Source organism: Micrococcus lylae NBRC 15355, assembly GCF_001570885.1.
Classification (GTDB): domain Bacteria; phylum Actinomycetota; class Actinomycetes; order Actinomycetales; family Micrococcaceae; genus Micrococcus; species Micrococcus lylae.
Genome location: NZ_BCSN01000023.1, coordinates 1 through 41,073, shown reverse-complemented (window position 1 = coordinate 41,073; position 41,073 = coordinate 1). Strand labels below are relative to the sequence as shown.

Here is a 41,073-nt window from a genome sequence, read left to right as displayed (position 1 = left end):
TGCCGTGTGCGCCGACCGGCCGCCCGTCAGACGGAGGCCAGTCCCTCGACCGGCGACATCCGCGTGGCCCGGCGGGACGGCATCACCGAGGCCAGCAGGCCGGCCAGTGCGGCGACGCCGACGATCAGCAGCAGCTCCAGCCACGGCACGGCCGGCGCCACCACGGAGCCGCGGCCGAGGCTGTCCATCAGCTCCCCGAGCAGCAGCTGCGAGCCGGCCCAGCCGTAGAGCACGCCAAGCGCGCAGCCCAGCGCCGCGGCCACGGCCGCGATCAGCACGGCCTCCAGGGCGATCATGGTGCGCAGCCCGCCCTTGGTCAGGCCGAGGGCCCGCAGCAGGGAGTTCTCGCGGGTCCGCTCGATCGCCGAGAGGCTCAGCGTGTTCGCCACGCCGATCAGCGCGATCACCACGGAGACGGCCAGCAGGGCCACCACGATCCACAGCATGGTGTCGATGATCTGGGCGTACAGCGCGCGCATGGGGGCGCCGCCGGTCACCGAGCCCGGGTCCACGTCCGCGGCGCGGGCGACCTCCTGGGTGAGGTCCTGCAGGCCGGTGACCGGGACGTCGTCCGCGGTGGCGACCAGCAGGCGTGGGGCCATCGTGGCCTCGCCGCCGTCCGACGCCTCGCCGGTGACGGCCTTGCCGTCCCAGCCCAGGGACTTCGCCTCGGTGTCGGTCATGTAGACCTCGGACTCCAGGCTGTTGGCGCCCACCGGGTGGAGGGTGGCCTCCTTGCCGGCGACCGTCACGGTGACGTCGTCCTCGACCCAGCTGGGCGCGAGCACGGTGCCCTCGTCTCCGAGGCGGGACATGCCGTCCCCGGGCAGGCCGGAGATCACCTGGCGCAGGCCGTCGGCGTCCACGGCGTAGGCGGGGGAGCCGTTCTCGGTGGTGCCCACCGGGGTGGCCACGGTGACGGCCTGGACGTCGGCGAGGTCCCCGACCCGCTTCGCCACGGCCTCGGCGTCCGCGTCCGCGGCGAGGGTGACGGAGAGGTCCACGGGGTACTCGGTGTCCAGGGCGGCGTCCGTGGACACCTGGGCGGTGCGACCGCCCACCAGGAACAGGGTCACCAGGGTGGTGCCGATCAGCAGGGCCGCGGCCGTGGAGGCCGTCCGGCTGCGGTGGCGGACCGCGTTGACGGCGGCCAGGCGGCCGGGCACGCCGGCCGGGCGGGCCAGCAGGCCTGCGGCGGAGACCGCCGGCGGCACGAACACCGTGGCGAGCATCAGCATGCCGATGAAGGACAGCATGCCGCCGCCGATCGCAGGGACGGGCGACTGGCCGAAGGCGCCCCAGAGCATCAGGGCCGTGCCGCCGAAGAACAGGACCGCGCCGAGGACCGTGCGCACCGCGCCGCCGCGGGAGCGGACGGTGACCTCCGGGACCGGCTGCAGCGCTTGCAGCGGGGAGACCCGGGTGGCCGCGAAGGCCGGGGTCAGGGAGGCCAGCACGGCCACCAGCACGCCCACGCCCGCCGCGATCAGCAGACGGACGGGGTCCGCGCCGAAGGTCAGGGTCGAAAGGTTCAGCGGGTCGCGCAGCAGGGGGATCGCCACGGCGGCCAGGCCCACGGCCAGCAGCGTGCCCAGCACGGAGCCGATCAGGCCGACCAGCAGGCCTTCGAGCAGCACGGAGAGGCGGACCTGGCGCGTGGAGGCGCCGAGGGTGCGCAGCAGGGCCAGCTCACGGGTGCGCTGGGCCACCAGCACCTGGAACGTGTTGGCGATGACCAGGGCCGTCACCAGCAGGGCCAGGGCCGCGAAGCCGCCGAGCACCCAGGCGAACACGTCCGTGCCGCCGGAGCTGTCCGCCAGCTGGGCGCGTACGGCCTCGTCCGGGGTGGAGACGGTGGCGTCGACCTTCTGCCCGTCCAGCAGGGACTGCAGGCGCTGCTGGACGGCGCCGGCGTCCGCGCCGTCGTCGAGGCGGAACAGCACGGCGGAGGCGGACGGATCAGGGGAGGTTCCCTCGGCGTCCGTCTGGCGCACCTCCTCCACCAGGGACTGCGGGCCCCAGGTCTGCGGCAGGGCGGACAGGCGCGGGTCGGCCGAGGGCTCGGCCAGGCCCACCACGGTGACCTGCACGGACTGCGACTCCGGCCCGCCGGACTCCAGGGAGAACTCGGAGCCGAGCGTCAGACCGAGGCGGTCCGCCGTGGTGGTGTCCACCACCACCTGGCGCGTGCCGGCCTCCGGGGTGCGGCCCTCGGCCAGAGTCATGCCGGCCAGGTCGACCTGCTCGGGAAGCGGGGACAGGGCGGAGTACTCCCCGCCGTCCAGCGCGGCGGAGCCGGAGTCGTCGGTCTTCGGGGTGTCGGAGACCTGCACGTAGTCGGTCTCGGCGGCGTAGGCCTCGGCCACGCCGTCGACCTTCGCGAGCTCGCCGGGCTTCGCGGCGGTGCCGGTGAGGCGGGAGAGCGCGACGTCCGGAGAGTCCTGATGGGAGACGCCGGTGCCGCCGGGGACGGCCACCAGGTCCGCGTTGGCGTAGGTGGCGCCGAGGCTGGAGCGCAGGGTGGCCTGCGCGGAGGAGGAGACCACGAAGGACGCGGCCAGGAACAGGGTGCCGATCAGGATGGCCAGCACCACGGACACGTAGCGCCGCGGGTGGGTCCGCAGCTGGGAGAGTGCGATCTTCAGCATCGTCTCACCTCGTCACTGCAGCTGGGCCAGGGCGGCGGCCACGGCATCCGGGGTCGGCTCGAGCAGCTCGCCGGCGAGGCGGCCGTCGGCCAGCAGGACCACGCGGTCCGCGGAGGAGGCGGCCACGGGGTCGTGGGTGACCATGATGACGGTCTGTCCCATCTGCCTCACGGAACGCCGGAGCAGGGCGAGGACCTCGGTGCCGGTGGCGGTGTCCAGGTTGCCGGTCGGCTCGTCGCCGAACACCACGTCCGGGCGGGTGAGCAGGGCACGGGCCACGGCCACGCGCTGCTGCTGGCCGCCGGAGAGCTCGGAGGGGCGGTGCTTGAGGCGTTCGGTGAGGCCGAGGGTGTCCACGATCTCCTCCATCCACGCCCGGTCCGGGGAGGTCCCGGCGAGCTCGAGCGGAAGCAGGATGTTCTGTTCCGCGGTGAGGGTGGGGACGAGGTTGAAGGCCTGGAACACGAAGCCCACCCGGTCGCGGCGCAGGCGGGTGAGCTGGCCGTCGTCGAGGCCGGTGATCACGGTGTCCCCGAGGGCGATGGTGCCGGAGGTCGGCACGTCCAGGCCGGCGAGGCAGTGCATGAGGGTGGACTTGCCGGACCCGGAGGGGCCCATGATGGCGGTGAACTGGCCGGCGGCGAACTCGACGTCCACACCGCGCAGGGCGTGGACCTCGGTGTCTCCGCGGCCGTAGGTCTTGGTCAGGCCGTGTGCGGAGACGGCGGGGCGGGTGGGTGCGTCGGCGGGTCGGGGGAGGGTGCTTGAGTGGCTCATGGTGTCCACTGTGCCGCCCCGGCCCCGGTGGGTGGATCCTCCGGGAGGAGGCATTCCGGACCGGTTCGGGTCATCCCCTGGGATGACCCCGCACGGAACCGGGGCAGGAGCGCGGAGTCTGGGAGAATCGTGGGCATGAGATCCGATGCCCGCGCGAACCGTCAGGACCTGTTGGAGGCGGCCGAGGCGCTGTTGAACGTGCACGGCCCCACGGTGTCCCTGCGTGCGGTGGCCCAGGAGGCCGGCCTGGGCGTGGGCACCCTGTACCGGCACTCCCCACCCGCCGGCACCTGCTGACGGCGCTGCTGGGGCGGATCATCGAGCGGGTGGACGCGATCGTGGCGGACTACCTGGAGGAGTCGGGGCGTCCCGACGACGGCCCGGTCGCCTCGGACCCCGACCGCGCCACGGCGCGGTGGCACCGCTTCGCCACCGAGCTGGTGAAGGTGAACCTGTCGGTGGCGGCCGCCTCCCTGGACTCGCTGAACTGCAAGGACCTTCCCAGCGAGGAGATGATCGAGGCCGCCGAGCGGACCCTGACACAGCGCATGGAGGACGCCCTGGCGCGCGCCCGCGCGGACCGGCAGGTCTCCGAGGACCTCACGGGGGAGCGGTTCTTCCTCGGCCTGCTCACGGTGTCCCGGCCGCTGATGTCCCAGGAGCGCTGGCTGCTGCCGGGCCAGGAGGACTGGATGCTCAGGACCTACCTGCGGGGGCTGCGGCCGCAGGGCTGACGAGCCTCGATCCGGGCGGAGATGCGGGCGGTGACCGCCCCGACGCCCACGGCCAGCACGATGGCCACCACCATGCGCGCCGTGGCCGGCACCGGCACCACGAAGGTCAGCACCATCAACGCGACCGCTGCCGCGACCAGACCGGTGAAGCACGCGATGGTGCCGTGGTCTGCCGCATCGGCCGGTGCCTGCGGTGAGGGCCGCTCTGCGGTGCTCCTCATGGGTCCCCCTTCGGTTCTGCCGGCGCGGTGCCGGTCTCTCGGCGCGGTGCCGGGCTCGTGCAGACCAGTCTTCTCCGCTGCGCCGGGAGCGCGGCACCCTCGTCAGGATGAACTCTGCGCGCCGGGGGTCCTCCTGAAGGAGGAGGCCGGGGCGGGTGGACGGCTCCGAAGGTTCCTGTCCCGGCGGGCAGGCCGTTCACTAAGCTGAGGCCGCCGGCCCGGCAGCGGCCGCGAGAACAGGAGGGACGCATGTCCGCACACATCCAGCAGGCCCTCGACGGCATTCGTCGCCCGGACGAGTCCGTCTTCTTCCTCTCCCGCACCGAGGCCGGCAGGAACCTGCTGGCGGAGTTCGCCGTGGACATGGCGACCGGGGGCCTCAGCGTCGGCGGCGGGAGCCGGGATGCGGCGAAGAAGCGGCGCTGGCTGTTGCTGACGAACGGCACGGACGCCCGCATCCTCAATGTCCAGCACGACGCCGTGGTGGCCGAGTTGCCGGTGGACGGGTGGGCTCCGGAGCGTCAGCGCCTGATGCGCAGCCACGTCCAGGACGGCTGGCGCTACCGCATCACAGGCCGGCTGCGCTGACGCGGACGCGGCGTTCAGGGGCGCACGAGCCCGGCGCGGTAGGCGGTGACCACGGCCTGCACCCGGTCCCGGGCCTGCAGCTTGGCCAGCACGCGGCCCACATGGGTCTTGACGGTGGCCCCGGAGAGCACCAGCTCCGCGGCGATCTCCATGTTCGAGTCACCGCGAGCCATGAGCACGAGCACCTCGCGCTCGCGCGGGGTGAGGGTCTCGATCGCCTCCCGTTCCACGGCGCCGTGCGCGTCCACGGCATGTTCGGCCTGCAGGCGCGGCGCCATGTGCTCGAGGAGCCGGCGGGTGGTGGACGGCGCGATCACCGCATCGCCACGGTGCACCGTCCGGATCGCGGCCAGCAGCTCCTCCGGCGGGGCGTCCTTGAGCAGGAACCCGGAGGCTCCGGCCTGGATGGCGTCCAGGGCGTACTCGTCCAGGTCGAAGGTCGTCAGCACCACCACCCGTGGGGCGTCCGGCTTGGCCAGCAGCGCCTCGGTGGCCGCGATGCCGTCCATCTGCGGCATACGCACGTCCATGAGCACCACATCCGCCCGGGCGACGGCCGGCGAGCCCACGGCCTCCCGGCCGGTGGAGGCTTCGGCCACCACCTCCAGGTCCGGCTGCGAGCCGATGAGCATGGCCAGCCCGGAGCGGATCAGCTGCTGGTCGTCCACGAGAGCCACATGGATCGGTGGGAGGGGTGTTGGGGCGGCCATGGTCCCCTCTTTGCTGCTCATAGTGCCGAGTATCTCAGGGGCGTCGGACGGCGTCGTCGAGGAAGCCCTTGGTGGACGTCGGGGAGGGCGTGGGGGCGTCGGGGTCGTGGGGCTCTTCCGCGGTGACGCCTTCGGGTCCGGTGGGCGCCGGGGTCTGGGTGGACTCCGGCAGTGGGACTGGGCCCTGTTGCGCGTCGGGGACCTGGTGGGTGTCGACTCCGTCGCCGTCGGCGTGGACGATAGCCCGGCGGTCCAGGCGGGAGACGGTCATCAGGTGTCCCTTCGGCATCTCCAAGCACTGGCCGGTCGCGTGCAAGATTGTGCGCGGGCGTTCACCGTCGTCGCGATACGTGAGGGTCAAGGTGAGTTCGAGGTCGGGGTGGTAGCCCTGGTAGAAGGCGGGGCCGGCTCCGCTGCCCCAGTCTTCTTCGGGGCGGGTGATCCAGCCTTGTCTTTCGGCCTGGGTGCGGACGGAGGCGCCTACCTTGCGCGCGACCTCCTCGTCACGGACGTCCACCTCGACGATGCCCTTGATTCTGGTCAGTCGTGGCCGTTGGAGCGGGCCGGCGGTGAGCTGGCACGTCTCTTCGCGCAAGGTGTAGATCGTCTTGGCTCCCATGGAACGGGCCAGGTCGGGCAGGTCCTTCTCCACCGTCTGCAGCTGCCGGGCGGAGAACTTTTCATTCTCCTGCTCGGAGCGGTCCGCCTCAGGCGGGGGCCAGGGGGCCGGAGTCTGCGACGATGCCGGCGCGGACCCGTCGGTGTCGGCTGGAGTAGGCGGTTCTGTTGAGCTGCAGCCCATGGCGAGTCCTCCGATGAGTGTGATGCTGCCGATCCAGGCTAAGGGTTTCTCAGTGGAAAACGCGGTCATAGGGAACCTTTTTGAAGTCACTCTGGTTTTTGATGCCCTGGTCCTCGAGGGCATCGTGGAAGAGGCCGTTGTCCCCGGCGTAGAGGGTGACATCCTCGCCGTAGATGAAAGCAGTCGCATTCTTCACTGCGGTTGATTCTTTGGCGAGAACCGCATTGTGCCCCCAGGTCTCTTGGTCTTGGACTCGTCGTCCGTCCTCCATGAGTCCGGCCTCGAGTCGGACGGCACCCATCAATCGGTCAGGGTGCCCGCCGGTGAAGAGTCCACCGCCGTTGGCTCCTCCGCCCAGGTCCTGGGCGATGGCGATCTTGTCTGTACGAGACTGAATCATGGCACGGTGGGCGTGGGGGCTGGCTACATCCGCCGTGGAGGCAACGTCGTGGCCGGTCCCCGCCGGTGCCATGTAGAGGACCTTGTCCGCCGTCAGACCTTCTCGCTCCGCGGTGCCCTGCTTGGACGCGCCAGCCGAGTGCGCAACCCACGTCTGCGTCGCATTGACGGCCTCGCGGTCGATAGCACGGTCGAAGGCCGACTGGCTTGCCGCGTCCCGCTCCGCGAAGTCCGGGGTGGCGTTGTCCGAGATGAGGGAGCCGAAGGTGTCCTCTCCGGTGTGAGGATCCGTTTTCCCGGGGAACTGGCCATCCGCCCAGTAGATTTCCACCGTGTCTGGACGGCCCTGACCCATGGCGTTGACGACCTCGTTGTAGTTGCCGACGGAGCCCATATCGGTGTGGGTTCCCGGGGTGAACGCCACGACGTTTTTGGTCTCTGCGGAGAGTCTGCCGCGGATCGTGGAGATCTGCCCCTCACCCTCCAGCGAGGCGCTCAGCACGCGATATTCATCGCCCGTGGTTCGGCGGTCGTCTGCGTAACGGTCGCGGTCGTTCTGATACGCCCTCCACGCATCGTCGAGGCCATCCTTCTGAGCTTCGAGCCGGAGGCGTTCGGTGTGCCACTCACTTTTGTGCGATTGAAGCTTGTGGACGTTTCCGGGGCCGGGATACAGCTCCGACCACGAGGGCTCATGCTTATATGGTTCGAGCTGGTCTTCGACTTTATGTCGAAGACCAGCCACGGTGATCTCGTTGACGATTGCCCGCTCTTCGATGGAGACCCCGTTGAGATTGCCGAACACGTAGGGGTACGTCAGCAGCAGTCGTTGCCGGTCGGCCGCCAAGAGGGACTCCCAAGCGCCTGCCACCTCGTCAACGCCCTGTCGCAAGTGGTGGGGATCATGGGCTTCGATGGCCTGTTTCATCCGTGCCTCGGGCGAACCGGGAGCGGGGTGCTCGGGGAGGCGGTTGTCCACGAGTTTTTCGGCCAGGTCGGGATTCTCAGTGAGCCACCTGCGGAGCTGCGCTGCATTCATCGCGGCCAATTCCGCGGCGATCCACGCGGGATCCCGCGTTCGCATCGCGACGTCGACAGAATCGGCGAGTCCGGACCAGTTCAGACATTGGCGGAAGCCCCCCCTGCCGGCAGGCAGGTCCGCGTTCTCTCCACCGGAGATGCCCTGCAGAGTGGCGGCGTAGTCCTGCTGGACTGCGGTCCAGTCGGTCTCCAGGACGATGACATCCTCGTTGTAGTCCGTGACCCTGGCCGTCACGGAGGAGATCTGCTCTGGATCGCCGGAGCTCAGTGCCGCGGTGCGTGCCAACTCGAGTGGGCCTGCCTGCAGAAGGAGGAAGGTGCGGCGCACCAGGAGCCCGTCCACGGCGTCGGCAAGTGTCGTGGTGGCGATTGCTGCATCCTTCAGGGCGGCATGCCATTCATCGAGCGGTGCCTCGAGGAGGTCCAGTCCTACCCAGACCTGTTCCTGCGTACCTTCGTGGTGATAGGAACTGTGCAAGCCCTTCCAGGAATCCTGTGCCTCCTCGAACCGTTCCTTCACGTGGCGGCTCTCGGTGTCCATGGCATCGGCACCGTTGCGGAGGGCGGAGGTCTCGACGTCGATCTCGGGCAGTGTGTGCAGCGGCGGGATGCTCATCGTCGCGCCCAGCTGTCGGTGATCGAGGCGGCTTCAGCAGTGCTGACGGTCTGCTCGGCCTTCGTGGACATGTCCTGATCCATCGAGATGAACGAGGCAGCTGCCCGCGAGACCTGGTCGATCTGGTGGTAGATCGTCTCCGCAGCAAAGGACCCCAATCGGTCGCGCGCGGCCCAGAACTCGGCGAAAGCCGCCTGCGCTGCAGCGGCCGTCCCGAAGGCCCCGGCCACGTCCTCACCGCCGTCGACGGCGGCGGCGGCTGCCTCGTCGAGGCTCCGCCCGGCCTCCACCGCACCCGTCAGGGCCTCATGGACGTCCCAAGGGACGATCTCCACCTTGAGCACGGCAAACTCCCCTCTGTCGTCTCAGCGGGACTTCCCGTGGGCCCCTCTGTCGTCGATGCCAGTTTTACACACTTCTCACGGTGTGCGCCGTCCTCGCGGTCATCTTCGTAGAGCGGCCAGACGCCGACGTCACTGCGCCTCGTAGGGCAGGCGCGCGGTGACCCGCCAGCCCACGCCGGTGGAGGGCGGGCCGGCCTCGAGGGTGCCGCCGAAGAGGCGGGCCCGTTCGGCCATGCCGCGCAGGCCGTTGCCTGTGCCGGCGGTGCCGGGCGAGGCGGCGGCGCCGTGGCCGTCGTCGTCCACGGTCAGCTCGAGCCCCTCGGCGGTCCAGGCCAGGGTGACGGCGGCGCGGGCGTCCGGTCCGCCGTGGCGCAGGGTGTTCGTCAGGGCCTCCTGCGCGATGCGGTAGGCGGCCAGCTCGCCGCCGGCCGGCAGCTCCCGGCGCCACTCGCCCGTGGTGCGCACGGCCACCTCCAGCCCGGACAGCCGCAAGGTCTCGGCCAGCTCGTCCAGGTCCGCCAGGGTCGGCTGGGGCCGCAGCAGCGCGCCCGTGCGGCGGCGTCCCGACGACGGCCCCTCACCCTGGCCGTCCGCGTCCGGGCCCGCCTCGGGGCCGCGGGAGGAGGGGCCCGGGAAGGCCCCGGCCGTGGCGAAGACATGCCGCGCAGCGCCTCGCGGTGAGGGGGACGAGGAGGTGCCGTCCGCGGCGGAGGTGCCGGCGGCGTCGTCGGGAAGGGAGGGGGCACGGAGGACCCCGAGGAGGGAGCGCATCTCCGCCAGGGCGGAACGGCCTGTGCCGGAGATGGTCTCCAGGGTCTGCACGGCCAGCTCGGGCTTCGTGGCGGCGGCGTAGCGGGCGCCGTCGGCCTGGGAGATCATCACCTGCAGCGAGTGGGAGACGATGTCATGCATCTCCCGGGCGATGCGGTTGCGCTCGTCCGCGGCGGCCAGCTCACGCTCCTGCTGGGCCTGCACCTCCAGCCGGTGGGCCCGGTCCTCCGTGGCGCGCACGGCGATCAGGCGTGTGCGGACCACGTCGCCGTAGGCCCAGGCCGCCAGGACCACGGCCGCGCAGGGGATGGCGATGGCCAGGGCGATCAGCGGCGCCTCGCTGCTGGCCGGGACCCCAGCGATCATCGTCATCCGGGGGAACCAGCCGGTCTTCACGCCGCGGGCCACGGCGCCGGCCAGGGCGATGGCCAGGACGATGAGGGAGCCGCGGCGGCTGAAGGTGGCGGCGGCGTGGTGCACGTACATGGGCACCACGATCAGGGAGAGGCTGAAGTCAGGGCCGATCAGCAGCATCACCAGACACAGGGCGACGGCGCAGCGGACCGCCGCCACCGGGGCACGGCGGCGGAACGCCCAGGTGCTCACGAGCGCGGCGTCCACGAGGGCATCGATCATCACGAGCGGGCTGGGGGTGTCCGGCACGCCGAACATGCCGCCGCCGGGCGCGAACATCAGGTAGGGCATGACCACCTGGAACACCAGCATCGTGCACGCCACGATCGCATCCGAGGCGAACGGGTGCTCGCGGTGGAATGCGTCGATGCGGCGCAGCGGGTTCATGATGTCCAGCGTAGGAGCGACTGCAGGTCCGGCACGTCAGCCCACGGTCTGATCCCCCCTGCGTTTTCGTTCGCGAAACCGTCGAGTTCCGAAGCATTTTCGTTCGGGAGACCGTCGAGTTCTGGAGCGCTTTCGTTCGGGAAACCGTCGGAATACTGGCCCCTCGCCGGCAGAACGGGTCCGCCCGCGGTGACCGGCCCGTCCCCACCGTGCTCAGGGCGCGAGCGACCGCACCACCTCGGCGGCCGGGACCTGCCGTGCCTTCTGTGCGCCGGTGCCGGCCCAGAGGTGCACGGCGTCCAGGTCCATCGCCGCCGCGGCGGCCTTGCGCAGGGCGCCGGTGAGGACGTTGACCTCCGGGTAGGCCGCCGGTGCATCCGCGAACTCGGCCATGAAGGGCACGGTCAGCCCGCGGGCCCACCGGCCGGTGAACGCCCGGGTCACTGTGGTGTCCGCCCACCCCGGAGCGCTTTCGTTCGGGAAAGAGTCGGGTTCTGGATCGCTTCCGTGCAGGAGACCGTTGCGTTCCGACGCCCGTGCCAGCCCCGCCCGGTGCGCCGCCGACGTCCCCGCCTCCGGGGTGCGCAGGAACGCCGTGCCGGCCTGCACGGCATCCGCCCCGGCCTCCAGAGCCGCCCGTGCCTGGTCTGCCGCGGCGATCCCTCCGGCCGCGATGAGCGGCACCGACGGGCACGCCGCCCGAACCTCACGGACCACCTCCTCCAGGGGCGCGGTCCCCGGCTCGGCTGCCGGGTCGAGCGTGCCTCGGTGCCCGCCGGCGTCCGGCCCCTGCACCACCAGCAGCCGCGCCCCGTTCCCGACGGCGGCCCGCGCCTCCGCCTCGTCCGTCACCGTGACGCCGGGGGCCACTCCGGCGTCGACGAGCCGCGCGAAGACCTCCGGGCCGGGCAGACCGAAGGTGAAGGTCACCCACGGCCAGGCCTGCTCCTCGGCCAGCGCCAGGAACTGCTCGAACTGCGCCTGCTCCGACTCCGGGTCCGGGGTCGCCTCCTCCGCGGTGGGCACCGCAGCGCCGAGCCTCGACGCCACCGGACGCAGCCGCTCGGCAAAGGCCTCCACCTCGCGCCGCCGGGCCGCGGCGGCCCGCCCGTCCCGGGCGGGCACACGGGTGTTCACGGCGTCCGGGACGAAGAGGTTCACGCCGAGGCGGAGGTCGGCGCCGTCGTCGGGACGCATGTCAGGGGAGGAAGGGCCCGCCCCAGACCGCCCTGCTGACGACGGCTGCGCCGCCTGTCCGAGCAGCGCCCGCGCCTGTTCCACCTCGGCGCGGACGGCGTCCGGCGTCTTCATGCCGCCGGCGAGCATGCCGGAACCGCCGGCACGGATCACGGCCGCGACCAGCTCGGGCGTGGACGGCCCGCCGGCCATCGGTGCGGCGACCACCGGGACCGGCGCCGCGGCGAGGGCGGCCAGGGCGGGGAGACCGGAGTCCGGTGCAGGGAAGGTCTGAGGCTCGCGCATGCCGCCACGGTAGGCCGCCGTCGACAGCAGGGTCCAGGGACCGAGACGGAGAGCGGGACACCCGCGCCCGTGTTGCAGTTACAAGTGAAAACCCGTTAGGGTGGTGCGCCGACAGCAGGAAGGAGGTCTCGCATGACCGGCATGCTGACGCGAGACAACATCACCATTGACGACGTGGACGTCCAGCTGGCGGTGGAGACTCCTCGACCCCAAGGGGCCACTCTGGTCCTCCGTGGGCCGGACGGCAGCGAGATCGAACTTCCGGACCGCATCCAGAAGATGTTGCTGGGGACGCTCGCCGCCGTGGCCGAGACCGGTGAAGCGTCAGTCGGACGCGTCCCGGAAGAGCTGACCAGCACTGTTGCCGCGGAGATGTTGGGCGTATCTCGCCCGACCCTCATGAAGTGGGTCGGCGAAGGGCGCATCGCCAGCTTCAAGGTGGGGAGCCATACCCGTTTCAAGCGCGGTGACGTCTTCGCTCTGCGAGAGGAACGGGCAAAGGAGCGTCGTGCGGCGTTCACCGCTCTGCGTGAAAGCGACCAGGATTGGAGCTGAGGCGCGAACCTCCTGCAGGGGTGCGGTGCAGGCATCGCACCCCTCAGTGGTGAACACGGACCGCTGGGGATCCACATCATGACGCGCAGAGTACTTGTGGACGCGAATGTGCTGGTCAGCCGCACGACGCTGGACTGGTTGCACTTCTTGCGTGAGTCCAATGAGGGCATGTTCCAACTGCACGTCACGCATGACATCCAGGCGGAGGCGATCCACGCGCTCCGACGCAGCCATCCCCGCAAGGAGGGTGGAGCGATCCGCGATCGTGTGGAGAAGATCAGCGGCATGATGGACGAGGTCCTGGCGGACTTCTCAGGCGTCCTGGACTTCACTGGTACGGATGAGCATGACTACCACGTCCATGCTGCGGCGGTGGCGGGGCGTGCTGATCTGGTGCTCACCTACAACGCGCCGTCCGACATCACGACGACCCCGGACCTGGAGCACTACGACGTCATCTCACCGGACGACTTCTTCATCCTCGTGACCGACTCGAACCCACACTGCCTCCTGCCCCTCGTCAAGATCCAGTTCGACTACTGGTCGAAGAAGCCCGGGCACGCCCAGCTTGACGATGCACTTCGGAAGGCAGGATGCCCAGAATTCGCACAGAGGGTGCGGCAGACCCTCGGCAGACTGGCCTGACCTGGAAGCCGGCGCAGGTCTGCCTATTTCTCGTCGTCATCGTCGCCCGCATCTGCCCCGCAACCTTAGAGGAGGACCGCCCATGCTCGCCCTGCTGGCCTGCCTGCCCGTCCTGCTCACGCTGATCCTGCTCACCCGCCCGCTGCCCGGCTGGGTGGCCCCTGCAGCCGGCACGGTCAGCGCGCTCGTCCTCGGCGCCACGGCCCTCGGCACACCCGCCGCCGAGCTCGCCGCCCCGTTCGCCCGCGGTTGGCCGATCCTCGTGGAGGTCCTGGCGATCATGGCCGGCGGCATCACCCTGGCCCGCGTCATGGAGCGCGGAGGCGGGCACGCGGCGCTCGGCCGATGGCTCTCCGGCGGCACCGGGCCCGGCCTGGCCACCGCGCTGATGATGGTCCACGGGGTGGTGCCGTTCCTGGAGTCCGTGACCGGCTTCGGTGTGGGCGTGATCGTGTGCCTTCCACTGCTGATCACCCTCGGCTTCACCCCGTTCCGCGCCGCGTGCCTGGCCCTGGTCGGCCTGTCCGTGAACCCGTGGGGCTCCATGGCGCCGGGGGCCCTGCTCGGTGCGCAGCTCACGGGTCTGGACTTCCGGCAGTTCGGCATGGCCACGGCGGTCTTCAACGTCATCCCCGCGGTGGCCGCAGGCGTGGTGACGGCGCTGATCGTGCGCGGCTCCCGCGCGGACCGTCACGACGACGGCCCCCTCCTTCCGCTGTCCGCCCTCCTGACGCGGTGGCTCCCCGTGGCGGTGGCCTCCGCCCTGGTCTACGCGGGCCTGCTCCTCGGGGCGAACGCCCTGCTGGGCACCCCGCCCGCCGGCGCCACGGCCGGCCTGGTCATGGCGCTGGCCTGGCGGACCCTGCTCGGGCGGCGGTCTGCCCGCGCCGCGCGGAACGGCGCCTCCACCGCCGCGGGGCACCTGGGCGAGGACGGCGACGGAGGGGGAGCGACCGTCGTCGGGACGCCGGGGCTGCCGCTGCGCGAGCTGACTCCCTACCTGGTGCTGATGGTCGGCACGATCGCCGGCACCGCGGCGAAGGCCGCCCTCCCGCTGGGGGCGCTGGGGCCGTTCCTGCGCTCGCCGGCCACGTGGGCGCTGCTGGGCGCGGCGATCGGGGTTGCGGTGCTGCGCCTGGACGCGGACCGGCGACGGCTGGTGGGGCGGGAGACCGTGCGGCTGTGGGTGGCCACCGCCATCCCCACGGCCCTGTACATCGCCTTCGGCTATGCCCTGACCGGCGGCGGGCTCGCGGAGGAGATGGCCCGCGGGCTCGGCGCCCTGGGCGGGGTGTTCCTGTGGCTGTCCCCGTTCGTGGCGGGCCTGAGCGGCTACGTGACCGCCTCCACCACGGGCGCGAACGCGATGTTCGCGCCCCTGCAGGCGAGCACCGCGCAGGCGTTGGGCGTCTCGCCGCTGTGGCTGACGGCCATGCACTCCTCGGCGGCGAGCTGGGCGGTCATCACGTGCCCGGCGCGCATCGAGCTGGCCTCACGCCTGGCGGGCGCCGAGCACCGCGAGGGCACTCCGGGCCTGCTGCCGACGCGCCGGAACCTGGTGGCCGTGGTCGGGCCGACCGTGCTGATCACCCTGGCCGTCATGGCGGCCGCCACCGCGTTGCTGCTGCCGCTGGCCGCGGGGTGAACGGCTCGGGCCACAGAAGGGCGACGGCCCGTGGAGCCGGGCCGCTCCGGACCACGCCGACTCCCCACTTTCGTCGGTGCCGCGCCCGCCCGCAGCCCACCTAGGCTGGAGCCCATGATCACGGTGATGGTGGTGGACGACCAGGAGCTCATGCGCACGGCCCTGGAGCACTTCGTCTCGCTCGCGGAGGACATGCGGACGGTGCCCGGCGCCGCGGACGGCAAGGCGGGCCTCGAGGCGGCCCGCACCCACCGCCCGGACGTGATCCTCATGGACATGCAGATGCCGGTGATGGACGGCGTGGCCGCCACCGAGGCCGTCACCGCCGAGCTGCCGGACACCAAGGTCCTGGCCATCACCACGTTCTCCTCCGAGCAGTACCTGGTCCCCGCCCTCCGCGCGGGGGCCGCCGGCTACCTGGTGAAGGACGCCCCGCCCACCGAGGTGGTGGACGCCGTCCGCAAGGCCCATGCCGGGGACGCCGTGTTCTCCGCCGGGGTGGCACGGGACCTCATCGACGCCGTCACCTCCGCCGGCCCGGAGGCCTTCGCCTCAGCAGACCCGGCCGAGCCGCTGCAGGACTTCGAGCGCCTCACCGCCCGCGAGCTGGACGTGGTCCGCGAGCTCGCCCACGGCTCCTCCAACGCGGAGATCGCCTCCGCCCTGTTCCTCGCCGAGGCCACCGTGAAGTCCCACCTGGGCCATGTGATGGAGAAGTGGGGTGTCCGGGACCGCGTGCAGGTCCTCATCCGCGCCGCCCGCGCCGGCCTGGTCGAGATCGGATGACCGCCCCGCCCGCCCACAGCGGCACGTCCCGGATCCTTCGCATGAGTGCGGATCCGGCCCCGGCGTCCCGGCTGCCCCACTGGCTGCAGGCCGAGCCGGTCCGCCGCTGGATCCGCATCACCGTCATCACGGTGTGCCTGCTGCTGATGGGCGTCGACCTGCTGACCACCGTCCTGGAAGAGGTCTGGGGCATCGGCATGGACAGCACTGACCTGGCGAGGGAACTCGAGGTCGACCCGGCCGATCTGGAGCCGGTGATCAGCCCCTACGCGGACATGGTCGTCAACTGGGCGCCGGCGCTGCTGACCATCCTGGTGATGCTCCAGCCGAGCGTCGGCGCCCTGATGACGCTGCTCTACATGGCGCTGTTCGTCGCACTGTCCGCCCGGCTGGACAACAACCTCGTGGATGTCTTCGCCCCCATCGCCGGCGCCGTGTTCGTGGCCCCCGTGGTGGCCCGTTATTCTCGACGGCGCTTCGCCGTGGGCATCGGCATCGCCTACCTCGTCCTGCTGGCGGTCGGCCTCGCGGTGTCCCCGTGGGACCCGGAGGGCGTGGACATGGTGATCCTCACCGGCCTCGCCGCCTGCACCACCGTCCCGGCGCTGATCATCCGCCGGGCTCGCCTGCGCGCCCGCGCACAGCAGGCCGCCCTCGAGACCGCGGCCCAGCGGGAGCGCGAGGCCGCCGAGGCGGAGCGCCAGCGCATCGCCGCGGAGCTGCATGACGTGGTGGCCCACGGCCTCACCATCATCTCCATGCAGGCCGCCATGCTGCAGACCACCGAGGACCCGGACCGCCGCCGCGGCTCGGAGCAGGCGATCGAGAGCGCCGCCCGCCAGTCCCTGGTGGACCTGCGCCGCATGCTCACCGCGCTGCGCGGCACGGACCGCAATGCGGCCACCGTGGGCGCGGACGGCGTCCAGGACCTCTGCGCGCGGATCGAGGAGTTCGCAGGCCGGCTCGAGGACGCCGGCTTCCGGGTGGAGCGGGACCTGCGTGACCTGGAGGACCTGCCGCCCTCCCTGGAGTTCACGGTGCTGCGCCTGGTCCAGGAGGCCACCACCAACATCCTCAAGCACGCCACCGCCGGCGGCCTGGTGGTGCTGCACTCCGCCCTGCACGACGGGCACCTGGACCTGGAGGTCTCCAGCCCGCTGGACCAGTCCGCCGAGTCCGGCGAGAGGACTGAGGGGGAGCCGGGGCGTCGCCGTCGCCGCTGCGTTCCCTCTGGCTTCGGCCTGGCCGGCATGCACGAGCGCGTCGCCGTCTTCGGCGGCCGTCTGACCGCCGGCCCGGACCTGGACTCCGAGCTCGGCCTCCGCTGGGTGGTCAGCGCGGAGCTGCCCACCCGCTGAGGCGAGTTCCCCCGGAAGGCGGGCGGCCGTCGTCGGGAAGCACCACCGGTTTCCCGACGACGGCCCCCACCGGAAGGCTCCCGACGCACCGGGGCGTCGGGAGCCTTCACAGGTCTGCGGCGCGGCTCAGCCGTGGAGCGGGACGGTCACCTCGCCGCCGGGCTGCAGGGTGAGCTCCTCGCCGGCCACGATCATGTCCACCGGGCGGATCATGCCCTGCTGCGCGGTGACCGTGACCTGCTGCTGGGTCATGTGGATCTTGATCGGCTGCTCGCGGTAGCGGATGGTGAACGTGGCGCCCGGCAGCTGACGCGGCAGCACCGGGTTGACCTTGACCACCTCGTCGCGGGTCTCCAGGCCCGCGTAGCAGCGGATCACGGTGTCCACCGTGCCGGCCATCAGCCCCAGGTGGATGCCCTCACGGGTGGTGCCGCCCTGGGTGTCCGAGAGGTCGGACTCCAGCGCCTCGGTGAACAGGTCCCAGGAGGTGTCCGGGTCCGTGCGGGCCGTGACCCAGGCGTGCACCAGGCGGGACAGCGTGGAGCCGTGGGTGGAACGGGCCGCGTAGTACTCCACCGTTCGGGCGAAGGCCTCCCGCGGCAGCTCGTAGCCCATGGTCTGGAGGATGTCGTCCAGCTCCTCGGGGCTGAACAGGTAGGTCAGCATGAGGGCGTCGGCCTGCTTGGAGAGCTTGTACCGGTTGGTGGCGTCCCCCTCGGCCTGCAGGATCAGGTCCATGCGGCCGATGTTGCCGTACTTGGCGCGGTAGCCGTCCCAGTCGAACTCGAGCAGGTCCTGGTAGCCCTCGAACTGGGCCGGGATGCCGGCCTCCTCGCCCTCCGTGAAGAACGGGACGGTCAGGCGGGAGGCGATGTGCTCCCAGTGCTCGATCTCCTCCTCCGTGATCTCCATCATCTCGGTGAGCGGCTCGTCCAGGGTGTCCAGCCAGCGCACGAGCTCCGCGGTGCGGGTCAGGAGCCAGGAGGTCAGCACGTTGGTGTACGCGTTGTTGCGCAGGCCGGACCCGGGGGTCTCCGGATAGCCGTCGTGGAACTCGTCCGGGCCCATCACGCCGTGGATCTCGTAGCGGCCGGTCTCCTCGTTCTTCAGCGTCATGGACGTGAAGAAGCGGGAGATCTCCACCAGCATCTCCGCGGCGTAGTCCTGGATGAAGGACTGGTCCTGGGTGACCTCGATGTACCTCAGCACCGAGTAGGCCACGTCCAGGGAGACGTGCCGCTGGTTGTGGGAGTTGTCCGGCATCCACATCTGGGACCGGGGGTTCCACAGCTCGGTGGGGGTCTCTTCGCGGCCGTCCGAGCCGCCCTGCCACGGGTACATGGCACCGGCCCAGCCCTCGGCGCGGGCGTTGGCACGGGCCTCGTTCAGGCGGCGGTAGCGGTACATCAGCAGGCCACGGGTGATCTCCGGGCGGCGCAGCGTCAGCATGGGGAAGATGTAGATCTCGTCCCAGAAGATGTGGCCCCGGTAGCCCTCGCCGTGCAGGCCGCGGGCGCCCACGGTGGCGTCCAGGTCACGGCGCTTGCCGTAGGCGCACTGCAGCACGTGGAAGGTGTGCAGGTTCAGGGCCAGCTGCTGGCGCAGGGAGGCGCCGTCCTTGCCCATCTGCGCGGCGGAGCCGACCGAACGGGAGACGCCGGCGGAGAACTCCGGGTTCACGAAATCCTCGCCCGGGGCCAGCTGCGCGGTGGAACGGCGCTGATGGGAGTACTGCTCCGCCAGGTCGATGCGCACCGCGAAGCGCTCCCAGTTCTGGCCCCAGCGCTGCTCGTGCACCGTCAGCAGGTTCCGGAAGCCCGGGGAACGCTGCAGGGTCTTGATCGCGGACTCGGAGGCGGAGGACTGCGCGTGGTCATGGGTGTTGGCCACGGAGGCGACCTTCTCCAACACCAGCGGGACGCCCTGCTCCACGTGCAGCTCGATGTCCTGGCCGGCCACCATGTCCGAGCAGTCGTCCAGTGCGCGGCGGATCGGCTGGGTGTGGCCCACCGGGGCCACCTGCCGGGTGCGGGTGGCCATGGCGATGCGGATGTCCGACTGGCTGGTGCGGGTCTCCAGCAGCACGGTCTCCCCGTCCACCTCGCGGGCCTGGACAGGGCGCAGGTGGCGGTTGGCCAGGGTGCGGTCGTCCGAGACGTTCAGGTTGGCCACGCGGCCGTCGATCATCGAGCGGACACACACCTCGCCGGACCAGTTCTCCGCGGTCACGGTGAACTCGAGGGCGGCGATGTGGCGGTTGGCCAGGGACTGGAACTGGCGGGTGTGCACGGTGGTGCGGCGGCCCTGCTCGTCCTCGAACACCATGGTCCGGGACAGGACGCCGCGGCGCAGGTCCATCTCCTGGAGGAAGTCCACCATGTTCTCGTCCCCGGGCAGCAGCGGCTTCCCGCCCTCCGGGGTGACCACCAGCGGGGTCCAGTCCTGGATGTTCACCATGTGCTCGGTGTCCACCGACTTGCCCTGCACCTGGGAGGTCAGGCGGTTGAACACGCCGGCCATGTAGGAGCCCGGGTAGTGCACGGAGGAGATGCGGGTCCCCGGGACGGAGCCGCGGGTGCCCCAGTAGCCGTTGGCCAGGGTGCAGAGCACCTCGCGGGTGCCCTCCGACGCCGCGTCGAAGTGGTCCCAGCGCAGCACCCAGGCGGCGTCGAACGGGGCCGCGGTGCGCTTCTCCAGCTCGAGGGCGCCGAAGTCCTCCACCACGATGTGCGCGCCGGCGTCCTTCAGGCGGGCCTTGCCGAGCTCGGGCTCGCGGTCCACACCGACCACCAGGCCGAAGCGGCCGTCCGCGGCGGCCTTCACACCGGAGACCGCGTCCTCGAGCACCATGGCGTCCGCCGGGTCCACGCCGAGGATGCGGGCGGCCTCCCAGAACATCGCCGGGTGGGGCTTGCCGGGCAGGTTCCTCTCCACGGCGGTGTGGCCGTCCACGATCACGGGGAAGTGGTCCAGCACCGCGCCGGCGGTGAGCACGGCGCGGGAGTTCTTCGAGGAGGTCACCAGCGCCACCGGCACACCCTTGCGGTGCAGGTTCTCCAGCAGCTCCACGGCCTCCGGGAACACGCGGGCGCCGTCCCGGGCCAGCACGGCCTCGAAGAAGCCCTGCTTGCGTTCGGCCAGGGCCTGCACGGTCAGGTCCGGGCGGGCGTCCGGGGCGTCGGCCTCCGGGCCGTTGCCCGGGGCGTCGGCCTCCGGCACGGTCAGGCCGCGGGAGGCGAAGAAGGAGCGGACGCCGTCCTCGCGGGGGCGGCCGTCCACGTGGTGCAGGTAGTCGCCGTTGAGGTCGAACTCGCGCAGCGCGCTCGGGTCTGCGGCCACGGCGTCCGCGTTCTCCGGCAGGGCGCCCACGGACGGCAGGGCCTGGTCGAACAGCTCCTTCCACGCCTTCGCGTGGACCGAGGCGGTGTCCGTGATGACGCCGTCCATGTCGAAGATCACCGCGCGGTAGCGGCGCAGTCGATGGCGGCGGGCGTTGCGGTCCTGGATCGGGGCCGGGGTGAGCTTCTGGGTCTGCATGGGCGTCAGGCGTGCCTTCACGTCGGAGGGGAGGGGCCGTCGTCGGGCCCTGCGGTCTGCATCCGCACCAGCGTAGAACGGGGCGACGGGGCGGTGTCACCCCTTTTCCGGCGCGGTGCGGTGAGACGTGTCACCCGAAGGGGGTGGTCGTCCCGTACTGTGGTGGCGATCACCGTTGTCCCCGCATTCCCCACACCAAGAGGAGTCCCCGCCATGAACTCCCTCGTCCTGGCCCTGGTCGGCATCGCGATGATCGTCGCCGGCTACCTGCTCTACTCACGCTTCCTGGCCAAGAAGGTCTACCGGCTCGACCCGGACTACACCATGCCGTCGCACCGCTATGAGGACGGCGTGGACTTCGTCCCCACCAACAAGCTGGTCCTCTGGGGGCACCACTTCACCTCCGTGGCCGGCGCGGCGCCCATCGTCGGACCGGCGGTGGCGGTGATCTGGGGATGGGGTCCGGCCTTCCTCTGGGTCACCCTCGGCACGGTCTTCTTCGCCGGCATGCACGACCTCGGCGCGCTCTGGGCCTCCGGCCGCAACAAGGCGCAGTCGATCGGCACGCTCTCCGGCAAGTACATCGGCAAGCACGGCCGCAACCTGTTCCTGGTCGTGATCTTCCTGCTGCTGCTCATGGTGAACGCCGCGTTCGCCGTGGTGATCTCCGGACTGCTCGTCTCCACCCCGACCGCCGTGATCCCCACCTGGGGCGCGATCATGGTGGCGCTGCTGATCGGCCAGGCGATCTACCGCTTCAAGTGGAACCTGCCGCTGGTCTCCGTGGTCGGCGTGGTCGCCCTCTACGGCCTCATGCTGCTCGGAGACCGGTTCCCGATCGTGCTGCCCGAGACGATCCTCGGCCTGTCCGCGGGTGCGTTCTGGATCGTCGTCCTCTTCATCTACGCCGGCATCGCCTCGCTCCTGCCGGTGTGGATGCTCCTGCAGCCGCGCGACTACATCAACGGCCTGCAGCTGTTCATCGGTCTGGGCATCCTCTATGCGGCGATCATCGTCTCCTCGCCCACCGTGGTCGCCCCGTTCTACAACGAGAACGTCCCGGAAGGCACCCCCGGCATCCTGCCGCTGCTGTTCGTCACCATCGCGTGCGGCGCGATCTCCGGCTTCCACGGCATCGTCTCCTCCGGCACCTCCTCGAAGCAGATCGACAAGGAGACCGACGCCCGGTTCGTCGGCTACTTCGGCGCCGTGGGCGAAGGACTCCTCTCGCTGGGCACGATCATCGCCGTCACCGCCGGCTTCCGCACCCTCGCCGACTGGGAGGAGGTCTACTCGGCCTTCGGCGAGGGCGGCGTCGGGGCGTTCGTGACCGCCGGCGGCCAGATCCTCAACACGGGCCTGGGCATCCCCACCGGCCTGTCCTCCACGATCCTCGCCACCATGGCCGTCCTCTTCGCCGCGACCACCATGGACACCGGTGTCCGCCTGCAGCGCTTCGTGGTGGCGGAGATCGGCCAGATCGCCGGGGTGAAGCTCGGCACGCTGGCCTCCACCCTGATCGTCATGGTCGTGACCATGGGCCTGGCCTTCGGCGCCGGTGCGGACGGCTCCGGCGGCATGGTGATCTGGCCGCTGTTCGGCACCACCAACCAGCTGATGGCGGCGCTGACCCTGTCCATCGTGTCCGTGATCCTGCTGCGGCTGCGCCGGCCGGTGTGGCCGGTGCTGATCCCGCTGGTGTTCGTGGCGTTCGTGTCCGTGTACGCCCTCTTCGTGCAGATGGTGCAGTTCTGGAACGAGCAGAACTGGCTGCTGCTGGTCCTGGACGTGGTCATCCTCGTCAGCGCCCTCTGGGTGCTGGTGACCGCGTTCGGCGCCATGAACGCCGCCCGCAAGGGCCCGGCGGTCACCCCGGAGGAGGACGAGGCCGTGGACGCCGAGGACGCCTTCGAACCCGCCGGCGCCCGCCGGGACTGACCTGGCAGGCGGAGCACAGGCATGGGGTTCGGGGCACGCCTGAGGGCCCTCGCGGCCGGGCTGGAGGAGTTCTACGCCGGTCCGTACCGGCAGACCTTCGCCAGCGCGAGGAGGGACGAGGAGGACCTGTTCATGATGATGGTCTTCTCGGACGCCCTCGGCGTGCCCAACCCCGCCGCCTACTACACGGTCGAGCTGCTGCCCGTGGTCTACGAGCGCTTCCATGAGTGGCACCGGCGGATGGGCATGGAGCGCTCTCCGCTGGACACCGTGAGCTGCTGCTGACCGGTCCGGGCGCCAGCGGCCGAACCGAGCATCCGCCGAACCGAGCGTCCGCCGAACCGGGCATCCGCCGAACCGGGCATCCGCCGAACCAGAGGAATCGGCTGCTTCGGGCGGCCGTGAACCAGCCGAAGCTTCTGGCTCGGCGGAGGGAAGGAGTGCACCGGCATGGGAAGCACGACGACGGACACCCACCTGTCCGCGCACCTCGCCTCCCGGGAGGTCGTCTTCTTCGGCGGCAAGGGAGGCGTCGGCAAGACGACGGTCGCCTCCGCGGCCGCCGCGGCCCTCGCCGCCGCGGGACGACGGGTGCTGGTGGTCTCCACCGACCCGGCCCACAACCTCGGCCACCTGTGGGACACCCAGGTGGGGGACAGTGAGACGGAACTGCTGATCATGGAGGGCGGGGGAGCCGTCGTCGGGCTGGAGGTGGACCCGGACGCCGTGGCGGCGCGGCACCTGGACGCGGTGAAGGACACGGTGCGCGGCCTGATGCCTGAGCACCTGCACCGGGAGGTCGACCGCTACTTCCGGCTGGCCGCGGCGTCCCCCGGCACGCATGAGGCGGCGCTGCTGGAGCGGATCTCCCGGATCGCCCTGGAGGCGCGGGAGCGGTTCGACGTGGTCGTGTTCGACACGGCGCCCACCGGGCACACCGCGCGCCTGCTCGAGCTGCCCACGCTCATGGGCGCCTGGGCGGACGGACTGCTCGCGCGGCGGGACAGGACCGAGCGGTTCGCGGACGCGATGCGCGGTCTGGACGGTCGACGCGGCCTCGAGGGGCCCCGGACTGCGCAGGAGCGCCGCGACCTGCGGATCCGTGAGGTCCTCACCGAGCGGCGCCGGATCTTCGCGGACATGGAGGCGCTGCTGACCGACGGGCGGCGGTGCGCGTTCGTGCCGGTGCTGACCGCCGAGCGGATGCCCGTGCTGGAGACCGTGCAGCTGTGCCGTCGGCTCGCCGAGGACCGGATCGCCGTGGCCGCGCTGGTGGTCAACCGGCGCTCGCCGGAGGATGTCGGAGAGGTGCTGGCGGCCCGGGCGCGGGCGGAGGCCGGGCATGTGGCGGACCTCGTGCGGCAGGTGCCCCACGTGCCCCTGGTGCAGGTGCCGTGGGTGGACGGCGAGCCGACCGGGCCGGCGGCCGTGCAGGCGATCGGCCGGCTGCTGGGCTGAGCCCCTGCCCGTGCCGAACCGGGCTGAGCTCGCTCCGGCGCCCGCGCCCGCTCCCACGCCGAACCAGAAGAATCGGCCCCTTCGCGAGGCCCTGAAGCAGCCGTTTCTTCTGGTTCGGCGGCAGGGAGGGACCGGTCCTGCCTGACCGGGCTCAGCGGCGGCGCAGCAGCACGAGCGTCTCGGCGTGCGCGGTCTGCGGGAACATGTCGAACACCCGTGCCCGCTCGAGCCGGTAGGACGGCATCCGCGCCAGGTCCTGCGCGAGGGTCTTCGCGTTGCAGCTGGAGTAGAGCACCAGCCGGACGCCTGAGGCCTCGAGCGCCACGGACAGCTCCGCGCCGATCCCGCGTCGCGGCGGGTTGACCACGACGACGTCCGGCGCCTGCGCGTGCCCGTCGCCTCGGCGGGGGTCGGGGGCTTCGTCCGGGGCCGTCTGCGGCGTCGTGCGCGAAAGCGTGTCCGGACTCGACTCTTTCCCGAACGAAAGTGCTCCAGAATCCGACTCTTTCCCGAACGAAAGCGTGTCCGGACTCGACGGTTTCCCGAACGAAAGTGCTGCGGTGGCGTCGCCGACGTCGAACGTCACGCGGTGGGCCAGGCCGAGGGCCGCGGCCGTCGCCTGCGCGGCGGCGACCGCCTCGGCGGAGACCTCCTGGCCCCACACCTCGCGGTCCTCGCCCGCCAGATGGAACGCGAACCCGCCCACGCCGCAGTACAGGTCCCACACCCGGCGCACCGCCACGCCGTGCTCGCCGGAGGAGGCCTCGTCCACCCACTGCGCGGCGTCGGCGTAGAGCGCGGAGGCCACGGCGGTGTTCGTCTGGAAGAACCCCTGCGGGCGCAGGCGCAGGCCGATCCCGTTGAGGCGCATGGTCAGCGTCCGGTCTCCGGCGAGGGGGATCTCCTGCTCGCCCTCGGGCAGCGCCACGTGCGCCGGCAGCAGGTTCGCCGTCACGACGACGGCCGGCACGCCTGCGGCGGCCAGCTCGCCCCGCAGCGTGGGCACCTCGGCGCGGAGGGCATCCAGCTCGGCGGTGGAGCGCAGGACGAAGCGGACCATGCACTCGGCGTCCGGGGAGAGGGTGACGATCACGTTCTTCAGCTCCCCGGTGCGGGCGCCCACGTGATAGGGCGTCAGGCCGGCCCGGGAGATGGAGCGCGCCACGGCGTCGAACACGGTCTGCATGCCCGGTGCGTAGAGGCCGCAGTCGCGCAGGTCGTGACCGGTGCCGTCGTGGTGCTTCGGGTGCTGGTTCGGGTCCAGGATGCCGAGCCTCGGGGCGGCGGCGGTCCCGGTCACCACGAGCTTGGCCTTGTTGCGGAAGCCGGACTCCGCCGAGGCGAACGGGGCCTCCCAGCGGGTCTCCGGCAGGGCGTCGCCGCCGACCGTCTCGGCCTGCCTCAGGTGCGCTGACAGCTGGCCGCGGACCTCGGCGTCGGCGCGGGTCAGCTGCTCCGCGTAGGGCACGCCCATCAGGGCGCACGAGCGGCATCGGCCGGCGTCGAAGTGGGGGCACTGCATCGGACGGGTGGCCTCAGTAGTCGGTGGAGGCGCGCAGGTCCGGGCGGTCCAGGCGGTCGGCCACCCGGGTGAGGGCCAGCTCGCCGGCGTTCGCCAGCTCCGGGTCCACGTCCATCACCAGGGTGGTGAGCGTCGGCACCACCAGCTCCAGGTCCCGGCCCTCGGCCAGCTCGCCCAGGGCCGTCGCGGCGGCGGCGCGGACCTCCGGGGAGGCATCCCCACAGCGGTCATGGACCTCGCCCACCAGCGCACGGTCCACGGCGTGGTCCGCGCGCAGCTCCTCGGCACGCACACCCAGCACCGTGAGCGCCGCCGCGCGGACCTCGGCGTCCTCGTGGCCGAGGGCCTCGCGCACGGCGGCCAGGGCCGTGCGGTGCCACACGCCGGTGAGCACCAGGGCGCCGGTGGCCTCGGTGCTGAAGTGTTCGCCGTCCCCGGTGAGGGTCCCCACCAGGCCGGAGGTCACGTCCTCGACCGTCGTGCGACCGGCGAGCATGCGGACGGCGGCGGCGGACACCGGACCGGGGCCGTGGGCCTCCACGGCCTCGTCCACGCGTGCCTGCAGGCGGCGCAGCGGGGTGTCCTTGACGGGCGGAAGGTTCACGGGCTCCATCGGGGACTTGGGGTGCTCTCCGGGGGTGGTCATGCCCACCATTGTGGCGCGGATGCGCCGCGAACCCGACCCGTGTCCGAGGCGCGCCGGACGCCGCAGGGGGGGCCGTCGTCGTCGGGAAGCCGCCTCCGCTGAGGCAAGGTGATGTACAGCACAGCTTCAGCCGCCGGGGTGATAGATTTCCAGGCATGCAAGTGCGCGGTGCCCTCTCCCTCGAGTTCACAGCGGAGGGGTACACCCACCCGTCGGGCACGGTGGGCGCCGGCACCGTCATCACGTGGATCGACAAGGCCGGCTACGCGGTCGCCGCGAGCTGGGCCGGCACCTATGTCCGCGCCTCCTACGTGGGCAACATGCAGTTCGAGAACCCGGTGCCCGTGGACACCCGCGCCGTCGTCCAGGCCCGCGTGGTCCACACGGAGGGACCGTACGTCCACGTCCAGGCGCGGCTGATCATGCCCAGCCTGCCCGGCGCGGACGGCGGACCGATGGTCTGCACCGAGTGCCTCCTGGTCTACGCGGCCGAAGAGGGCGGGCACCTGGTGGACGCCCCCGCCTGGATCCCGGAGACCGAGGCGCAGCGGATGCGGGACGAGCAGGCGAACAGTGCCAAGGTCCTGCGCACCACCATCGAGCAGGGCATGAACGCCCTGCCGTTCCCGGAGGAGGCCGGCCCGAACGACGAGCTCGTGAAGCTCTGCTTCATCGCCGGGGCCGACGAGACCACCATCGGCTCCACCATCCGGGCCTCTGCGATCATGCGCTGGATCGACGAGGCCGCAGCCATCTGCGCCGCCCGCTGGTCCGGGTCCGAGAACGTGGTGGCCGCCTTCGCCGGCGGCGTGCGGTTCCTGGAGAACATCGAGGTCGGCAACGTGGTCACCGTGGACGCCCTGCTGGTGCACACCTCCCCGCGCGCCATGCATGTGGCGCTGCGCGTCTACGCGGCCCGACGCCATGAGCGGGACCCCAAGATCGTGGCCCACTCGTTGGCCGTCATGGTGGTCCCCGGCGACGGCCGCGCCCAGCCGGTCCGCCAGTGGGAGCCCGAGTCCGAGTGGTCCGCCTCCCTCGAGGCGGCCGCCGTGGAGCTCGTGCGGCTCCGCTCCGAGGCCGGTGCCACCTGGACCTCCGGCCAGCAGCGCGAGGCCTGACCGGCACGGATACCCCCAGTCAGCTCTGCGCGATGTCGCCGCCGAGGCGGGGAAGCGGCTCACTAGACTCGGACCATGGCTCGTCTCTCTCCCCTCGACGTCCTCGGCTCTGCGGAAAGGCTGCGTCCGGTCCTGCGAAAGGCCGCCCTCGGGGCGCTCGCCGCGGTGACGGTGGTCCCCACCGCCGTGGCCGCGGGCCTCACAGCCGTGGACATGGTCAAGCGCTCGGGAAGGAAGGCCCGCCCCGCCGAACGGCCCGGCACCTTCTCGGCCACGGTCGGCGACTCGGAGCTGACGATCTTCACCTCCGGCGAGGACCTCTACGACGACATGATCCGGGAGATCGACGCCGCCGAGCGCTCGGTCAAGCTCGAGACCTTCATCTGGAAGGGAGACCGGACCGGCCAGCGGTTCCTCGAGGCCTGCAACCGGGCCGCCGAGCGGGGCGTGGACGTCTGGGTCATCTACGACGGCTTCGCCAACCTGGTGGTGCCGCATTCCTTCTACCAGCAGTTCCACGAGGACGTGCGCGTCTTCCGGATGCCGGCGTTCACGCGCCCGTACTGGCGTGGCGTCGTCCGGCACACCGGGTTCAACCACTCGAAGATCCTCGTGATCGACGGGCGAGTCGGCTACATCGGCGGCTTCAACATCGGAGACGACTACGCCCACCTCTGGCGAGACACCCACGTGAAGGAGGTCGGTCCCGCCGTCTGGGGCCTGGACCACTCGATCGCCACGGTGTGGAACGCCGCGCACGGCGAGGACGATCAGATGGAGTGGTTCGCGCCGGGCTCCTGGGACCAGCGCGTCACCGTCGCCTCGAATCTGCCCGTCCAGCTGGTCTATCCGATCCGCGGCACCTACCTGAACGCCATCGAGCGGGCGACGAGCCGCATCCGCATCTCCACTCCCTACTTCATCCCGGACCAGCAGGTCCTCACCGCACTGAAGGCGGCGGCCCAGCGCGGGGCGGACGTGCAGGTGATGGTGCCGATGGACTCCAACCACATCGTGGCGGACTGGGCCTCGCGCGGGTTCACCGCGGAGATGCTCGAGGCCGGCATCACGATCCTGCTCTACAAGGCGGGCATGATCCACGCGAAGACCGCGACGATCGACGGCCAGTGGTCCACGGTGGGCACCGCGAACATCGACCGCCTGTCCCTGGGGTACAACTACGAGACCAACCTCGAGGTGGTGGACAAGGACTTCGCCGCCCGCATGGAGGAGATCTTCGAGTCGGACCGTCAGCACTGCGAGGTCGTGGACCCGCACCGCTGGCGCGAGCGCCACAAGGGAGCCCAGGTCGTCGAGGCGCTCATCGCCCCGCTGCGGCCGCTGCTCTGACCGCCGCAGGTGGGCTTGGCGGGTTGCGGCTCGGCAGGCTGCGGCCCGCATGCTGCGGCCCGGCGGGCTGCGGCGGCGGGCTGCGGCTTGGCGGGCTGCGGCGGCGGGCGGGTCAGGGCCATGGGTGCGTCGGCACGGTGCCGTCCTGTCCACCGTCTGCGCATCATCGGCGCATCCGGCGTCCACCGCGTACAGTGCTGATCGGGCCCTGAACTCGGTCCCTGCGTTCTGCCGCCCGCTCCGCCCGCGCCGCCGGCTCCGCCCGCCTCGTCCAGCTCCGTCCAGCTCCTTCGTCCGGTTCCGTCTTCCCCGACCCATGTGAGGACCCCATGACCCTGCGTTCTGCGACCATCGGCTCCGTGTCCAGCGGCACTGTCCTCGCCGCCGCACTGCTGCTCACCGGCTGCGGTGCGGCCGAGCAGACCCCGTCCGAGACCACGTCCCCGTCCGCCTCCTCGAGTCCGTCGGCGTCCGAGTCCACCGGGTCGACGCCGAGCGAGTCCACCGAGGGCACGCCGAGCGAGTCGGCGTCCGAGGAGTCCTCCCCGAGCCCGTCCGAGTCGGAGTCGTCCACCGCGGAGGAGACCGAGTCCGGCTCGCCGTCCGCCGCCGAGTCCTCCGCGGCGCCGTCGTCCACGGCCGCCCCGCAGTCCTCCTCCGCACCGACGGCCGCCCCGGCCCCGTCGTCCTCTGCGGCACCCGCTCCCTCGACCCAGGCACCGGAGCCGACCACGCAGGCGCCTGCGCCGACCTCGAAGGCGCCCGCCCCGACGACGAAGCCCGCGCCGTCGACGAAGCCCGCCCCGACGACCCAGGCTCCCGCCCCCTCGACGAAGCCCGCGCCTGACCCGACCACGTCGGCTCCCGCCCCGACCACGTCGGCTCCCGCCCCGACCACGGCACCGGCCGCGGAGCCGGAGCCGCCGACGACCTCTGAGCCGACCATCCAGGCGTCCACGGCCGACGGCAACGACTACCTGTACTTCGAGACGCAGGACGGCGTCCTGTGCGACATGTACAAGTTCTACGTGGAGTGCGAGACCTCCCCGGAGGGCGAGTTCATGCGCGCCCGCGTCCTCAACAGCGGCCCGGCCGCCCTGTTCACGCCGTCCGGCTACATGGGCGGCGCGGAAGGCCTGGACACCCATACCCTCGTGCCGGGCCAGTCCGCCCGCCTCAACGAGTTCCTCTGCACCGCAGGCGCCTCGGACGTGACCTGCCAGAACCTCAACACCGGCGCGTCCATGACCGTGGGCCGCGAGATCTCGCTCGGCTCCGGCGGCTGATCCCGCCCGCGCTGCTTCCCGACGACGGCCGCTCACCTTCCGGTGGGCGGCCGTCGTCGCGTCTGGGGTCGCTCCTCGGGGCCTCTCGTCGCCTTCGGCGTGAACTCCGACACCGCCTCTTGTATACCCCAGGGGGTATGGGTGTAGTGTGGCGACCACATACCCAAGGGGGTATCGGCGAAAAGGCGAGGAGCCGTCGTCGGGAAGCCTCGGGGAACAGTCCAGACCGCAGACGGCGGCCAGAGACCACCCCACGGAAAGGGGAAGCCATGCTGCTCGAGCGCATCTACGACGAGGACCTCGCCCAGGCGAGCTACGTGATCGGCTGCCAGGCGAAGGGGGAGGCGATCGTCGTCGACCCCCGCCGGGACGTGCAGGTCTACCTGGACCTCGCCGCCCGGCACGGCATGCGGATCACCCACGTGACCGAGACCCACATCCACGCCGACTACCTCTCCGGCACCCGGGAGCTGGCCCACGCCACCGGCGCCCAGATCCACCTCTCCGGCGAGGGCGGCGAGGACTGGACCTACGGCTTCGAGGGGAACCTGCTGCGCGACGGGGACACCGTGACGCTCGGCAACATCACCGTCCAGGCCGTGCACACCCCGGGCCACACCCCGGAGCACCTGTCCTTCCTGGTCACCGACGGCGCCTTCGCCGACGAGCCCGGCTACATGCTCACCGGCGACTTCGTGTTCGCCGGCGACCTCGGCCGCCCGGACCTGCTGGACGAGGCCGCCGGTGGCGTGGACACCCGCTTCGAGGGCGCCGAGCAGCTGTTCCGCTCCCTGCAGGAGAAGTTCCTGACCCTCCCGGATCACGTCCAGGTGTTCCCGGCCCACGGCGCCGGCTCCGCCTGCGGCAAGGCCCTCGGCGCGCTGCCGTCCACCACGGTCGGCTACGAGCGCAGGAACGCCTGGTGGGCCGGGTACCTGGCCGAGGGCGACGAGCGGGGCTTCATCGACGAGCTGCTGGACGGCCAGCCGGACGCCCACGCCTACTTCGCCCGCATGAAGCGCCAGAACCGGCTCGGCCCGGCCATCCTCGGCGAGCTGAAGGAGCTCGAGGAACTGGACGCCGAGGGCGTGGAGGAGGCGCTGGCGTCCGGGGTGGTGTTCGCGGACACCCGCGGCGTGGCCGAGATCCTCGCCGGCACCGTGCCGGGCGCGCTGGCCCTCCCGTCCCGCGGCAAGATCGCCACCCACGCCGGCTGGGCCTACGACCCGGAGGACGACGACGCGGACATCGTGCTGCTCGCCGCGGACCGTGAGGACGCGGAGGGCATGCGCGACCACATGATCCGCGTGGGCGTGGACGCCGCGGCGGCGTTCGTGACGTCGCTGGGCGGGCTCGAGCTCGAGCCGGTGCCGACCGTGACCGCCGCCGAGCTGAGGACGCAGATCGAGGCGGGACAGGTCGGCGGGCCGGAGTCGGGGGCGGACGCCGTGCTCGTGGACGTGCGCAACAGGACCGAGTCCTCCGCGGGCACCGTGGCCGACGCCATGCAGCTGAACGCCGGCAAGGTCCTGTTCCACCAGGACCGGCTGCCGAAGGGCCGGCGACTGGTGACCTTCTGCCAGTCCGGCCTGCGCAACGTGGTGGCCGCCCAGGCCCTGCGCCGTGACGGGTTCGACGTGGTCGAGCTCGAGGGCAGCTATGCCGCGTGGCAGGCTTTGGATGAGGGCTGACCGAGGTGATGATCATGGAGGAGGCGGGGGAGGGCCCCGCCGTGGACGCCGGCCGTCGGCCGGAGACCGGAGCCCGGGAGGAAGGAGGCCGCGGCCGTGCTGTGGCTCGTGCTGATCCTCGCCGTGGTCGTCGGCCTCTTCGTGGGGCTGCTCGGCGGCGGAGGCTCCATCCTCACGGTGCCGCTGCTGGCCTACGTGGCCGGGCTGCCGCCGGAGCAGGCGATCGCCGGCTCCCTGTTCGTGGTGGCCGTGACCTCGGCCGTGGCCCTGGTGCCGCACGCCCGGCGCGGGGCAGTGCAGTGGCGGGTCGGGCTCGTCTTCGGGGTGACCTCGATGGTGGGCGCCCTCCTCGGCGGACTGCTGGGCGCGCAGCTGCCCGGGGCCCTGCTGATGGTCCTGTTCGCCGTGATGATGCTCGCCTCCGCGATCGGCATGATCCGCGGCCGGAGGCCTGCCGACCCCGCCACCCCGCCCACGCCGCTGTGGAAGTCCCTGCTGCAAGGGCTCGGCATCGGCCTGGCCGTGGGCACGGTCGGCGCCGGGGGCGGCTTCATGGTGGTCCCCGCCCTCGTGCTGCTGGCCAAGCTGCCCATGGGGCAGGCCGTGGCCACCTCCGTCATGGTGATCGCCATGAACTCCGTCGCCGGACTCGGCGGGCACCTGACCGGCACCACCATGGACTGGTCCTGGGTGCTGCCGGTGACTGCCGCCGCCGTGGTCGGCGCGCTGGTCGGCGCGCCGCTGACCCACCGCGTCCCGCAGGCCGCCCTGAAGAAGGGCTTCGGCTGGTTCGTCCTGGCCATGGGCGCCTTCGTCCTGGTCCAGGAGGGCCTGACCCTTCTCGGCTGACCGTCCGGCCGTCGTCGTTATACCCTGCCGGGTATCCGATCAGTCTCCTCCGCCCCCGCACGCATCTCGCACATACCCAAGGAGCCGCCATGCGCGCCGCCGACGACGCCACCCAGCGCAAGATCCTCAACCGCCTCAAGCGCGCCCGCGGGCAGCTCGACGCCGTCATCCGCGAGGTCGAGGGCGAGGGCAGCTGCCGTGACGTGGTCACCCAGCTCGCCGCCGTCTCCACCGCGTTGGACCGGGCCGGCTTCGCGATCGTCTCCTCGGCCATGCAGCACTGCATCGCCGATCCGGAGAGGGCCGAGAAGGAGGAGAAGCTCACCGTCGAGGAGCTCGAGAAGCTCTTCCTCACCCTCTCCTGACCGAGCCCACGGTGCCGCCGGACCCCTGCGGCGCCACGCGGGCGGCGCCCCCACAACGCCGCCCACCGAACACCTCACACGGCGGCCGGCCGGCCGCCACCGCCTCCTGATCGGAAGGAACCCCCACCATGTGCCGTCCTGTGAACTGCAAGGTCTGCGGCAAGACCACCTGGGCCGGCTGCGGCCAGCACATCGACTCCGTCAAACGCACCGTCCCCGCCGGGCAGTGGTGCGACGGCAAGCACTCGTCCGCCGAGGTCGAGGCCGCCCGCGCAGCCGGCGGCGAGCAGAAGGGCTTCTTCGCGAGGCTCTTCGGTCGGTGACGCGGCAGAACGGCTGAGGTGGCGCGGCCGGCGGGCTGAGCCGGCCGTCGTCGGGAAGCCCCGAAGGGGACCGGGCCCGACGCCGAACCAGAGGAATCGGCCCCTTCCGAGTACGTGGAAGGGGCCGATTCCTCTGGCTCGCGGGGTCGGACTCTCAGTCCTGCTGCTCGATCAGGTGGTTCGGCAGGCGGTTGCCCTGAGCCTTCGCGCGGATCTCGAGCAGGTCGCGGGCGTGCTGCCAGAGGGCCTTGTCCTCCTCTGAGACGGGCACCCAGGCGGGGACGGGAACGGCGTCGCCGGCCTCGTTGCGGGTCACCATCACCGTCAGGCAGTAGGTGGTGAGCGCGAGCTCGTCGCCCTTGGGGTCGCCGGAACGGACGTGGACGGCCACGTGCATGCCCTTGCTGCCGGTGTAGATCAGCCGTGCCTCGACCTCCACGAGGTCCCCGATGTGCAGCGGACGGTAGAAGCGGATGCCGCCGGAGAACACCGCCACGGTGTCCTTGCCGCAGTAGCGGGAGGCGCACAGGTAGGCGGCGGTGTCGATCCACTCCATCACGATGCCGCCGTGCACCTTGCCGCCCCAGTTCACGTCCGTGGGGGCGGCGAGGAAGCGCAGGGTCACGCGCTCGGCGGTGCCGGCGTCCGTGTACGGCTGGCCCTTCATCGCCTCGGTGACAGCGTTGCGGACCTCGATGCGGGAGATCGCGTAGTCGCGGGCCAGCTCCTGCTCCAGGGACTGCGGAACGAACTCCGGGACGCGCGTCGGCCTGCCGTCCTGCACCGCCACGAACACCACCAGGCAGCGCGCGGCCTCGGTCAGCTCGCCGGTCTTCGGGTCGCCGGCGCGGACCACGGTGTTGATGTGCATGGACGTGGACCCGGTGTAGAGCACCGTGCCGGTCACCTCGACCATCTGGCCCACCTGCACGGGCTGGCGGAAGTGGATGTTGCCCACATAGGCGGTCACGCAGTAGGTGCCCGCCCAGGCCGTCGCCGCGGCGAAGGCCGCCTTGTCCACCCACTCCAGCACGCGTCCGGCGTCCACCGTGCCGCTGTGACCCCTGTCCGTCGGTGCGGCGAGGAAGCGGAGGGTGACCTCGTGGCGGCGGTGGGCGTCGTGCGGGAGGGGAGCGGCAGTCGTCGTGAAGGACGGGGCGGGTGCGCCCGAGGCGCTGGTGCCCGGGACGGGGGAGGCGGTGTTCTGTGCGGCGGCATCCATGGAGTCAGTGTGCCTGCGGCGGGGGCGCGGAGGCGCTGCGGGCGGCTTCGTGACGAGTACCGTGCCTGATAATCGATGGTTCGTCACCGGATCGCGGAGAATCTCTGCGATCCGGTGACGAACCGTCGATCCTGCGGGTGAGGCGCCCGCGCCCCTGCCCGCCAGCCGCCCGCACATCCCCATCCGCCCCGCACACCGAAGGACCACCATGCTCTGGACCCTGATGCGCCGGTACCTCACGCCCGCCCTGGGCATGGTGCTGGCGGTGCTCGTCCTGCAGCTGGTCAGCACGCTGGCCACGCTGTACCTGCCGAGCCTGAACGCCCGGATCATCGACGAGGGTGTGGCCCAGGGGGACACCGGCCGGATCTGGCAGCTCGGCGGGGTCATGCTCGCCGTGGCCGCGGTGCAGGTGGTCGCGGCCGTCTCCGCCGTGTACTTCGGGGCGAAGGTCGCCATGGGCTTCGGCCGGGACCTGCGCCGCGCCGTCTACACCCGCGTGGACCGCTTCTCCGCAGAGGAGATGGGCCGGTTCGGCGCCGGCACGCTGATCACCCGCGGCACCAATGACGTCAACCAGGTCCAGATGCTCACGCTGATGGCGTTCAACTTCATGGTGACCGCCCCGATCATGGCGATCGGCGGCATCATCATGGCGATCCGCGAGGACGTCGGCCTGTCCTGGCTGGTCTGGGTGTCCGTGCCGGTGCTCATCCTGATCGTCGGCCTGATCGCCTCCCGCCTGATGCCGCTGTTCCAGCGGATGCAGACCAACATCGACACCATCAACACCACCCTGCGCGAGCAGATCGTGGGCATCCGCGTGGTCCGTGCGTTCGTGCGCGAGGAGCACGAGGCGGCCCGCTTCACAGAGGCCAACGCGGACATCACCGCCACCTCTGTGGCCATCGGCCGCCTGTTCGTCCTGCTGGGTCCGGTGATCACCATGGTCCTGCACCTGGCGACCGCCGCCGTGCTGTGGTTCGGCGCCGGTCGCGTGGACGCCGGGCAGATCGAGGTCGGCTCCCTGACGGCGTTCATGCAGTACCTGCTGCAGATCCTGATGTCCGTCATGATGGGCACCTTCATGCTGATGATGCTGCCGCGCGCGGTGATCTCCGCCCGCCGCATCGGGGAGGTCCTGGACACCGAGCCGACCCTCCACGAGCCCGCCTCCCCGGTGACTCCGGCCGAGCGCCTCGGCCGTCTGGAGTTCCGGGACGTCACCTTCGCGTATCCGGGTGCCGACGCCCCGGTGCTGGACGGCGTCTCCTTCACCGTGGAGCCGGGCACCACCACCGCGATCGTCGGCTCCACCGGTGCCGGCAAGTCCACGCTGCTGGGCCTGGTCCCGCGCCTGTACGACGTCACCTCCGGCCAGGTCCTGATCGACGGCGTCCCCGTCACCGACCTGTCCCGCACCGAGCTGACCGCGGCCCTCGGCTACGTCCCCCAGAAGCCGTACCTGTTCTCCGGCACGGTCGCCGAGAACATGCGCTTCGGTGCCCCTGACGCCACCGACGAGCAGATCTGGGCAGCCCTCGAGACCGCCCAGGCCGCGGACTTCGTCCGCGCCCGCACCACCGGCGAGGGCACGACGACGGTCACCGGCCTGGACTCGAACGTCTCCCAGGGCGGCACGGACGTCTCCGGCGGTCAGCGTCAGCGCCTCTCGATCGCCCGTGCGCTCGTGGCCGAGCCGCGGATCCACCTGTTCGACGACTCCTTCTCCGCGCTGGACGTCACCACCGATGCCCGCCTCCGGGCGGCGCTGGAGGAGCGGTTCGGGGGCACCACGCGTGTGGTGGTGGCCCAGCGCGTGGCCACCATCACGGGGGCGGACCAGATCCTCGTGTTGGAAGAGGGGCGGATCGTCGGCCGCGGCACCCATGTGGAGCTGCTGGCCGGGAACGAGACCTACCGCGAGATCGTGGACTCCCAGGTCCGTGAGGAGGAGCTGGCATGAGCGAGAAGAAGGCGACCGCGGAGCTGACCGACGAGGAGATCGTCGGCCTCCAGGAGTCCGGCGCCGGTGGCGACCACGGCGGCCCGCCCCGGAGGGCGAAGGCGTTCTGGCCCTCGGCCAAGCGGCTGCTGGGGCTGTTCCGCACCGAGCGCCTCGGCCTGGTCCTGGTGTTCGGCATGGTCCTGGTGGCCGTGGTGCTCAACGTCTGGGCCCCGCACGTGCTCGGCAAGGCCATGGACGCGATCTTCGGCGGCCTGATCTCCGGGCAGATGCCGGCGGGGACCAGCCGTGAGCAGGTCATCGCCGGGATGCGCGCCCAGGGGCAGGACCAGGCCGCGGAGATGCTCTCCGGCATGGACTTCGTCCCCGGCCAGGGCATCGACTTCGATCACCTGGGGCGGCTGATCCTCATCGTGCTGGGCATGTACGTGGTGGCGCAGACCTTCATGTGGCTGCAGGGCCGGGTGCTCAACGACCTGGTGATGCGGATCGTCTACCGCCTGCGCCAGGACATCGAGGCCAAGCTCAACCGCCTGCCGCTGTCCCACTTCGACACCCGCCAGCGCGGCGACCTGATCTCCCGCACCACCAACGACGTGGACAACGTGCAGCAGGCCATGCAGCAGGCGTTCTCCAGCCTGTTCCTGTCCGTGCTGACCGTCATCGGCATCGTCGGCATGATGTTCTGGCTGTCCTGGCAGCTGGCCCTGATCGCCCTGATCGCCCTGCCGGTGGCCGGCGTGGTGGTCGGCGTGATCGGCAAGCGCTCTCAGCAGCTGTTCACCGCCCAATGGCGGGAGACCGGCCGCCTCAACGGGCACATCGAGGAGTCTTTCACCGGCCACGAGCTCGTCACCGTGTTCGGCCGGCAGGAGGACATGGCCGACCGCTTCGACGAACGCAACGAGGCCATGTACCAGGCCTCGTTCAAGGCCCAGTTCTTCTCCGGCATGATCATGCCGATCATGCAGTGGGTGAACTGGCTCGGCTATGTGGGCATCGCCGTGGTCGGCGGTCTGCGCGTGGCCAACGGCCAGATGACCCTCGGCGCCGTGACCGCCTTCATCCAGTACTCCCGTGAGTTCAACCAGCCCCTCGGACAGGTCGCCGGCATGGCCAACATGCTCATCTCCGGCGTCGCCTCCGCCGAACGCATCTTCGAGCTCCTGGACGAGCCGGAGGAGACCGAGGACGCCCTCCACGCCGACCCTTCCGATCAGGCAGGCGGACGGGGAGAGGCGGGTGCCGTCGTCGGGAAGCCGGTGGAGATACAGGCGGGAGGTGACCGTCCGACGAACGACAGCGGCCTGGAACGCGACGGTTTCCCGAACGAAAGCGGCCTGGAACGCGACGGTTTCCCGAACGAAAGCGGGGAGGGGGTGCGTGGGCGCGTGGAGTTCGAGCACGTCGCGTTCTCCTACACGCCCCAGAAGCCGCTGATCCGGGACCTGAACCTGGTGGCCGAGCCGGGGCAGACCGTCGCGATCGTCGGCCCGACCGGCGCCGGCAAGACCACCCTGGTGAACCTGCTCATGCGGTTCTACGACGTGGACGGCGGACGCATCCTGCTGGACGGGCAGGACATCGCGCGCATGCCGCGCCGGCAGCTGCGCGCCCGCACCGGCATGGTGCTCCAGGACGCCGTGCTGTTCGGCGGCACCATCCGCGAGAACATCCGCTACGGCCGCCTCGACGCCACGGACGACGAGGTGCTCGAGGCAGCGAAGGCCACCTATGTGGACCGCTTCGTGCACACGCTGCCGGACGGGTATGACACGGTGATCGAGCAGGACGCGGCCAACGTGTCCGCCGGCGAACGCCAGCTGATCACCATCGCCCGTGCGTTCCTGGCCCAGCCGGACCTGCTGATCCTGGACGAGGCGACCTCCTCCGTGGACACCCGCACCGAGGTGCTCGTCCAGGAGGCCATGGCGGCGCTGCGCTCGAACCGGACGTCCTTCGTGATCGCGCACCGGCTCAGCACCATCCGCGACGCGGACGTGATCCTGGTGATGGAGCACGGCGACATCGTGGAGCAGGGTTCGCACGAGCAGCTGCTCGCCGCCGGCGGGGCCTACGCGCGGCTGTACCGCAGCCAGTTCCAGGGCGCCGCCGTGGGCGAGGCCGAGGACGAGGCCGGTGCGATGGCCGCCGGCCCGGGCGTTGGTACGCAGGCCGCCGGCCCGGGCGCCGCGATGCCGCCGAGCTGACGGGCCCGCACCCCCGGGGCGCCGAGCCAGAGACTTCGGCCCCTTCACGCGCCAGTGAAGGGGCCGATTCTTCTGGTTCGGCGCAGCGGGGGTGGGACAGTTCGGCGCAGCGGGGGTGAGACGGCCCGGCGCACAGGTTCGCGTGGAGACCCGCGGATGCCCACAATGATCCGATGAGTCCGCACACCGCACCGATCCCGCTCGTGCCCGAGCCCGGAGCCCCCGGCACCGCCGACGGGCTGCCCGCCGCCGCGCCCGGCCTGCCTCCGGTGTCCCAGCGCCCCCGACGACTCCGCCGCATCCGCCCCGGGCGCACGGCGGTCGGCGTGCTCATGGTGCTCAGCGCCTGCCTTTCCCTGCAGCTCGGCGCGTCCCTGGCCGTCGGCCTGTTCCCGACCTTCGGCCCGTGGGGCACCACCGTGCTGCGCGTGGGCGTGGCCGCGCTCGTCCTGCTGGCCCTCGTGCGCCCTCCGCTGCGGACCTGGACCAGAGCCCAGTGGGGCGCCGTCCTGCTCCTGGGCGCCGCCTTCGCCGGCATGAACGGCTTCTTCTACGCGGCCATCGACCGCATCCCGCTGGGCATCGCCGTGACCATCGAGTTCCTCGGCCCGCTCGTCGTGGCAGCCGCCCTGAGCCGACGCCTGCGCGATGTGCTCTGGGTGGTGCTGGCCTTCGCCGGGATCGTCCTGTTCCTGGTGCAGAACCTCGTCCTCCGCCCCGCCGGAGACACCGGCCCGCTGGACCTGACCGGCGTGTGGCTCGTGCTGGTGGCGGCGTTCTCCTGGGGCCTGAACATCGTGGCGGGCCAACGCGTCGGCCGGCTCGTGCCCGGCACCGGGGGACTGGCGGCGGCCATGGCCGTGGCCACCTGCATGGTCCTGCCCGTGGGCCTGCCGGAGCTCGCACGCGCCACACAGATCACGCCGGGGCACGTCCTCGGGGCGCTCGGCACCGGCCTGTTCGCCTCCCTGCTGCCCTATCTGCTGGAGTTCCACGCCCTGAAGCGGCTGCGCAGCGCGGTGTTCGGCGTGCTCGTCTCGGTGGAGCCGGCCATCGCCACGGCGGTCGGGTTCCTCGTCCTCGGCCAGGCCGTGGGCGTCTGGGCGGTGATGGCGATGGTCCTGGTGATCTCCGCGAGCGTCGGCACCACGCTCAGCAAGGAGGCTGAGAGCCCGCGTCGCCAGCTCCAGGACGAGGCCGCAGGCACTACCCCAGAGGGTGTCTGAGACGGCGCCTGCCAGGGCACCCCACGAGGAAGCGACCGGTCAGGCGGACGGACGGGGCCGTCGTCGGGAAGCCGGACTCAGGCGGTGACGAACTCCCACTGGTGGCCGTCCGGGTCGACGATCTCGCGCGAGTGCATGCCCGTCTCGGTCATGTCCTCGACCATGTCCTCCGGCAGTGCGACCTCGGAGGCGCCCAGCTCGAGGGCACGGTCCGCGAGGTTGTCCACGGCGGCGTGGTCCCCGGCGATCAGGGACATCAGGGAGGAGTTCGTGGTGATGCAGTCCGCGATCTCCCGCTCGCCGATGTAGTCCGTGTAGGAGCCGGGCGTCATGTACATGACGTACGTGGAGTCGGTGAGCTCGACGCACACCGTGTCGTCGTCCGAGAAGTCCTCCAGGATGTCCGCGCCGAGGGCGGTCCAGAACTCGCGGATGCGCTCGGTGTCGGTGGTGGGGAGGTTCAGGAAGACCGGCTGTGAGAACAAGGCCATGCCGGAGAAGGTAGTCAAGTCCGCGCGACCGCGGCAAACGGTGACGACGCACTGTGACCGGCATCATTGCGCGGCCGGGCGGTGGCTCTGGGCGGTGGCTCCAGGCACAGGCTAAGCAGCCAGGGCGGCGACCCCTCGACGGTTGGTAGCGTTGCCGCCATGACGAACACCCCCGCAGGGTGGCCTCCGCAGGGGTGGCCGCAGAAGCCTGCCGCACAGCGCATGGACCCGGCCCGCTGGGCCCCGGGGAGGTTCCACTGGGGCGACGCCCTCGTGGTGGTCGCCTACGTGGCCCTGATGCTGCTGGGCGCCGGCGGCCTGCTGGCCATGGCCCTGGGCTGGGTGGACCCGGTGGACGGCGAGTTCTCCGTGCTGGACATGTTCACCATGAACCTCGTCAGCTACGTGATCATCACCGCGATCGTGGCCGTGGTGGCCTGGCGCCCGTTCGTCCGCTCGCTGGGCGTCTTCCGGCACGGCACCTGGTGGAAGCTGGCGCTGCTGCCGGCCACGTGGCTCGCCTGCATCATCGTGAACGTGCTGCTGCTGAGCCTGATCGGCCGGGCCGCGCAGTCGGCGAACCAGGCGTCCCTGGAGCAGATGTCCACCGCTGCCCCGCCGCTGCCCATGGTGCTGATGACCGTGGTGATGGCGCCGCTGGTGGAGGAGTACCTGTTCCGGCACCTGCTGATCGGCAAGCTCTCCCGCTACCTGAACGTGTGGATCTGCGCCGCGATCTCGATCGTCACCTTCGTCCTGCTGCACTTCGCCGGCACCGGCGGGCAGTTCGACCTGGTGGAGACGGTCCCGTACCTGACGCTGGCCGTCGCCATCACGGTCTCCTACATCCTCATGGGCCGCTCCTTCGCCTACGCGGTGCTGCTGCACATGGTGAACAACGGCATCGCCGTGGCCGTGCTGTACCTGGTGATGCCGCACATGCCGGACG

36 protein-coding genes are annotated in these 41,073 nt (G+C 71.4%); 22 read left to right on the top strand and 14 right to left on the bottom strand.

What is annotated here, in order from left to right; all coding sequences use genetic code 11:
- Positions 1-26: 26 nt before the first annotated feature.
- Entirely contained in the window at positions 27-2,648 is a 2,622-nt protein-coding gene (locus tag MLY01S_RS06480) for an ABC transporter permease (protein ID WP_067190431.1), read from the bottom strand.
- Positions 2,649-2,660: 12 nt separating this feature from the next.
- On the bottom strand, positions 2,661-3,425 hold the full coding sequence (locus MLY01S_RS06475; RefSeq protein ID WP_067190439.1) for an ABC transporter ATP-binding protein: 765 nt from the start codon (positions 3,423-3,425) through the stop codon (positions 2,661-2,663).
- A 135-nt stretch (positions 3,426-3,560) separates the two neighbouring features.
- On the opposite strand from MLY01S_RS06475, the gene MLY01S_RS12790 reads away from it, so the two are divergent.
- Together MLY01S_RS12790 and MLY01S_RS06470 are read left to right on the top strand one after the other, a co-directional pair.
- On the top strand, positions 3,561-3,722 hold the full coding sequence (locus MLY01S_RS12790; protein WP_209279941.1) for a TetR/AcrR family transcriptional regulator: 162 nt from the start codon (positions 3,561-3,563) through the stop codon (positions 3,720-3,722).
- 29 nt (positions 3,723-3,751) lie between these two features.
- Positions 3,752-4,159: a hypothetical protein gene (locus MLY01S_RS06470; protein WP_067190429.1), complete on the top strand. Its 408-nt coding sequence runs from the start codon at positions 3,752-3,754 to the stop codon at positions 4,157-4,159.
- Here the strand turns inward: MLY01S_RS06470 and MLY01S_RS06465 are convergent.
- Positions 4,129-4,380: a hypothetical protein gene (locus MLY01S_RS06465; protein WP_067190427.1), complete on the bottom strand. Its 252-nt coding sequence runs from the start codon at positions 4,378-4,380 to the stop codon at positions 4,129-4,131. The genes MLY01S_RS06470 and MLY01S_RS06465 overlap by 31 nt on opposite strands.
- A 249-nt stretch (positions 4,381-4,629) precedes the next feature.
- Between MLY01S_RS06465 and MLY01S_RS06460 the strand changes: the two genes are divergently transcribed.
- The gene (locus MLY01S_RS06460) at positions 4,630-4,968 is read left to right on the top strand and encodes a hypothetical protein (protein ID WP_067190425.1); all 339 of its coding nucleotides are present in this window, start codon (positions 4,630-4,632) and stop codon (positions 4,966-4,968) included.
- Between the two features lie 14 nt (positions 4,969-4,982).
- On the opposite strand, the gene MLY01S_RS06455 is transcribed toward MLY01S_RS06460, so the two are convergent.
- From MLY01S_RS06455 to MLY01S_RS06430, 6 genes are all read right to left on the bottom strand, one after another.
- Entirely contained in the window at positions 4,983-5,699 is a 717-nt protein-coding gene (locus MLY01S_RS06455) for a response regulator (protein ID WP_067190423.1), read from the bottom strand.
- A gap of 13 nt (positions 5,700-5,712) precedes the next feature.
- Complete coding sequence (locus MLY01S_RS06450) at positions 5,713-6,480, bottom strand: hypothetical protein (RefSeq protein ID WP_067190421.1); 768 nt, start codon at positions 6,478-6,480, stop codon at positions 5,713-5,715.
- Between the two features lie 49 nt (positions 6,481-6,529).
- Positions 6,530-8,536, bottom strand: a complete 2,007-nt coding sequence (locus tag MLY01S_RS06445) for a hypothetical protein (protein WP_067190419.1) — start codon at positions 8,534-8,536, stop codon at positions 6,530-6,532.
- Positions 8,533-8,880: a hypothetical protein gene (locus MLY01S_RS06440; RefSeq protein ID WP_067190417.1), complete on the bottom strand. Its 348-nt coding sequence runs from the start codon at positions 8,878-8,880 to the stop codon at positions 8,533-8,535. The genes MLY01S_RS06445 and MLY01S_RS06440 overlap by 4 nt, the downstream gene beginning before the upstream one ends.
- A 129-nt stretch (positions 8,881-9,009) precedes the next feature.
- A complete protein-coding gene (locus tag MLY01S_RS06435) occupies positions 9,010-10,452 on the bottom strand; it encodes a sensor histidine kinase (protein ID WP_067190415.1) in 1,443 nt (480 codons plus the stop codon).
- A 213-nt stretch (positions 10,453-10,665) separates the two neighbouring features.
- Entirely contained in the window at positions 10,666-11,934 is a 1,269-nt protein-coding gene (locus tag MLY01S_RS06430) for an NAD(P)H-dependent flavin oxidoreductase (RefSeq protein ID WP_082739796.1), read from the bottom strand.
- Between the two features lie 132 nt (positions 11,935-12,066).
- On the opposite strand from MLY01S_RS06430, the gene MLY01S_RS06425 reads away from it, so the two are divergent.
- The 5 genes from MLY01S_RS06425 (at position 12,067) to MLY01S_RS06405 (ending at position 16,923) form a co-directional block, all read left to right on the top strand.
- Entirely contained in the window at positions 12,067-12,489 is a 423-nt protein-coding gene (locus tag MLY01S_RS06425) for a helix-turn-helix domain-containing protein (RefSeq protein ID WP_067190413.1), read from the top strand.
- Between the two features lie 96 nt (positions 12,490-12,585).
- Positions 12,586-13,134, top strand: a complete 549-nt coding sequence (locus tag MLY01S_RS06420; protein ID WP_245232131.1) for a PIN domain-containing protein — start codon at positions 12,586-12,588, stop codon at positions 13,132-13,134.
- 82 nt (positions 13,135-13,216) lie between these two features.
- Positions 13,217-14,779, top strand: a complete 1,563-nt coding sequence (locus MLY01S_RS06415) for an L-lactate permease (protein ID WP_067190409.1) — start codon at positions 13,217-13,219, stop codon at positions 14,777-14,779.
- 114 nt (positions 14,780-14,893) lie between these two features.
- The gene (locus tag MLY01S_RS06410) at positions 14,894-15,565 is read left to right on the top strand and encodes a response regulator (RefSeq protein ID WP_067190408.1); all 672 of its coding nucleotides are present in this window, start codon (positions 14,894-14,896) and stop codon (positions 15,563-15,565) included.
- A 41-nt stretch (positions 15,566-15,606) separates the two neighbouring features.
- Entirely contained in the window at positions 15,607-16,923 is a 1,317-nt protein-coding gene (locus tag MLY01S_RS06405) for a sensor histidine kinase (protein ID WP_067190406.1), read from the top strand.
- Between the two features lie 126 nt (positions 16,924-17,049).
- On the opposite strand, the gene MLY01S_RS06400 is transcribed toward MLY01S_RS06405, so the two are convergent.
- Positions 17,050-20,460, bottom strand: coding sequence for a beta-phosphoglucomutase family hydrolase (locus MLY01S_RS06400; RefSeq protein WP_067190404.1), 3,411 nt, complete (start codon positions 20,458-20,460; stop codon positions 17,050-17,052).
- Positions 20,461-20,673: 213 nt separating this feature from the next.
- Between MLY01S_RS06400 and MLY01S_RS06395 the strand changes: the two genes are divergently transcribed.
- The 3 genes from MLY01S_RS06395 to MLY01S_RS06385 all read left to right on the top strand — a co-directional run bounded on the left by MLY01S_RS06395 (position 20,674) and on the right by MLY01S_RS06385 (position 23,856).
- Positions 20,674-22,398: a carbon starvation CstA family protein gene (locus tag MLY01S_RS06395; RefSeq protein WP_067190402.1), complete on the top strand. Its 1,725-nt coding sequence runs from the start codon at positions 20,674-20,676 to the stop codon at positions 22,396-22,398.
- Positions 22,399-22,419: 21 nt separating this feature from the next.
- Positions 22,420-22,683: a cory-CC-star protein gene (locus MLY01S_RS06390; RefSeq protein WP_067190400.1), complete on the top strand. Its 264-nt coding sequence runs from the start codon at positions 22,420-22,422 to the stop codon at positions 22,681-22,683.
- Positions 22,684-22,848: 165 nt separating this feature from the next.
- Positions 22,849-23,856, top strand: a complete 1,008-nt coding sequence (locus MLY01S_RS06385; RefSeq protein WP_067190398.1) for an ArsA family ATPase — start codon at positions 22,849-22,851, stop codon at positions 23,854-23,856.
- 151 nt (positions 23,857-24,007) lie between these two features.
- Here the strand turns inward: MLY01S_RS06385 and MLY01S_RS06380 are convergent, their stop codons facing one another.
- Together MLY01S_RS06380 and MLY01S_RS06375 are read right to left on the bottom strand one after the other, a co-directional pair.
- Positions 24,008-25,378 carry a class I SAM-dependent methyltransferase gene (locus tag MLY01S_RS06380; protein WP_067190396.1) on the bottom strand — a complete coding sequence of 457 codons (1,371 nt, stop codon included), beginning with the start codon at positions 25,376-25,378 and terminating at the stop codon, positions 24,008-24,010.
- A gap of 13 nt (positions 25,379-25,391) precedes the next feature.
- The gene (locus tag MLY01S_RS06375; protein ID WP_245232132.1) at positions 25,392-26,024 is read right to left on the bottom strand and encodes a HEAT repeat domain-containing protein; all 633 of its coding nucleotides are present in this window, start codon (positions 26,022-26,024) and stop codon (positions 25,392-25,394) included.
- Positions 26,025-26,179: 155 nt separating this feature from the next.
- Here MLY01S_RS06375 and MLY01S_RS06370 point away from each other — a divergent pair, with 155 nt between their 5' ends.
- The 7 genes from MLY01S_RS06370 (at position 26,180) to MLY01S_RS06335 (ending at position 33,009) form a co-directional block, all read left to right on the top strand.
- A complete protein-coding gene (locus MLY01S_RS06370; RefSeq protein WP_067190394.1) occupies positions 26,180-27,145 on the top strand; it encodes an acyl-CoA thioesterase in 966 nt (321 codons plus the stop codon).
- A gap of 75 nt (positions 27,146-27,220) precedes the next feature.
- Entirely contained in the window at positions 27,221-28,495 is a 1,275-nt protein-coding gene (locus tag MLY01S_RS06365; RefSeq protein WP_067190392.1) for a phospholipase D-like domain-containing protein, read from the top strand.
- A 329-nt stretch (positions 28,496-28,824) separates the two neighbouring features.
- A complete protein-coding gene (locus MLY01S_RS12405) occupies positions 28,825-29,781 on the top strand; it encodes a hypothetical protein (RefSeq protein WP_087134365.1) in 957 nt (318 codons plus the stop codon).
- 269 nt (positions 29,782-30,050) lie between these two features.
- Positions 30,051-31,472 carry an MBL fold metallo-hydrolase gene (locus tag MLY01S_RS06350; RefSeq protein ID WP_067190386.1) on the top strand — a complete coding sequence of 474 codons (1,422 nt, stop codon included), beginning with the start codon at positions 30,051-30,053 and terminating at the stop codon, positions 31,470-31,472.
- Positions 31,473-31,568: 96 nt separating this feature from the next.
- On the top strand, positions 31,569-32,321 hold the full coding sequence (locus MLY01S_RS06345; RefSeq protein ID WP_067190384.1) for a sulfite exporter TauE/SafE family protein: 753 nt from the start codon (positions 31,569-31,571) through the stop codon (positions 32,319-32,321).
- Positions 32,322-32,410: 89 nt separating this feature from the next.
- The gene (locus MLY01S_RS06340) at positions 32,411-32,686 is read left to right on the top strand and encodes a metal-sensitive transcriptional regulator (protein ID WP_067190382.1); all 276 of its coding nucleotides are present in this window, start codon (positions 32,411-32,413) and stop codon (positions 32,684-32,686) included.
- 128 nt (positions 32,687-32,814) lie between these two features.
- The gene (locus tag MLY01S_RS06335; RefSeq protein ID WP_067190380.1) at positions 32,815-33,009 is read left to right on the top strand and encodes a DUF8730 family Cys-rich protein; all 195 of its coding nucleotides are present in this window, start codon (positions 32,815-32,817) and stop codon (positions 33,007-33,009) included.
- Positions 33,010-33,163: 154 nt separating this feature from the next.
- Here MLY01S_RS06335 and MLY01S_RS06330 read toward each other — a convergent pair whose 3' ends face one another.
- A complete protein-coding gene (locus MLY01S_RS06330; RefSeq protein ID WP_082739794.1) occupies positions 33,164-34,231 on the bottom strand; it encodes an acyl-CoA thioesterase in 1,068 nt (355 codons plus the stop codon).
- 208 nt (positions 34,232-34,439) lie between these two features.
- On the opposite strand from MLY01S_RS06330, the gene MLY01S_RS06325 reads away from it, so the two are divergent.
- The 3 genes from MLY01S_RS06325 to MLY01S_RS06315 all read left to right on the top strand — a co-directional run bounded on the left by MLY01S_RS06325 (position 34,440) and on the right by MLY01S_RS06315 (position 39,633).
- Entirely contained in the window at positions 34,440-36,197 is a 1,758-nt protein-coding gene (locus tag MLY01S_RS06325; protein ID WP_067190378.1) for an ABC transporter ATP-binding protein, read from the top strand.
- Complete coding sequence (locus MLY01S_RS06320) at positions 36,194-38,407, top strand: ABC transporter ATP-binding protein (RefSeq protein ID WP_067190376.1); 2,214 nt, start codon at positions 36,194-36,196, stop codon at positions 38,405-38,407. Before MLY01S_RS06325 ends, MLY01S_RS06320 begins: the two co-directional genes overlap by 4 nt.
- 173 nt (positions 38,408-38,580) lie before the next feature.
- Complete coding sequence (locus tag MLY01S_RS06315; RefSeq protein WP_082739792.1) at positions 38,581-39,633, top strand: EamA family transporter; 1,053 nt, start codon at positions 38,581-38,583, stop codon at positions 39,631-39,633.
- Between the two features lie 77 nt (positions 39,634-39,710).
- Here MLY01S_RS06315 and MLY01S_RS06310 read toward each other — a convergent pair whose 3' ends face one another.
- The gene (locus tag MLY01S_RS06310; RefSeq protein WP_067190374.1) at positions 39,711-40,124 is read right to left on the bottom strand and encodes a VOC family protein; all 414 of its coding nucleotides are present in this window, start codon (positions 40,122-40,124) and stop codon (positions 39,711-39,713) included.
- Between the two features lie 159 nt (positions 40,125-40,283).
- On the opposite strand from MLY01S_RS06310, the gene MLY01S_RS06305 reads away from it, so the two are divergent.
- Positions 40,284-41,073 (top strand): CPBP family intramembrane glutamic endopeptidase (locus MLY01S_RS06305; protein ID WP_082739799.1); only part of this gene is annotated, 790 nt, incomplete at its 3' end.

Bases quoted from the DNA above. Each gene is read 5' to 3' on its own strand.
- MLY01S_RS06480 (WP_067190431.1), bottom strand. From the start codon at position 2,648: ATGCTGAAGATCGCACTCTCCCAGCTGCGGACCCACCCGCGGCGCTAC.
- MLY01S_RS06475 (WP_067190439.1), bottom strand. From the start codon at position 3,425: ATGAGCCACTCAAGCACCCTCCCCCGACCCGCCGACGCACCCACCCGC.
- MLY01S_RS12790 (WP_209279941.1), top strand. From the start codon at position 3,561: ATGAGATCCGATGCCCGCGCGAACCGTCAGGACCTGTTGGAGGCGGCC.
- MLY01S_RS06465 (WP_067190427.1), bottom strand. From the start codon at position 4,380: ATGAGGAGCACCGCAGAGCGGCCCTCACCGCAGGCACCGGCCGATGCG.
- MLY01S_RS06460 (WP_067190425.1), top strand. From the start codon at position 4,630: ATGTCCGCACACATCCAGCAGGCCCTCGACGGCATTCGTCGCCCGGAC.
- MLY01S_RS06455 (WP_067190423.1), bottom strand. From the start codon at position 5,699: ATGAGCAGCAAAGAGGGGACCATGGCCGCCCCAACACCCCTCCCACCG.
- MLY01S_RS06450 (WP_067190421.1), bottom strand. From the start codon at position 6,480: ATGGGCTGCAGCTCAACAGAACCGCCTACTCCAGCCGACACCGACGGG.
- MLY01S_RS06445 (WP_067190419.1), bottom strand. From the start codon at position 8,536: ATGAGCATCCCGCCGCTGCACACACTGCCCGAGATCGACGTCGAGACC.
- MLY01S_RS06435 (WP_067190415.1), bottom strand. From the start codon at position 10,452: ATGAACCCGCTGCGCCGCATCGACGCATTCCACCGCGAGCACCCGTTC.
- MLY01S_RS06430 (WP_082739796.1), bottom strand. From the start codon at position 11,934: ATGCGCGAGCCTCAGACCTTCCCTGCACCGGACTCCGGTCTCCCCGCC.
- MLY01S_RS06425 (WP_067190413.1), top strand. From the start codon at position 12,067: ATGACCGGCATGCTGACGCGAGACAACATCACCATTGACGACGTGGAC.
- MLY01S_RS06415 (WP_067190409.1), top strand. From the start codon at position 13,217: ATGCTCGCCCTGCTGGCCTGCCTGCCCGTCCTGCTCACGCTGATCCTG.
- MLY01S_RS06410 (WP_067190408.1), top strand. From the start codon at position 14,894: ATGATCACGGTGATGGTGGTGGACGACCAGGAGCTCATGCGCACGGCC.
- MLY01S_RS06405 (WP_067190406.1), top strand. From the start codon at position 15,607: ATGAGTGCGGATCCGGCCCCGGCGTCCCGGCTGCCCCACTGGCTGCAG.
- MLY01S_RS06400 (WP_067190404.1), bottom strand. From the start codon at position 20,460: ATGCAGACCCAGAAGCTCACCCCGGCCCCGATCCAGGACCGCAACGCC.
- MLY01S_RS06395 (WP_067190402.1), top strand. From the start codon at position 20,674: ATGAACTCCCTCGTCCTGGCCCTGGTCGGCATCGCGATGATCGTCGCC.
- MLY01S_RS06390 (WP_067190400.1), top strand. From the start codon at position 22,420: ATGGGGTTCGGGGCACGCCTGAGGGCCCTCGCGGCCGGGCTGGAGGAG.
- MLY01S_RS06385 (WP_067190398.1), top strand. From the start codon at position 22,849: ATGGGAAGCACGACGACGGACACCCACCTGTCCGCGCACCTCGCCTCC.
- MLY01S_RS06380 (WP_067190396.1), bottom strand. From the start codon at position 25,378: ATGCAGTGCCCCCACTTCGACGCCGGCCGATGCCGCTCGTGCGCCCTG.
- MLY01S_RS06375 (WP_245232132.1), bottom strand. From the start codon at position 26,024: ATGACCACCCCCGGAGAGCACCCCAAGTCCCCGATGGAGCCCGTGAAC.
- MLY01S_RS06370 (WP_067190394.1), top strand. From the start codon at position 26,180: ATGCAAGTGCGCGGTGCCCTCTCCCTCGAGTTCACAGCGGAGGGGTAC.
- MLY01S_RS06365 (WP_067190392.1), top strand. From the start codon at position 27,221: ATGGCTCGTCTCTCTCCCCTCGACGTCCTCGGCTCTGCGGAAAGGCTG.
- MLY01S_RS12405 (WP_087134365.1), top strand. From the start codon at position 28,825: ATGACCCTGCGTTCTGCGACCATCGGCTCCGTGTCCAGCGGCACTGTC.
- MLY01S_RS06350 (WP_067190386.1), top strand. From the start codon at position 30,051: ATGCTGCTCGAGCGCATCTACGACGAGGACCTCGCCCAGGCGAGCTAC.
- MLY01S_RS06340 (WP_067190382.1), top strand. From the start codon at position 32,411: ATGCGCGCCGCCGACGACGCCACCCAGCGCAAGATCCTCAACCGCCTC.
- MLY01S_RS06335 (WP_067190380.1), top strand. From the start codon at position 32,815: ATGTGCCGTCCTGTGAACTGCAAGGTCTGCGGCAAGACCACCTGGGCC.
- MLY01S_RS06330 (WP_082739794.1), bottom strand. From the start codon at position 34,231: ATGGATGCCGCCGCACAGAACACCGCCTCCCCCGTCCCGGGCACCAGC.
- MLY01S_RS06325 (WP_067190378.1), top strand. From the start codon at position 34,440: ATGCTCTGGACCCTGATGCGCCGGTACCTCACGCCCGCCCTGGGCATG.
- MLY01S_RS06320 (WP_067190376.1), top strand. From the start codon at position 36,194: ATGAGCGAGAAGAAGGCGACCGCGGAGCTGACCGACGAGGAGATCGTC.
- MLY01S_RS06315 (WP_082739792.1), top strand. From the start codon at position 38,581: ATGAGTCCGCACACCGCACCGATCCCGCTCGTGCCCGAGCCCGGAGCC.
- MLY01S_RS06310 (WP_067190374.1), bottom strand. From the start codon at position 40,124: ATGGCCTTGTTCTCACAGCCGGTCTTCCTGAACCTCCCCACCACCGAC.